This window comes from Staphylococcus sp. AtHG25 (assembly GCF_003217445.1).
Taxonomy (GTDB): Bacteria; Bacillota; Bacilli; order Staphylococcales; family Staphylococcaceae; genus Staphylococcus; species Staphylococcus haemolyticus.
In genome coordinates, this window is record NZ_QJSN01000011.1 from 1 (window position 1) to 57,671 (window position 57,671).

General features: G+C 33.2%; 51 protein-coding genes and 6 pseudogenes (1 of these 57 running past the window's edge). 25 read left to right on the plus strand and 32 right to left on the minus strand.

The window, feature by feature from the left end:
* Positions 1–279: pseudogene (locus tag BDW31_RS08680) on the plus strand (IS6-like element IS257 family transposase); the annotation flags it as partial.
* Positions 280–338: 59 nt separating this feature from the next.
* On the opposite strand, the pseudogene BDW31_RS08685 reads toward BDW31_RS08680, so the two are convergent.
* Together BDW31_RS08685 and BDW31_RS08690 are read right to left on the minus strand one after the other, a co-directional pair.
* Positions 339–479, minus strand: a pseudogene (locus BDW31_RS08685) (mechanosensitive ion channel family protein); the annotation flags it as partial.
* Between the two features lie 180 nt (positions 480–659).
* Positions 660–1,490 carry a ParB/RepB/Spo0J family partition protein gene (locus tag BDW31_RS08690; RefSeq protein WP_053024797.1) on the minus strand — a complete coding sequence of 277 codons (831 nt, stop codon included), beginning with the start codon at positions 1,488–1,490 and terminating at the stop codon, positions 660–662.
* Positions 1,491–2,299: 809 nt separating this feature from the next.
* Between BDW31_RS08690 and BDW31_RS08695 the strand changes: the two genes are divergently transcribed.
* From BDW31_RS08695 to BDW31_RS08715, 5 genes are all read left to right on the plus strand, one after another.
* On the plus strand, positions 2,300–3,403 hold the full coding sequence (locus BDW31_RS08695; protein ID WP_053024799.1) for a PLP-dependent transferase: 1,104 nt from the start codon (positions 2,300–2,302) through the stop codon (positions 3,401–3,403).
* Positions 3,400–4,575 carry a cystathionine beta-lyase MetC gene (gene metC, locus BDW31_RS08700; protein ID WP_053016882.1) on the plus strand — a complete coding sequence of 392 codons (1,176 nt, stop codon included), beginning with the start codon at positions 3,400–3,402 and terminating at the stop codon, positions 4,573–4,575. Before BDW31_RS08695 ends, metC begins: the two co-directional genes overlap by 4 nt.
* Positions 4,529–6,367, plus strand: coding sequence for a bifunctional homocysteine S-methyltransferase/methylenetetrahydrofolate reductase (locus BDW31_RS08705; RefSeq protein WP_053024802.1), 1,839 nt, complete (start codon positions 4,529–4,531; stop codon positions 6,365–6,367). Before metC ends, BDW31_RS08705 begins: the two co-directional genes overlap by 47 nt.
* Entirely contained in the window at positions 6,364–8,613 is a 2,250-nt protein-coding gene (gene metE, locus BDW31_RS08710) for a 5-methyltetrahydropteroyltriglutamate--homocysteine S-methyltransferase (protein ID WP_053024804.1), read from the plus strand. Before BDW31_RS08705 ends, metE begins: the two co-directional genes overlap by 4 nt.
* A 155-nt stretch (positions 8,614–8,768) precedes the next feature.
* Entirely contained in the window at positions 8,769–9,512 is a 744-nt protein-coding gene (locus tag BDW31_RS08715) for a cyclase family protein (protein WP_053024805.1), read from the plus strand.
* A 115-nt stretch (positions 9,513–9,627) separates the two neighbouring features.
* Here the strand turns inward: BDW31_RS08715 and BDW31_RS08720 are convergent, their stop codons facing one another.
* The gene (locus BDW31_RS08720) at positions 9,628–10,401 is read right to left on the minus strand and encodes an inositol monophosphatase family protein (RefSeq protein WP_037551809.1); all 774 of its coding nucleotides are present in this window, start codon (positions 10,399–10,401) and stop codon (positions 9,628–9,630) included.
* Between the two features lie 258 nt (positions 10,402–10,659).
* On the opposite strand from BDW31_RS08720, the gene BDW31_RS08725 reads away from it, so the two are divergent.
* Positions 10,660–11,124, plus strand: coding sequence for a bacillithiol transferase BstA (locus BDW31_RS08725; protein WP_053024807.1), 465 nt, complete (start codon positions 10,660–10,662; stop codon positions 11,122–11,124).
* A 39-nt stretch (positions 11,125–11,163) separates the two neighbouring features.
* Entirely contained in the window at positions 11,164–11,550 is a 387-nt protein-coding gene (locus tag BDW31_RS08730; RefSeq protein ID WP_053024813.1) for a VOC family protein, read from the plus strand.
* Between the two features lie 64 nt (positions 11,551–11,614).
* On the opposite strand, the pseudogene BDW31_RS08735 reads toward BDW31_RS08730, so the two are convergent.
* A pseudogene (locus BDW31_RS08735) lies at positions 11,615–12,262 on the minus strand (GNAT family N-acetyltransferase).
* Positions 12,263–12,445: 183 nt separating this feature from the next.
* Here BDW31_RS08735 and BDW31_RS08740 point away from each other — a divergent pair.
* Positions 12,446–13,993: a BCCT family transporter gene (locus tag BDW31_RS08740; protein WP_110709535.1), complete on the plus strand. Its 1,548-nt coding sequence runs from the start codon at positions 12,446–12,448 to the stop codon at positions 13,991–13,993.
* Between the two features lie 226 nt (positions 13,994–14,219).
* Here the strand turns inward: BDW31_RS08740 and lepB (BDW31_RS12880) are convergent.
* From lepB (BDW31_RS12880) to BDW31_RS08770, 6 genes and pseudogenes are all read right to left on the minus strand, one after another.
* Positions 14,220–14,695: pseudogene (gene lepB, locus BDW31_RS12880) on the minus strand (signal peptidase I); the annotation flags it as partial.
* Positions 14,696–14,897: 202 nt separating this feature from the next.
* Complete coding sequence (locus BDW31_RS08750; protein WP_110709537.1) at positions 14,898–15,722, minus strand: hypothetical protein; 825 nt, start codon at positions 15,720–15,722, stop codon at positions 14,898–14,900.
* Between the two features lie 353 nt (positions 15,723–16,075).
* On the minus strand, positions 16,076–16,699 hold the full coding sequence (locus tag BDW31_RS08755; protein WP_110709539.1) for a metallophosphoesterase: 624 nt from the start codon (positions 16,697–16,699) through the stop codon (positions 16,076–16,078).
* A 23-nt stretch (positions 16,700–16,722) separates the two neighbouring features.
* The gene (locus tag BDW31_RS08760; protein ID WP_110709541.1) at positions 16,723–18,375 is read right to left on the minus strand and encodes an ABC transporter permease; all 1,653 of its coding nucleotides are present in this window, start codon (positions 18,373–18,375) and stop codon (positions 16,723–16,725) included.
* A 1-nt stretch (position 18,376) separates the two neighbouring features.
* The gene (locus tag BDW31_RS08765) at positions 18,377–19,402 is read right to left on the minus strand and encodes an ABC transporter substrate-binding protein (protein ID WP_053024858.1); all 1,026 of its coding nucleotides are present in this window, start codon (positions 19,400–19,402) and stop codon (positions 18,377–18,379) included.
* Positions 19,395–20,438 (minus strand): ABC transporter ATP-binding protein, encoded by a 1,044-nt coding sequence (locus BDW31_RS08770; RefSeq protein ID WP_053024857.1) that lies wholly within the window; start codon positions 20,436–20,438, stop codon positions 19,395–19,397. The genes BDW31_RS08765 and BDW31_RS08770 overlap by 8 nt, the downstream gene beginning before the upstream one ends.
* Positions 20,439–20,570: 132 nt before the next feature.
* Here BDW31_RS08770 and BDW31_RS08775 point away from each other — a divergent pair, with 132 nt between their 5' ends.
* Positions 20,571–21,440 carry a LysR family transcriptional regulator gene (locus tag BDW31_RS08775; protein ID WP_110709543.1) on the plus strand — a complete coding sequence of 290 codons (870 nt, stop codon included), beginning with the start codon at positions 20,571–20,573 and terminating at the stop codon, positions 21,438–21,440.
* A 51-nt stretch (positions 21,441–21,491) separates the two neighbouring features.
* Here the strand turns inward: BDW31_RS08775 and BDW31_RS08780 are convergent, their stop codons facing one another.
* Together BDW31_RS08780 and BDW31_RS08785 are read right to left on the minus strand one after the other, a co-directional pair.
* Positions 21,492–22,280, minus strand: coding sequence for a hypothetical protein (locus BDW31_RS08780; RefSeq protein WP_053024854.1), 789 nt, complete (start codon positions 22,278–22,280; stop codon positions 21,492–21,494).
* Positions 22,281–22,505: 225 nt separating this feature from the next.
* On the minus strand, positions 22,506–23,057 hold the full coding sequence (locus BDW31_RS08785) for a transglycosylase family protein (protein ID WP_110709545.1): 552 nt from the start codon (positions 23,055–23,057) through the stop codon (positions 22,506–22,508).
* Between the two features lie 1,009 nt (positions 23,058–24,066).
* On the opposite strand from BDW31_RS08785, the gene BDW31_RS08800 reads away from it, so the two are divergent.
* The gene (locus tag BDW31_RS08800; protein ID WP_110709547.1) at positions 24,067–24,297 is read left to right on the plus strand and encodes a hypothetical protein; all 231 of its coding nucleotides are present in this window, start codon (positions 24,067–24,069) and stop codon (positions 24,295–24,297) included.
* A gap of 219 nt (positions 24,298–24,516) precedes the next feature.
* Here the strand turns inward: BDW31_RS08800 and BDW31_RS08805 are convergent, their stop codons facing one another.
* On the minus strand, positions 24,517–25,512 hold the full coding sequence (locus BDW31_RS08805; RefSeq protein ID WP_053024861.1) for a YeiH family protein: 996 nt from the start codon (positions 25,510–25,512) through the stop codon (positions 24,517–24,519).
* A 124-nt stretch (positions 25,513–25,636) separates the two neighbouring features.
* Here BDW31_RS08805 and BDW31_RS08810 point away from each other — a divergent pair, with 124 nt between their 5' ends.
* Positions 25,637–26,458: a LysR family transcriptional regulator gene (locus BDW31_RS08810; RefSeq protein ID WP_053024862.1), complete on the plus strand. Its 822-nt coding sequence runs from the start codon at positions 25,637–25,639 to the stop codon at positions 26,456–26,458.
* 288 nt (positions 26,459–26,746) lie between these two features.
* Here the strand turns inward: BDW31_RS08810 and BDW31_RS08815 are convergent, their stop codons facing one another.
* The 9 genes and pseudogenes from BDW31_RS08815 to lepB (BDW31_RS08860) form a co-directional block, all read right to left on the minus strand.
* Complete coding sequence (locus BDW31_RS08815) at positions 26,747–26,848, minus strand: type I toxin-antitoxin system Fst family toxin (protein WP_110709549.1); 102 nt, start codon at positions 26,846–26,848, stop codon at positions 26,747–26,749.
* 279 nt (positions 26,849–27,127) lie between these two features.
* Positions 27,128–27,238, minus strand: coding sequence for an SE2200 family small protein (locus BDW31_RS12745; protein ID WP_276311767.1), 111 nt, complete (start codon positions 27,236–27,238; stop codon positions 27,128–27,130).
* Between the two features lie 25 nt (positions 27,239–27,263).
* Positions 27,264–28,763, minus strand: coding sequence for an L-lactate dehydrogenase (quinone) (lqo, locus tag BDW31_RS08825; protein ID WP_002451369.1), 1,500 nt, complete (start codon positions 28,761–28,763; stop codon positions 27,264–27,266).
* A gap of 562 nt (positions 28,764–29,325) precedes the next feature.
* Positions 29,326–29,999 (minus strand): annotated as a pseudogene (locus BDW31_RS08835) (IS6 family transposase).
* 196 nt (positions 30,000–30,195) lie between these two features.
* Complete coding sequence (locus tag BDW31_RS08840; RefSeq protein ID WP_110709571.1) at positions 30,196–30,738, minus strand: GNAT family N-acetyltransferase; 543 nt, start codon at positions 30,736–30,738, stop codon at positions 30,196–30,198.
* 71 nt (positions 30,739–30,809) lie between these two features.
* A pseudogene (locus BDW31_RS08845) lies at positions 30,810–31,010 on the minus strand (GNAT family N-acetyltransferase); the annotation flags it as partial.
* A 181-nt stretch (positions 31,011–31,191) separates the two neighbouring features.
* The gene (locus BDW31_RS08850; RefSeq protein ID WP_053024864.1) at positions 31,192–32,598 is read right to left on the minus strand and encodes a zinc ribbon domain-containing protein; all 1,407 of its coding nucleotides are present in this window, start codon (positions 32,596–32,598) and stop codon (positions 31,192–31,194) included.
* The gene (locus BDW31_RS08855) at positions 32,598–33,671 is read right to left on the minus strand and encodes a zinc-ribbon domain-containing protein (protein ID WP_053024865.1); all 1,074 of its coding nucleotides are present in this window, start codon (positions 33,669–33,671) and stop codon (positions 32,598–32,600) included. Before BDW31_RS08855 ends, BDW31_RS08850 begins: the two co-directional genes overlap by 1 nt.
* Positions 33,672–33,909: 238 nt before the next feature.
* Complete coding sequence (lepB, locus tag BDW31_RS08860) at positions 33,910–34,482, minus strand: signal peptidase I (RefSeq protein ID WP_033079919.1); 573 nt, start codon at positions 34,480–34,482, stop codon at positions 33,910–33,912.
* A gap of 352 nt (positions 34,483–34,834) precedes the next feature.
* Here lepB (BDW31_RS08860) and BDW31_RS08865 point away from each other — a divergent pair, with 352 nt between their 5' ends.
* The 7 genes from BDW31_RS08865 to BDW31_RS12760 all read left to right on the plus strand — a co-directional run bounded on the left by BDW31_RS08865 (position 34,835) and on the right by BDW31_RS12760 (position 40,300).
* Positions 34,835–35,242 (plus strand): YxeA family protein, encoded by a 408-nt coding sequence (locus tag BDW31_RS08865; RefSeq protein ID WP_110709551.1) that lies wholly within the window; start codon positions 34,835–34,837, stop codon positions 35,240–35,242.
* A 23-nt stretch (positions 35,243–35,265) separates the two neighbouring features.
* Positions 35,266–36,024 (plus strand): ABC transporter ATP-binding protein, encoded by a 759-nt coding sequence (locus BDW31_RS08870; protein WP_110709553.1) that lies wholly within the window; start codon positions 35,266–35,268, stop codon positions 36,022–36,024.
* Entirely contained in the window at positions 36,014–37,897 is a 1,884-nt protein-coding gene (locus tag BDW31_RS08875; protein ID WP_110709555.1) for an FtsX-like permease family protein, read from the plus strand. The genes BDW31_RS08870 and BDW31_RS08875 overlap by 11 nt, the downstream gene beginning before the upstream one ends.
* Before the next feature lie 27 nt (positions 37,898–37,924).
* On the plus strand, positions 37,925–38,119 hold the full coding sequence (locus BDW31_RS08880; protein WP_037551839.1) for a VraH family peptide resistance protein: 195 nt from the start codon (positions 37,925–37,927) through the stop codon (positions 38,117–38,119).
* A 321-nt stretch (positions 38,120–38,440) separates the two neighbouring features.
* Complete coding sequence (locus tag BDW31_RS12750) at positions 38,441–38,677, plus strand: YSIRK-type signal peptide-containing protein (RefSeq protein ID WP_257643363.1); 237 nt, start codon at positions 38,441–38,443, stop codon at positions 38,675–38,677.
* A 225-nt stretch (positions 38,678–38,902) separates the two neighbouring features.
* Positions 38,903–39,727, plus strand: coding sequence for a hypothetical protein (locus BDW31_RS12755; protein ID WP_053024869.1), 825 nt, complete (start codon positions 38,903–38,905; stop codon positions 39,725–39,727).
* A 135-nt stretch (positions 39,728–39,862) separates the two neighbouring features.
* A complete protein-coding gene (locus BDW31_RS12760) occupies positions 39,863–40,300 on the plus strand; it encodes a hypothetical protein (protein ID WP_053024870.1) in 438 nt (145 codons plus the stop codon).
* A gap of 56 nt (positions 40,301–40,356) precedes the next feature.
* On the opposite strand, the gene BDW31_RS08890 is transcribed toward BDW31_RS12760, so the two are convergent.
* From BDW31_RS08890 to rpmH, 10 genes are all read right to left on the minus strand, one after another.
* The gene (locus tag BDW31_RS08890) at positions 40,357–40,929 is read right to left on the minus strand and encodes a helix-turn-helix domain-containing protein (protein ID WP_053024871.1); all 573 of its coding nucleotides are present in this window, start codon (positions 40,927–40,929) and stop codon (positions 40,357–40,359) included.
* 257 nt (positions 40,930–41,186) lie between these two features.
* The gene (locus BDW31_RS08895) at positions 41,187–41,726 is read right to left on the minus strand and encodes a TetR/AcrR family transcriptional regulator (RefSeq protein WP_037551843.1); all 540 of its coding nucleotides are present in this window, start codon (positions 41,724–41,726) and stop codon (positions 41,187–41,189) included.
* Positions 41,689–42,087 (minus strand): DUF3147 family protein, encoded by a 399-nt coding sequence (locus tag BDW31_RS08900; protein ID WP_053024872.1) that lies wholly within the window; start codon positions 42,085–42,087, stop codon positions 41,689–41,691. Before BDW31_RS08900 ends, BDW31_RS08895 begins: the two co-directional genes overlap by 38 nt.
* Positions 42,088–42,105: 18 nt before the next feature.
* A complete protein-coding gene (locus BDW31_RS08905; RefSeq protein ID WP_053024873.1) occupies positions 42,106–42,468 on the minus strand; it encodes a DUF3147 family protein in 363 nt (120 codons plus the stop codon).
* 220 nt (positions 42,469–42,688) lie between these two features.
* Complete coding sequence (noc, locus tag BDW31_RS08910; protein ID WP_053024874.1) at positions 42,689–43,528, minus strand: nucleoid occlusion protein; 840 nt, start codon at positions 43,526–43,528, stop codon at positions 42,689–42,691.
* 45 nt (positions 43,529–43,573) lie between these two features.
* Positions 43,574–44,296, minus strand: a complete 723-nt coding sequence (gene rsmG / locus BDW31_RS08915; protein WP_053024875.1) for a 16S rRNA (guanine(527)-N(7))-methyltransferase RsmG — start codon at positions 44,294–44,296, stop codon at positions 43,574–43,576.
* Positions 44,296–46,173 carry a tRNA uridine-5-carboxymethylaminomethyl(34) synthesis enzyme MnmG gene (gene mnmG / locus BDW31_RS08920; protein WP_110709557.1) on the minus strand — a complete coding sequence of 626 codons (1,878 nt, stop codon included), beginning with the start codon at positions 46,171–46,173 and terminating at the stop codon, positions 44,296–44,298. The genes rsmG and mnmG overlap by 1 nt, the downstream gene beginning before the upstream one ends.
* Positions 46,174–46,292: 119 nt before the next feature.
* Complete coding sequence (gene mnmE / locus BDW31_RS08925; protein ID WP_053026890.1) at positions 46,293–47,672, minus strand: tRNA uridine-5-carboxymethylaminomethyl(34) synthesis GTPase MnmE; 1,380 nt, start codon at positions 47,670–47,672, stop codon at positions 46,293–46,295.
* Between the two features lie 153 nt (positions 47,673–47,825).
* Positions 47,826–48,176: a ribonuclease P protein component gene (gene rnpA, locus BDW31_RS08930; protein WP_160380507.1), complete on the minus strand. Its 351-nt coding sequence runs from the start codon at positions 48,174–48,176 to the stop codon at positions 47,826–47,828.
* 112 nt (positions 48,177–48,288) lie between these two features.
* Positions 48,289–48,426 carry a 50S ribosomal protein L34 gene (gene rpmH, locus BDW31_RS08935; protein ID WP_000240855.1) on the minus strand — a complete coding sequence of 46 codons (138 nt, stop codon included), beginning with the start codon at positions 48,424–48,426 and terminating at the stop codon, positions 48,289–48,291.
* Positions 48,427–49,104: 678 nt separating this feature from the next.
* On the opposite strand from rpmH, the gene dnaA reads away from it, so the two are divergent.
* The 6 genes from dnaA to gyrA form a co-directional block, all read left to right on the plus strand.
* On the plus strand, positions 49,105–50,460 hold the full coding sequence (gene dnaA, locus BDW31_RS08940) for a chromosomal replication initiator protein DnaA (RefSeq protein WP_053024878.1): 1,356 nt from the start codon (positions 49,105–49,107) through the stop codon (positions 50,458–50,460).
* Positions 50,461–50,761: 301 nt separating this feature from the next.
* Complete coding sequence (gene dnaN, locus BDW31_RS08945) at positions 50,762–51,895, plus strand: DNA polymerase III subunit beta (protein WP_053024879.1); 1,134 nt, start codon at positions 50,762–50,764, stop codon at positions 51,893–51,895.
* A gap of 377 nt (positions 51,896–52,272) precedes the next feature.
* On the plus strand, positions 52,273–52,515 hold the full coding sequence (gene yaaA / locus BDW31_RS08950; RefSeq protein WP_172458781.1) for a S4 domain-containing protein YaaA: 243 nt from the start codon (positions 52,273–52,275) through the stop codon (positions 52,513–52,515).
* Complete coding sequence (gene recF, locus BDW31_RS08955; protein ID WP_049394871.1) at positions 52,512–53,627, plus strand: DNA replication/repair protein RecF; 1,116 nt, start codon at positions 52,512–52,514, stop codon at positions 53,625–53,627. Before yaaA ends, recF begins: the two co-directional genes overlap by 4 nt.
* 9 nt (positions 53,628–53,636) lie before the next feature.
* Positions 53,637–55,571, plus strand: coding sequence for a DNA topoisomerase (ATP-hydrolyzing) subunit B (gene gyrB / locus BDW31_RS08960; RefSeq protein ID WP_049394870.1), 1,935 nt, complete (start codon positions 53,637–53,639; stop codon positions 55,569–55,571).
* Positions 55,572–55,668: 97 nt separating this feature from the next.
* Positions 55,669–57,671 carry the 5' portion of a DNA gyrase subunit A gene (gene gyrA, locus BDW31_RS08965; RefSeq protein ID WP_110709559.1) on the plus strand. 697 nt of this gene lie beyond the right edge of the window, so the window shows 2,003 of its 2,700 coding nt (coding positions 1–2,003); its start codon is at positions 55,669–55,671; its stop codon lies off the right edge, out of view.

Consider the following 57,671-nt stretch of genomic DNA (forward strand, 5'->3'; position numbering starts at 1 on the left):
GATCAGGCACCTTCAACGAAGGTAGCAATGGCTAAAGTAATTAAAGCTTTTAAACTTAAACCTGACTGCCATTGTACATCGAAATATCTGAATAACCTCATTGAGCAAGATCACCGTCATATTAAAGTAAGAAAGATAAGGTATCAAAGTATCAATACAGCAAAGAATACTTTAAAAGGTATTGAATGTATTTACGCTCTATATAAAAAGAACCGCAGGTCTCTTCAGATCTACGGATTTTCGCCATGCCACGAAATTAGCATCATGCTAGCAAGTTAAGCGAACACTGACATGATAAATTAGTGGTTAGCTATATTTTTTACTTTGCAACAGAACCCTTTGTTTAATATTGCTATGACGATAAGTGCAACAATAATATATATGATAATTAATGCTATTTTAATAGCTAAATTTTCATATGTTTCTATTTTAGTTAAAGGTTCAAATAATGAAGACAATACATTTTTGACCTGATTCATGTAATAGTAACCTCCCTATTCAACTTTTTTATAATTAAATTATTATACTCATTTATTGCTCAATATGTATCCGTCTTAAGCTTTATTTTATTACTTATTTCCTTGGCAAAGCCTAAGATGTAACACATCTTAACTCGCTCTTTCATAGAATATCACTCTATCAATACGATTGATTACGTATTATACTTCGTCATTGAGTTTTTGAATGAGTCGTTTAAATTCTTCTTCTGTTTTGAATTCAAATGTTATTTTACCTATATTCTTGCTAGTTGAAATGTCTACTTTAGACCCAAACTTTTCTTTCAGTCGACGTTCTTGCTTTTGAATAAATTTAGGTTTTATTTGCGTTGTTGCTTTGCTTTTTTTAGACTGCCCACCGTCTTGTAATTCATTTACAACCTGTTCAAGATATCTAACACTCCAATTTTCACGTATGGCTTGTTGGCTTATCTTTTTCATCATAGTGACATCTTTAATGCCTAACAACGTGCGTCCATGTGCACTAGATAACGTACCTTCTTTGACTTGGTTTGAAATGTCTTTCGGTAAATTTAGCAATCTTAGCATATTTGCGATATATGGTCGTGATTTGCCTAGTCGTTCCGCTACTTTTTGTTGTGTTAATCCTAAATCATTCATGAGGCGCTGGTAACTTTCAGCTTCTTCAATGGCATTGAGATCTTCTCTTTGTAAATTCTCGATAATTGCTAATTCCATCATGTCAGAATCGGACAATTCTTTAATAATGGCAGGTATCTCGGTTAACCCTGCTAATTGAGATGCTCTAAATCGTCTTTCGCCAACTACTATATAGTAGCCCTGTACAGTTTGACGCAATACAATGGGCTGTAATACACCATGAGTTTGTATTGACGTTGCTAAATCACTCAATCTATCATCGTCAAATGTTTTACGAGGTTGATATGGATTAGCTTTAATTTTAGAAAGATCAATTTTTTGAATTTGTTCATTTTGACTTATCGCCAATCGCTCATCTTGCTTATGACTCACTATTTTCACCTCTCTAAGCCATTATTGATATCGTATTTGAAGCATTATCTAAGAACTAGTCTTTTACAATCACAACAAACTTACTTTTACACTATAAATTCAATGGCGCGCATTTTTTAGTACTTATTTATTTTAAAAAATATAGAATAGGTTTAACAAGTAGATTAGAAAAATGTAATGAAAAAATTAAATTTTTTTATATACAATTATCGCTATGCTATCAATACTTAAAGCGTTTTCTGAATTAACTTTATAATTTTAATTTTCAGAAAAGTTGTTGACAAATGTAATTTAGGTCTGTAAGCTATGAATTAACTTAAAAAAACACAAATTACACACTGTAATAAGGAAAGTAGAACTTACACTGCTAATACAGAGAGTCTCCAAAGCTGAGAAGAGACATTGAAAGAAAGTTTGAAAATGGCCTTTGAGTGTTGATGCCAATACGAGGTGTCAACGGGTTCGCCCGTTATAGCGATACAGTATTAACATTTATTGTTTAATGGCGTACTGGAATTCTAGACGTCGCTAATCATCGTTAATACTCATTTACTTATAATCAAGTTAAATGAGTTTTTTAATGTATCCCTTTCATTCGACTAAAGCGTTACATAACGATTAAATTAGCGTCCACTATCTCAGTACACTTTTATTCATAAAATGGCGTACTGTTTGAGGTTACTTTAGCAATAAAGTAATAAATAAAGGTGGTACCGCGAAACAGGCTTTCGTCCTTTACATCCGATGCATATCGGGTTTAAAGGACGGAAGCTTTTTTATTGGACAAAAAAATGAATGGAGGATTTGACATGAAAGATACTCAATTAGCACAAATATCATTAACTAAAGATATTACTGGCGCAATAGCCAATCCTATCTATTTGTCTACTGCATATCAGCATCCTCACCTTGGTCAGTCAACAGGCTATGATTATACAAGAACAAAGAATCCAACACGTTCTGCATTTGAAGAATCCTTTGCGAAATTAGAAGGAGGCATTGCTTCATTTGCCACTTCAAGTGGCATGGCTGCAGTACAACTCATATGTAACTTGTTTCAACCAGGTGATGAAATATTAGTCGCTTTCGACTTATATGGTGGTACATTTAGATTATTTGACTTTTATGAAAAACAATATGGTATCAAATTTAAATATGTTGATTTCCTAAATTATGAAGAAGTTGTTAACGCTATTACGACCAATACAAAAGCACTTTTCATAGAACCTATTTCGAATCCACAAATGATCGAAATTGACGTTGAACCTTATTACATCTTAAGTCAACAGCATGATCTATTAACAATTATCGACAACACATTTTTAACACCTTATTTATCCACGCCTTTAGAAGACGGTGCAGACATTGTACTCCATTCAGCAACTAAATATATTGGCGGTCACAATGATGTATTGGCTGGGGTTGTATCTGTTAAAGATGAATCATTAGCTGAGCAACTTGGGCAATTGCATAACATGATTGGAGCAACATTGTCTCCTATCGATAGTTATTTATTACAACGTGGCTTAAAAACATTACATTTACGTATTGAACGGTCAGAGGCAAACGCTAAGAAGTTAGCCGAGCGATGTAAAGTTTCTAATGCTATAGATGAAGTGCTATACAGTGGTAAAACGGGCATGCTGAGTTTACGTCTAAATAAAGACTTTAGCGTTGCTAATTTTTTGGAAAATTTAGAAATCTGTATCTTTGCAGAAAGTCTAGGTGGAACAGAAACATTCATTACTTTCCCATACACACAAACGCATGTCGATATGCCGGATGAAGAAAAAGATAAACGTGGCATAGATGAACACCTTATACGCTTATCCATTGGTATTGAAGATTATAACGACATTGAGTCAGATATTTTACGAGCATTGGAGAATTCTAAAGTAGGAGTGATTTCATGAGCTTATCAAAAGAAACCGAAGTTATTTTTGATGAACACAGAGGTGTAGATTACGACTCGGCTAACCCACCACTTTATGACTCTTCAACATTTCATCAAAAAGTGCTTGGTGGCAATGCAAAATTTGATTATGCCAGAAGTGGCAATCCAAACCGCCAACTTCTTGAAGAGAAATTAGCAAAACTTGAAGGAGGACAATATGCATTTGCGTACGCCTCAGGTATCGCAGCAATTTCAGCGGTATTACTAACATTAAAAGCAAATGATCACGTCATTCTTCCTGATGATGTATACGGTGGCACATTCAGACTTACAGAACAAATTTTAAATCGCTTTGATATTCAATTTACGACTGTTAATGCTACACAACCTGAAGAAATTGAGCGTGCAATTCAGCCGAATACCAAACTCATCTACGTAGAAACACCATCCAATCCTTGTTTCAAAATTACAGATATACGTGCAGTAGCAGCGATTGCTAAACGTCATCACTTACTTTTAGCAGTAGATAACACATTTATGACACCGTTGGGTCAATCACCACTTGCACTTGGCGCTGATATTGTGGTTCATTCAGCTACTAAATTTTTAGGTGGCCACAGCGATATTATCGCAGGCGCTGCCATTACAAATCGTAAAGACGTCGCTGATGCATTATATCTTTTACAGAATGGTACGGGCACTGCATTGTCAGCACATGATAGTTGGACATTAGCCAAACACTTAAAAACATTACCTGTGCGGTTTAAACAATCAACATCAAATGCGGAGAAACTTGTAGCATTTTTAAAAGAAAGAGAAGAAATTGCCGAAGTATATTATCCAGGAAACAGTTCATTACACTTATCACAGGCAAATAGCGGTGGTGCCGTGATTGGATTTCGATTAAAAGATGAAACGAAAGCACAAGACTTTGTAGATGCTTTAACTTTACCCCTAGTTTCAGTAAGTCTTGGGGGTGTAGAAACGATATTATCTCATCCAGCCACAATGTCACATGCTGCTGTTCCTGAAGATGTTCGAAATGAACGTGGCATTACCTTTGGCTTATTCCGATTAAGCGTAGGTCTAGAACAACCTCAAGAATTAATTGCTGACCTCAACTACGCATTAAAGGAGGCTTTCAATGAGTCGATTATTGAATCAATTACAGAACAACGTTTTAGTAGCTGACGGTGCAATGGGAACAATTCTCTATTCAGAGGGTTTAGATACATGTCCAGAAGCTTATAACTTAACACATCCAGAAAAAGTAGAGTCTATACATCGTTCTTATATAGAGGCCGGTGCCGATATTATCCAGACCAACACGTATGGTGCTAACTTTGAAAAGCTAAGACGCTTTGGCTTGGAACATAAAGTAAAGGACATTCATAAGGCAGCGGTAGCCATCGCAAAACGTGCCGCACGACCTGATACTTTCATACTTGGCACAGTAGGTGGTTTCAGAAGTTTACAGCAAGAGGATTTGCCTTTGTCCACCATTCAGTATCACGCAGAAAATCAAATCGATACACTCGTTGAAGAAGGTGTTGATGGGTTATTGTTCGAAACTTACTACGACTTAGAAGAACTGACAAATATTGTTACAACAACACGTCGAAAGTACGATATCCCTATCATCGCGCAATTGACCGCTTCAAATACGAATTACTTAGTCGATGGCACTGAAATCAATAAAGCTTTACAGCAACTAGTTGCCTGTGGCGCCAATGTTGTTGGATTAAATTGCCATCACGGTCCACACCATATGCAACGCTCATTTTCACATATTGAGTTACCAGAAACGGCTTACTTATCATGCTATCCAAACGCAAGTTTACTGGATATTGAGAATAGCGAATTTAAGTATAGCGATAACGCACAATATTTCGGAGATGTCGCACAAGAACTTATTAATGAGGGTGTGAGATTAATTGGAGGATGTTGTGGCACAACACCACAACACATTGCGTATATCAAATCATCTGTAAAAGATTTAAAGCCTGTTAAAAATAAAAACGTCATTCCGATTAATCGTCAGACAAATCGAGCAGTCACACATACGTATAAACATAATTTAACAACAAAAGTTAAAAACGGACCAACAGTTATTGTCGAACTTGATACACCTAAACATTTAGATACAGATCTCTTCTTTGAGAATATTGGCAAACTTGACGAAGCGAACATTGATGCTGTTACCCTCGCTGACAATTCACTTGCTACTGTTCGTGTTAGCAATATCGCTGCAGCGAGCATCATACGCCAACGTTATAACATTGAACCCCTCGTGCATATTACATGTCGAGATCGTAATTTGATTGGCTTGCAATCACACTTACTTGGCTTATCGCTTATTGGCGTTAATGAAATTTTAGCGATTACAGGTGACCCTTCAAAAGTAGGCCACCTACCCGGTGCCACGAATGTCTACGACGTAAATTCAAAAGGATTAACCGAATTAGCATTAAGATTCAATCAAGGTATTAATACTGATGGTGATGCGTTGAAGAAACATACAAACTTCAACATCGCTGGTGCATTTGACCCTAATGTACGCAAACTTGACGGTGCAGTAAAACGCCTTGAGAAAAAAGTAGCTGCCGGTATGAATTACTTCATTACACAACCTGTGTATAGCAAAGAAAAAATTAAAGAAGTATATGAGGCGACGAAACACCTTAATGTCCCTCTATTTATAGGTATCATGCCTATCGCAAGCTATAACAATGCACTTTTCCTACATAACGAAGTGCCTGGTATTAAAATGTCTGAAGACGTATTAAGCCAATTTAAAGCAGTAAAAGATGATAAAGAAAAAACAAAAGCATTAAGTTTGAGACTTTCTAAAGAATTGATTGATACAGTGCATGAGTATTTCAATGGTTTATACATTATCACACCATTCCAACGTGTCGATTATTCATTAGAACTCGCAGCATATTCCAAAGCAATTACCCAAAACAAGGAGGCAATATCATGACAACAATTACAACTTCAAATTTAGGATTCCCAAGATTAGGTAGAAAAAGAGAATGGAAAAAAGCCATCGAGAGCTATTGGGCTAAAAAAATCGATAAAGCAGAATTAGATCAAAAGTTAAGTGACCTACATAGAGAAAATTTACTATTACAAAAAAATTATAATTTAGACAGTGTACCTGTTGGTGACTTCTCATTGTATGATCATATTCTCGATACATCATTATTATTCAACATCATCCCTGAACGTTTCCAAGGTCGCGAAGTTAACGATGATTTATTATTCGATATTGCACGCGGTAATAAAGAACATGTCGCGAGTGCACTCATTAAATGGTTCAACACGAATTACCACTATATTGTTCCTGAATGGGATAATGTTGAACCTAAAGTGAACCACAACATTTTATTAGATCGCTTTAACTATGCGAAATCTCTTAACGTTAACGCTCACCCTGTGATTGTAGGTCCTATTACGTTTGTAAAATTATCTAAAGGTGGACATCAATCTTTCGAAGAGAAAGTTCAAACACTATTACCTTTATATAAAGAAGTGCTTCAATCATTAATTGACGCTGGTGCAACTTATATCCAAGTTGATGAACCAGTATTAGTTACTGATGAAAGCGAAGCTTATGAAGCTATTACTAGAGAAGCTTATGACTACTTTGATAAAGCAGGTTTAGCTGACAAATTAGTCATTCAAACTTACTTCGAACGTGCCAATGTTAAATTCTTAAGTTCATTACCAGTTGGTGGTTTAGGATTAGACTTTGTACACGACAACGGTTATAACTTAAAACAAATTGAATCAGGTGACTTCGATTCATCTAAAACATTATATGCAGGTATTATTGATGGCCGTAACGTGTGGGCTGCAGATATCGAAGCTAAGAAAAAATTAATCGAAACGTTACAAGGACAAGCAAAACATATCGTTATCCAACCTTCATCATCTTTATTACACGTTCCAGTATCATTAGATGATGAAACTTTAGAGCAATCTATCGAAGAAGGTTTAAGTTTCGCCACTGAAAAGTTAGACGAATTAGACGCGCTACGTCGACTATTCAATCAGAATGACAGCGCAAAATATGACGAATTGAAAGCACGTTATGAACGTTTCCAAAGTCAATCATTCAAAAATCTAGAATACGACTTCGATAGTGTACCGACAAGCCGTAAGTCACCTTTCCCTGAGCGTAAAAAAGCACAAGACGCACGCTTACACTTACCTGACTTACCAACAACTACAATCGGTTCATTCCCTCAAACACAAGAAGTACGTAAATATCGTGCCGATTGGAAAAACAAACGTATCTCAGATGAAGCCTATAATAACTTCTTAGAAAGTGAAATTGCACGTTGGATTAAAATCCAAGAAGATATCGGTTTAGATGTATTAGTGCACGGTGAATTCGAACGTAATGATATGGTTGAATTCTTTGGAGAAAAACTTCAAGGTTTCTTAGTAACAAAATTTGGATGGGTACAATCATATGGTTCACGCGCAGTTAAACCACCGGTAATTTACGGAGATGTAAAATGGACTGAACCACTAACAGTCAAAGAAACTGTATATGCGCAAAGTTTAACTGACAAACCAGTGAAAGGTATGCTTACTGGCCCTGTAACTATCTTAAATTGGTCATTCGAACGCGTAGATGTACCACGTAAAGTCGTTCAAGACCAAATCGCTTTAGCCATTGACGAAGAAGTATTAGCGCTAGAAGAAGCGGGTATAAAAGTAATCCAGGTAGATGAACCAGCTTTACGTGAAGGTTTACCATTACGTTCTGAATACCATGAACAATATCTTGCAGATGCAGTAAATTCATTCAAATTAGCAACATCTTCAGTACAAGATGAAACGCAAATTCATACGCATATGTGTTATTCTCAATTTGGTCAAATCATCCATGCTATCCATGAATTAGATGCTGATGTTATCTCAATTGAAACATCACGTAGCCATGGTGATTTAATCAAAGATTTTGAAGATATTAACTACGATTTAGGTATTGGCTTAGGTGTTTATGATATTCATAGTCCACGTATCCCTACAGAAGATGAAATCGCTACAGCGATTGATCGTTCTTTACAACAAATTGATCGTTCACTATTCTGGGTTAACCCAGACTGCGGCTTAAAAACACGTAAAGAAGATGAAGTAAAAGACGCTCTTACTGTACTTGTAAATACAGTTCGTAAAAAACGTGAATCAAATAATCAAAATAAACCCGCGTAGGGAGGGAGCAGGACAGAAATCACTTGTGATTTCATAGTACTGCCCCAGCACAGCTGACTAGAACTGAAGCGAGCTTTTCCTAAAACGATGAGTCAGTTCAGTCAGCCACTGCCAAAATCAACATAGAATAACAATTACAATTGGAGGTGTTGAACATGCCAAACTATCCATTATGGAATCAACTAAATCAACTGAAAGAAGCTGAATGGGTTGATTTAACACATACCTTTGACCCTGAAATACCTCGATTTAGTGAATTTGAAAAAGGTGAAGTTTCCACTCTTTTCACAGTCAAAGAGCACGGCTTTTACGTGCAACGTTGGAATATCGTCACTCAATATGGTACACACATAGATGCACCTATTCACTTTGTAGAGAATAAACGTTACTTAGAAGAGCTAGACTTGAAAGAGTTAGTATTGCCCCTTATCGTCTTAGACTTTTCAAAAGAAGCTGCAGAAAATGCTGATTTTATCGTCACACGTGACCATTTAGAGCAATGGGAAGCTAAAAACGGACGTATTGAAGAAGGCACGTTTGTAGCATTACGTACTGACTGGTCGAAACGTTGGCCAGATATTGAACAATTTGAAAATAAAGATTCTGATGGTAATCAACATTTACCGGGTTGGGGCTTAGATGCCTTGAAGTTCTTAGTCGAAGAACGTGGCGTAAAATCAATTGGCCACGAAACATTCGACACAGATGCGTCGGTAGATACCGTTAAAAATGGTGACATCGTTGGAGAACGTTACATTCTTGGACAAGATACGTTCCAGCTTGAATTGTTAACGAATTTAGACCAATTGCCAACGCGTGGTGCGGTCATTTATGCCATTAGTCCGAAACCGAAAGACGCACCTGGGTTCCCAGTACGTGCATTTGCGATTAAACCTTAAATAATGACACTTGAAGGCTTGATAACGAGCGATCAAAGCCAAACCTTTCCTAATATTATATAAAATCCTGTCACATCACCCATTACATTCTAGTATCGGGATGTGGCAGGATATTTTATTGATACGTTTTTATAATATTAATGATGTCTTCGTGAATATCCGGATGCGCGATAATCGCACCTTTAACATGATTTAAATCGATAGAGTTGCCTTGAATATCTGTTACAACTAACCCCAACTCTTTCGCATATAATATTTGTGCACTCATATCCCATAGGTTTGCTCCCATATCAATACTTGCACCGAAATCACCAGTGATTGTACGCAATGCACCAATGCCACCAGCGCCAATAAATCGAAAACCATGCGCATGTGAAATCAACGCTTTGAGTAATTCAGAACTCGCACGTTTCGGATCAATAGAAATCAAAGCATCGTTGAGATGATGATACTTGTCTACATGAAGTGGCACGCCATTAATCGTCACACCTTGACCTTGAACAGCTTTATATAATTTCTGTTGATAAAATTCATATGTATAGGCTAGTAAAGGCTCGCCATCGTAGAATAAACTTACAATTAAACAATAATCCTTACCTTGCTTAACAAGATTGGTTGTTCCATCAATAGGATCTATCGCCCAAGCATAACCACGATACATATCTACTTCACTGTTACTTTTTTCCTCACCCATAATCTGGTGTTCTGGATAATTTGCTTTAATAAGTTGAGTGAAATCCGCTTGAACTTCTTTGTCAATATTCGTCACTAAATCTAAGTCATGCTTTTTAGTTTCAACAGCGACATCTTGTAACATCACATCTACTTTTTTAGCAATATGCACTATCCATGTTTCAATACGATGGTCAATATCTTGAATGACATACACGCCCTTCTCACCTCTTACTTTCAGTTTAATAATTGCTTTTTTAATTTTAAAAAATTATCCTTTTTCAACTATACCTAAGATTCGTTAACCTATTAAGTTCTTGTATGAAGTTTATATGTTTTTTCTAATAAAATATCTATTAAATACTCTGCCATTTAGTCATTTTCTTTAATAACACTATCTTACCACTAGATTAACAAGAATGTTTAACGGGTAAACATTCAGTAGTTAATTTTTAAAGAATGTGGGGGAGATTAAATGAGTGATAAAACAGTTTATGATGTTATTGATACAGGTGTGAATTATCTATTATCAGTTTATGATAATTGGAATGTTGAGAAAGTATTAGATAAAGAGAATGATGTTTTTCCAAATACTTTACATTGGCAATTTGGACATGTTTTAACTATCTTCGATTCTGCCTTATCAATGGGTGCTCAAAATGCCGTTGATATTGAAACGTATACTAAATTATTTGGTTATGGTTCTAGTCCTGCAAACTGGGAGGAACAAGACATACCATCAATTGAATCGATTAAAGAGGACTTAAAAACAATTCCAGATCGTGCTCGTCAACTTACTGATGAACAACTATCACAAGAACTTGAACAACCGATTGCTGGCTGCAAAACACTTAACGAATTATTAGCGTTAAATGCCATTCACGTCCCATTACATGCAGGCAAAATTGAAGAAATGGCTCGTGTGCTTAAACAGGCCTAGTAATCCAAGCCTCATAATAAATACTTTGAGGGGATAAATATGAATATTATTGCGAATAGTATCTTTGTAGATAATCAAGAAGAAGCTTTACAATTTTATACAGACATTTTAGGTTTTGAAAAGAAAATAGATGAACCTGTAGGCGAAGGATTTAGATGGCTTACTTTAGTATCTCCGAATCAACCAGATGGTGCTCAATTGATCTTAGAACCAAATGGCAACCCTATTGCAAGTGATTATCAACAACGTCTATTCGAAGCCAACATACCTATTACGATGTTCGGCGTAGAAAATGTACAACAAACCTATGATGCATTAACGCAAAAAGGTGTTCACTTTACCGTTGAACCGACTACAATGGGTAGTGCTAAAATGGCCATTTTCAACGATACTTGCGGTAATTTAATTCAAATAGTAGAACAATAAAGAATGAAACGCTTAACATAGTTTATTACTACAAACTGTTAAGCGTTTTTTTATAACCTTCTACTTACCACTCTTCTTTAACATCCCCATATTCTTCTCTTAATAGACTATACACATAACTATCTGAGAACGCTCCACGTAGACGTTCACTATCTCTCAACACGCCCTCTTGCGTAAAACCAAGTCGCTCAGGTATGGCCCTGCTTTTCGGATTGCGCGTCGACATTTGAATTTCCACACGATTTACATCAAATTCTTTGTACACATAGCGAATCAACGCCTTTGTGCATGCTGTCATAATCCCTTTTTTCTGAAAGTGCTCTGCCAAATAGTAACCGATAGACGTTCGTTTGTTAACAAGATCTAAATAATGCAAGCCGATGACTCCTACAAGTTCCTTGTCATACCATATGCCGCAATGAAATCCATCTCCGCATCAGTGCGGTTTCTAAATACCATACTTCAATCCATATCCGCATCAGTGCGTTTTTTTAAATACAACTCCTCATTTCTTATTCGCGTGTAAACTGTTGCAATAGTGAATAGATAAAATTTTTACTATCTTTAACCTTCTTTATTTATTCAACAAAAGGTAGAAATTCTGATAGATACTTACAATTACTATTTATTAATTTAAATAGTTATTCTGCTTCACTTCTCGTTCTTCAAATATTTTTAATTTCAAGAGTTCATTAATTTGATATCCAAGTATAATTAGAATCTCCTATATTTTTTAAAACATGAAAGAAATTATAATCAAAGCAACATATTACACAATTCAAAGGTATAAACTTATTACATGTTTGTAAAATTTCAAACTTATTCATTATTCTTTTAACTATATATGTTAAACTTTTATACATCTATTTTATTAAATTCGAAAGGAGTTAAATACATGGAAAACAAATCTAAACAGTTTTCAAATGTGTTTATTTTTGCTTCAGTTACTGTAGGGTTACTGGTAATTATTGGAGCCATCTTCCCTAATCAATTTGGTTCAATTTCAGGAGCAATCGGAAGTTTTATTACGGAAACATTCGGTTGGTACTATATGTTACTTATTAGTATTATTCTGATATTTTGTATCACTCTTATTTTTCATCCAATTGGAAAGCTTAAATTAGGAAAACCTGATGATAAACCAGAATTTAATACTATTTCATGGCTAACAATGCTATTTAGTGCAGGTATGGGTATTGGACTTGTATTCTATGGATCTTCTGAGCCCATTTCACATTATCTATCTCCACCAACAGCGAGTAAAGAAACAGAAGCTGCTCTAGCTGAAGCTATGCGTTCAAGTTTCTTACATTATGGACTACATCCTTGGGCAGTTTACGGTATTGTTGCTTTGGCCCTTGCATATACACAGTTTAGAAAAAATGACTTAGGACTCATTTCTCGTACATTACGTCCTATTTTCGGAAATAAAGTAGAAGGTCCATTAGGTACTGTTATAGATGTTCTAGCTGTTTTTGCTACTATTATCGGAGTGGCAGTGTCACTTGGTGTTGGCGCCATGCAAATTAACGGTGGTTTAAATTATTTATTTGGAGTGCCAAACAATAAACTTATTCAAGGCATTATTATTCTTATTGTTACAGTTTTATTCTTAATTAGTGCTTGGAGTGGCTTAAGCAAAGGTATTCAGTATTTAAGTAATTTAAATATGCTTTTAGCTGCAATGTTACTTATTATTATTCTAATTGTAGGTCCTACAATTTTAATTATGAATATGTTTACATCCTCAATTGGTGAATATTTGAATACACTTATTTTTAATAGCTTTGATGTTGCTCCACTTAATTCACAAAAACATGAATGGTTACAGTCATGGACGATTTATTATTGGGGCTGGTGGATGAGTTGGTCACCATTTGTAGGTATTTTCATTGCACGTATTTCAAAAGGTCGTTCAATTCGTGAATTCGTTATAGCAGTATTAGGTGTTCCTACAATTATTAGTATGCTATGGTTTACAGCCTTTGGTATTACTGGTATTGAAATTGGGAAGCAATCTAAACACATCTTTAGTATGCCACCTGAAACACAATTATTTGGTATTTTCAATGAAATGTCTATGGGTACAATTTTGTCATTTATCGCTATTATCTTAGTAGGCTCGTTCTTTATTACATCCGCAGACTCAGCTACATTTGTATTAGGTATGCAAACATCATTTGGACGTTTAAATCCATCCGGTTTTGTTAAGATTGTTTGGGGAGTCATGTTATCAGCGATTGCCTACGTACTTTTACTATCTGGTGGATCGACAGGTCTAGATGCTCTGCAATCAGCTGCTATTATTTCAGCATTACCATTTAGTTTTGTTGTTATTTTAATGATGATTTCATTTTTCAAAGATGCAAATCAAGAAAGAAAATTCTTAGGTTTAACCTTACAACCTGATCATCAATGTAAAAAGAACTATATTAAAAAATAACACAAACCAACAATCTAAAATTAAATAGGACAAAACCTGAGACATTATTAAATGTCTCAGGTTTTATATATTGATGGTAGTCGATGATTAAATTGAGAATGCATTTGTCGCAAGCTTTTTTCAACTTTAGTCCTCTTTTTTGGGGACGACAAATTCAAAATGAATTCTATCTTACTTTTTTGATTTGTATGGTATATATACATAAACAATACGATAAAATAAGTGATCACAACGAATTAGATACGTTCGTTGTGATCACATATTTTTCAAATGTTCCTGGATTAAAAATTAGTTTCCATTCGTTAAATGGCCAATATCTCCAAACTACTTTATCTACAATTTTTTATCAACAAGACCAACCACATCAAATTGGCTATCTATACTATTTTGTCTGTTATCTCCTAACACAAAGTACTTCTCTTTAGGAATTTTATATTTCCCATTTGAGCCTTTGATTTAACTCGATTTAAGTGAAGTTGTTAAGTATTGGTCTTGTTTATGTTTTTTTATTATAATCTAAATATAAATAAGGTTCAGATGCTTTTTTACTATTAATGTATAATTGATCGCCTTTATATTCTCCATTATCTCTCACACGTTTTCTAAATCACGCTTTGAATCTTCATGAAATATAACAACATCACCATTATAAATATGATTCATAGATTTAGAAATTTTATTTACAATTACTTTATTGCGATTTTAGAACGTTGAAGACATTGACGACTCTCCACTCTTCCATTCTTATCCACATTACTGTGCTTTCTCACATATCATACAATAATTTTAATTAATTCTATTTTATAAGTTAGATCTTTAACGTAAAATTTTTAAAATAGATTATATAAAAAATCCGAACTTCCAAAGTATACTGTTCGAATTTCGACTAGATTTTAAAGTACCTTTACATAATTATATCGACTATCGTTTCTTTATTAATGTTATTAAAAGTCTTTATATCATTGTATTTAAAATCATTATATAAGAACGATTTTTGTGTGATTATAGATCTTATATTTTCAAAATTAATTTCAATTAATTTTGATAGCATGTCATTATAAATACTATCTTCCCATCTTAATGGCCCGTGTATATTTAGTTTACAATTATCCTTAATTTGTAAGTATTTTGTCTGTAAATAAATAAACATCGATTTACATAGTATTTCATCCAATTCTGACTGTGTCTCAACAACTAATGTTATTAAAGTCGAAATAATATTATTAATTTCAGGTAATATAGTTTTGATGAATTCAGTCAAAGTATTAAAGTTATGGATTTCAAAATATTCAGTTACTCGTCTGATTAATTGAATTCTTGCCAATGGTAGAGGAACATTTGCTAATTGAAGCTTTAATTCTATAAAAAGCGCTTCTCTTTCTTGTTTATTAGCTCTTTTTTGGTATGAAAGACTCGAATTAAAATCTAATGTTCTTCTGATAAATTTACAAAGCTCAGTAAATAGAATAAAACCATTATCTTCTTGAATTTGAAAAATACTCTCTACTTTATCAACGATATTCGGATACTCTAATGCTTCTTCCATGTAATAGTTATATATATCAAGTGTCTCATTGTAACTCATTTTATTTTTCTCACTGACAATTTGTTTATTCTTTGAACTATTTTTAATTGATTCCTTATTCATACTATTAATTTTATAAGTTAATTTTTTCTGATATCTATTTAATTTTTTAATCTCCTCAGTTGATTTAATAGTATAACTCAAATCAGTTCTCCCTAATTTTAAAGCTATTAAAGACTTCAACTGATATTCATTAATAATAGGATCATTTTGAAAAACTTTTTCATTATTAATCGATTTTATCTTAGTATATAGGTTTAAATTATTGGTTCTGTTGCAAAGTTAAAATTATATGCACATCTATACAAAACTATAAAAGCAAATATTGTTTTAACAGTAAAGAGTTTTGTTAGTATTAATTATTTTTCATTTTTTAGTATAAATATTACATGATTTTTAACTTTGCAACAGAACCCATAATAAAAATCATAATACCTTTTAATATCAAAAACGATAGTCTCTTATTCAGAAACTATCGTTTATAATTATGCCTTATTCTAAATTTCTTTTCTTAACTTTACTTCTTTAACATATACATACTCTGGATTTGCTATATTAATGGAATAGTGTCTTTGATATTTTAAATCTAACAAAGACAAATAATCATTATGTCCTGCACCTGTATCAATAGCTATTTTATTACCTTCAACATGTATGTCTCCCTTTTGTTCTCCTAAATGATTGGTTGGGATGTGCCCATGAATCAGTGTCATTTTTTTAGAATGAAAGGCTGGAAAATGGCTTTTTCTATATCCTGTAACAATTTCCTTGCTTTGTGAATCAATTGCTTTGCTACTTTCAATACCTACATGCACAAAAATATAATCATCAATTACTTTTATAAAAGGCAACTTTCTCAAAAAAGGTTTCCATACTGCAATGCGAGGACTTTCATCTTGTAACCATCGCATCTCATGATTCCCAAGTAGTACAATGGCCCCTTGCTCATGTAAGGATTTCACTATTTTCAAAGTTCCAACTGAATCCGGTCCATTATTGACATAATCTCCTACTAATACAAGTTGATCTTTTTTAAAATTGAAATCTGCTTTATCTAAAAGTTTTAATAATAATTTTCCATGACCATGTATATCAGAAGCAACTAGTAAGCGCTTTGTCATTTGTAATAACTACCTCCTGACAGTTAATACTTCATTTTCTTTTGTTGCCAACGTTCCATTAAGATTAGTATGACGGACGTAATACCGATAGATAATATAGCCATCGCCATTCCCTGGGATGCATTCCCTTGTTCGAATTGTCGATATATAAATGTGGAAGAAGTATCTGTATTAGGCGGACGTAACATCAATGAACCTACTAACTCCCGCATTGAAATACAAAAAATTAGTATCCACCCCGACACAATACCAGGTCGCAGTAATGGCAAAGTAATCGTACTAAATAATTTCCAACCTTTACTACCAGATATCACTGCAGCTTCTATTAAATTCGAACTAATATTTTGCTTCACATTTTTAATATTTTGAACTGCATAAGGAATATATAATACCGTATAAGTAACCACAAGAATCATTATCGTGTTATAAAATGGTAGCGGGTTAAGTTTATTATTCCAAAACAAAATCAATCCAATAACAACGATAATACCTGGTACTGTATTTGGTAACAGACTTGCAAAATCAATTATCTTACTAAGTTTTCCACGTTTTTCTGAGACAATGACAAACCACAAACCAAGTATACTTGCTAGTGTTGCAGATGATACGGCAAGCATCACACTGTTCATCAATGCAATACCTCCATTACCTGTTAACACATTTATAAAATGTTCAAGCGTTAAATTTGAAAAACTCAGTCCTTGTGACACTTTTTTCATAAATGCATTCAAAAAGATACTTGCATAAGGTAATACTATAGTTATAAACAATTCAAAAGCAATAAATAGGTAAAGTACAATGTCCCATTTACTTCGCTTATGCACTTTTATTTTGTGACCTTTTCCTGAATTTGAATTAATGCTTGTACGAGATTGAAACCATTGTTGGAATGCCCAAACACTCATACTGACGGCTAATAGTAATGTCGAAAGCATTGCAGCGCGTTGAAAATCAATTGGCCATATTGAGGCACTATGATGTATTTCTGACGTCAACACATAAAATCCAATTTTATTACCCATAGTTATTGGTGTACCAAACTCACCAATGGTTTTAACAAATACTAACAAAGCACCCATACTGTAACCAGAAACAAATAATGGCGCTATAATTTTACGAAATCTATAGCCAAACGTCCCTCCATAAACAACTGCTGCCTCTTCCTGTGATTGATGCACATTAAGAAGCGCGTTCTTTAAAACGACATATAAAAATGGTGCTAAATGACAACTCATAATTAATACCATTCCGAAAAATGAAAAGAAATATTGCGTCACTTGTGCAAATAAAGGGCTAATTTGTTCTAAAAGCCCATTTCTTTGCATCGTAAGCATCCATCCCATCGCTCCAATATAAGGTGGTGTCATGAAAGGAATCATAATCACGATATCTAACCATTGGTGCTTCGACAATTTCGTTTTCGTCATAATATAGCTGAGTGGCAAAGCTAAAATTGTTGATAATATAACTACAGATACACCTAAAATTATAGAATTCCATAATATTTTAAGATGTTGTGATGCAATCAGTTGCTTGATATTTTCTATCAAGCTTGTCTCTTCTGTCGGTACAAATCCTTTAAAAAGGATAAGCAATAACGGCATAATAATCAAAAATATTAGCACAAGCAAGGCAATCCATTGATTCAATCGCTTTAAATTAATACCTTGTTTCATATTACTTCATCATATCCGTGAATTTTTTTAATACTTTTTCACTATCATCAGATAATGTATTCCAGTCATATTTAAATTCTTTAATTTCTGAACGTTTTGCTTTATCTTTATTTTTTTCTTGAGACTTATCTGCAGGAATTAAATAATGATCATCCACTTCTTTTTGACCTTTTTTACTCGTTACATAATCCATATAAGCTTTGGCCGCTTCTTTATGTTCAGATGATTTCAAGATAAATGCTGGACGTGGAGAAATAGCTGTTCCTGACTCAGGATATGAAATATCTACTGGCTCACCCTTAGCTTTAGCTTTATAAACCATATAGTCTACGCCGCCATATACTACATCATTCTCACCTTTAATTACAGATTGTAATGCTGGTTTGTTCGCACCTGCCATATGCATACCATTATCTTTAAGTGCTTTATATTCATCCCAGGCTTTATCACCTTCGTTATTAACTTTAATTGACAATAAATCTAGCGCCGTGCCTGATTCAGATGGATCTGGAATCGCTAATTTATCTTTGTATTTTTTATCAGTTAAATCTTTCGTATCTTTCGGTGCTTTTTTCACTGCTTTTGTATTATAAGACATACCTAACGCACTACCGCTAAAACCATAATAATAACCGTCTTTATCAATCCAATCCTTATAAAGTTTTTTATGATTTTTCACTTTATAAGGTTCGATTAAATCTTTCTTTTTATAATCCAATGCAGCAGGAAGTGAAGCAAGTTGTACGACATCGGCCTTAGGATTATCTTTTTCCGCTTCTAAACGACCTAATATTTCACCAGTAGTACCTTGATAGACTTGAACTTTTTTACCTGACTCTTTTTCGAATTTTTTCACCATATCATTCACTAAATCATCAGGTCCCGCAGCATAAAGTACAAGCTTATCACTCTTCTTGCCTCCCTCTGATTTACTTTCTTCATTTGATTCTTCTGATTTATTTTGACATGCTGTAAGTATTACAACCATTGATAAGACGATAGCAATCCATTTACCAAATTTAATCATGAGTGTCTCCTCCATTTTTTATAAAATAATTTGCTGGTGTATCAAATTGTAACTTTATCGTTTCAGCTACATGATATAACTGTTGACTATAAAACATGACAGTCATATCATTTACATCTGCTGTATATTGGTAGCGTTCTCCAGTAAAGCTCACAGTTAATACCTTGGCTTCAAAACCTTCTTCCCTAACATGAACATTTTCAGGACGTATCAATAATCCATATTTCCCATCATTCAAACCATTGATACTGTGCAGTACTAGACCTTGATTACAATAAAATTTATTTTTACTGATATGTCCCTCAACGTATGTGCCTTTTCCAATAAACTGTGCTACATCTTTATTTTTAGGATGATGATAGAGATTTTCTGGAGTGCCAAATTGAATAATTTCACCATTTTTCATAACTGCAATTTCATCAGACATTGTCATCGCTTCATGTTGATCATGCGTAACAAAGATTGCTGTCATATGATATGTCTTGATAAGGTGTTGTATGAGCAATTGCATATCCTCTCTCAAACCAGCGTCTAATGCCGATAACGGTTCATCCATTAAAATAAGTTTAGATTCTGAAATAATTGCTCTTGCAAGCGAAACGCGTTGTTGTTGCCCTCCTGATAATTCATGAATTGACTTATGTATATGATCCTCAAGTTGAACTTCTTTTAATGCTAATTTTACTCTTTGGTTCAAATCTTTCGTATCTTTTCTTACTTTCAGTGGATAAGCTACATTTTGAAATACTGTCATATGTGGCCAAAGTGCAAAATCTTGGAAAACCATCCCTAGGTCACGATCTGCAGGCGATACAAAATTTTTACCGTTGCCTGAGTCATACGTTTTTCCATCAAAACGGATACTACCTTGATCTGCTGTTTCTAAACCAGCAATTAATCGTAATAATGTCGTCTTACCACAACCAGATTGACCGAGTAATGATACGAACTTTCCTTGTTCTACCGTAAAATCAATATGTTTAATCACTAGTTTTTTATTAAATGATTTTTTCAATTCTGTAATTTCTAAAACCACAACCTCACCTCTCTCATATCTCACTATATAGAAGAAATATTAATAAACATTAAATATAATATTAACAAGGGATTAAAACAGTTAATGTAAAATAGTTATATATATAAATAAAATCTATACAAAGAGGCATATATGAATATCAAACAACTCATAATTTTTAAATATTTCATAGAGGAACAAAACGAAAATGTTGTAGCTGCAAAACTTAATATTACGCAACCAACTGTAACGTTCCATCTCAAAAATCTAAATAGTACATATGGTGTTGATTTGTATTATAAAAAAGGAAAACATTTTAAATTAACGCAACCTGGAGAATTATTATATAGAAATGCAAATAAAGTCCTTAACCTAATCCAAGAAACGAATGAACTAATGACAGACTTCGAACAATCAACAAGGGGTATTTTAAAAATTGGTGCAAGCCATGCACCAGTATACAGTTTATTACCAAATGCATTTCGCAAATATATGAATGACTATCCTAATGTAGAATTATCGCTCACTGTAGAAACCGCACCTGTCATTACTGAAAAAGTAAAAAATAGAGATGTGGAAATTGGCATTATATCTGAAAAAGGATTAAATGAGCCAGATATTAACGTAAAGCGTTTATTTGAAAATCCCATTATGTTAGCTATGGATAAAAGTCATCCTCTAGCAAAACAAAATGACATATCTATAACAGAAATATTGGAATATCCTTTTATAATACATAGTAGTGGATCGACACGTGAAAGCATTAATGAGTGGCAAAGAGATAATTTTATAGATTTACAAATACAGATGCAGTCCAACAATTTAAGCAGTATACTTGAAACCATTCGTGATTCTAAATTTCTTAGCTTGATCAGCCAAAGCGCTATACAATACCAAGATAATATTATTGCAAAATCTTTGCCGAATCCCCCTGCTTCACGCTATATTTCTTTAATTTATCGCTCAGATAGATATATGACACCCCTTATCCAACATTTTGTCTCTCTCGTATACAAAGTGTAATTTCACAAAAATAGAGGCTACACTATTTTGTGTACCTCCATTTTTGCACTTTTAATATTTATCAAAAATCATATTCGTTTTTAATTTATCTTCCTTTTCATGAATACCAAGTTCATCTAATTTGTTAACAACTGCTTGTTGTACTGTTTTAGCGTCTGCTTCAGTATTAACTTTTGCAGAAACTTCCACTACATTTTGCTCACCAATATCCCAATTTTCAATTTTTATTTTATGACCATCAATATTACCTTTGTGTCTTTCAAAATGTACCGGGCCTATAATTGTTGCTTTATCGATTGGCTTTAATAAGCGATCAAATGGTGTCGACGCTTGATCTTTCAATAAATCCAAACTCTCTTTAGCATTTGGTAATGCTAACTTATTTATGCCCAAATTTTTGTCAGCCTCTTTTGTGACACTCAATGTTTGCTTGTTTTCACCATACTCTACTTCATATGCATCACCCGTGAAACCATCTTTTTTTGCTTTTTCAATAGCTGAGTCTACATTACCTGAGTCTATTGGATAACGCTTTTTATACTGCAGTTCATGCTTTTTATTTTCTTCTGATTTACGAATACGATATGTAACTTGGTTGGAAAAATTACTTCGCTTGCTATCATCAATATATTGTACATTAAAGTCTTTATCTTTATCTTCTGAACCTAATGATTCCAATATACTATGATCGATGTGCCGATTATCCTTGATTACTTTCTCACTATCTACATATACTTTCACTTCATATTGATTAGCTGCTGCATCTACCTTATGAGTAAACGGTATTAACAGTGTAGAAGCTAGTAACAATGATCCTGTCTTAATAATTATTGAATTCATAATATAAATGCACCTCCATTTATCACTTTAGTTGATGGATGTTACTTCTATATATATATAACGCTAATATAACATTAATATTCTTTTTAAAACTCTATGTAAATTAATATATAATCTATATCTTTTTAAATATTTTTAACTCATCTTTTCCAAACAAAAAAACTCCAAAGTATTTTAAATACTTTGGAGCTAAATATATTGAAATATACAATTTCAAATTTTAATTTATGCAGTTACCCATTGTGAAGCGCCTGCAGTGTTGTAAAGATTTACAGCTGCTGCGTCTTGTACCGCTTCAGGCGCTTCTGTTGGAGAAACACCTTTGTATTCTGCTGGTGCTACTGAATCCCAATTGCTTTGTAAGAATTGGTGTTTACCTGCTGCACCTGATGATGGGTTTACAGCTTTAAGGTCGCCATCTGATTCACGTTGTGCAATTGCTTGTAAATGAGCGTTAACATTTACTGATGAACCTTCACTTGCACTTGATTCATTTGAGCTTGAAGAATCTTGTGTAGTTGTTTCTTGTTGTGGTTGTTCAACTTGTTGCGCTGAAGCGTTTGCTCCTTGACTATAGCTCCAAGTCCAGTATTCACCATTAGATTCAAAGTTATAGTTTAAACCTTCATAGTTGAAGTTAATGTTGTAAGCACCGTCTTGTACTGGCGCTGCATTTAATGATTCTGGATTTGTTTGTACTTGTTGTGCTAATTGTGCTTTGTCTACTCTTGAACTTGTTATTTTAAATAGGCTTATTGAAGTAAAACAATTTATCAATCACTTATTATTACAAATCAGACGCTGAAATGATACTTATATTGGATCGTTACATAAAACAGAGTTGAATCGCTTCAAATTTTATCATCTTAAAAGTGACGATAAGATGAAGCGTATCATAAATGATGCGGTTTTTTCAGCCGCTTTATGAAGAAAATTAGAGTTAGCACAATATATGTATAAAAATATAAGTTTTTTATATTATATAACTTATTATATTAATGATAGATAAACTTGATAATTTATATATAAGAATTGCGGGAGATTTATTTGATTAGTAGGTTGGAATATGTGCAGATCTTTTAGTGACCAGTCTTTATCTATAATTGATAAATCTTTAAGTACAATATATTCGAATTTATTGATTTGTTAAGGTAATAAAATTAAGAATATACTTTAATTTAAAATAGATTTAAGAGATCAGAGGAAAGATTTTATAATTATTGTCAAAAGAGAAATCAATGGATTACAAATATCGTAGGAAAACTGTGTGTATTGTCTAGAAAAAGAAAAGAAAAAATTCCTATGAATATAAGTGAAAATAATGGACCGAAACAGTTTGATGAAGAAATTATATTTATCATTAACGAAAACGTCCTCATATTGAAGTATATGTCTTAACAAGTGATTAGCCCTAATTTAGCAAATGTTAATTTAAAAAGTATCAACATTAATAAAGTTGAACTTGAAAGACTCGTAAATACGTTATAAAAATAAAATTCATATATTCTTTAGAGATTTTGTTTTTATATTCTTATAGTGATAAATAATTGATAAGATAGTGTGGAATAATCCAAAAAAGTTGAATATTTTAAGTTTTTTTAATTATCAATGATTTTATATATAAAGAGCGGTATAATAAAGTTGTTAATATATTATGAATAATATTTAAGTAAAGTTATTATTTTTTAATTTATCGATATTTAAGTTAGATTAAATTTATTGGGAATAATTTATTCTATAATGATGAAGATAATTAACCTATCAAAATAAAGGGGTTGGAACTGTTATGAGTGATAATTTGTCACTATTCATTGACTACATCAATGATAATATAATCTTTGGTAGTGAAATCAAACAGGAGAAATTAGAAGATTTATTTAATCAATTTGCTATAAAAAATGATGAAAAGAGTATTATCTATAATGAACTGAAATCTTTAGATATTGTAATCGTTGAGTCTAAGGATTCATATAAAAATAAATTGAAGAGATTATTTTCGGTTCTGTTGCAAAGTTAAAAATCATGTAATATTTATACTAAAAAATGAAAAATAATTAATACTAACAAAACTCTTTACTGTTAAAACAATATTTGCTTTTATAGTTTTGTATAGATGTGCATATAATTTTAACTTTGCAACAGAACCTGATCTTTTTTAGCCGTAGTATATGGAATGCCTTCAATATGTTGTGTTTGTTTGTGAGAATCTATATCAATTTTTTAGTATACTTATAGTCTAACCATAAAAGCACTTAGCAACAATAAATGTCACAGTTGATAAACAAATAGATACAATAATGACAACTATTAATGGTTTGAAAGCACGATCTTTTAAGTCTTTAAATGAAACATTTAACCCTAATGCAACCATTGCCATCAATAAGCATATAGTAGTGATATTATCTATAATTTGCATAACCATGTGTGACAAGGATACATAAGTATGGAATAGTGCCATCATGACAAAGCCAAGTAAAAAGTAAGGTACATCAATACGTTTTTTTTCAGTCTCACTATCCGATTTTTTTCTCATAATTAAAATTAAAATAATACTCAGAGGTATTAATAAAAAAACACGTCCCAGTTTTCCTAACAGACCCATACTCAAAGCCTCTTGGCCTGAGAAGCCCGAAGCAAGAATTACATGTGCAATTTCATGTAAACTTGTACCTGACCAGACCCCAAATACTTCAGGAGATATTGTAAAAACAGAATATATTACAGTATATGCAAGTGAAAATATAGTGCCAATAAGTGCGACAATACCAATACTAATCGCAGAATCTTTTTCTCTAGATTTTAATATTGGAGATACTGCTGCAATAGCTGCCGCACCACACACCCCAGTGCCAATACCTAATAATAGGATGAGGTTTTTATCTCCTTTAATATATTTATTTAGTAATAACATTAATCCGATACTAAAAAGGATGACTCCAATATCGATTAATAACAAATCGCTACCTTTTCCAATTACATCATAAATATTTAGCTTTAATCCATATAATATAATAGCTAATTTCAGTAACCGTTTAGATGAAAATGCGATTCCTGAACGATATGCTTCAGGGTAACCCTTAAAATGTCTATATAGAATCGCAATCAGTATAGCAATTGTTAAAGCACCTATCTTATCTAAAAATGGTAACTTTGAGCCTAACAAACTTATAACTGCGATGATAAATGTGAATAATAAACCATAAATAAAGGCTTTGTTTTTTAAGGATTTCACTTTTTAACTCCTCCTTTATCAAAAGCTTATCATCGCATAGTTATAACGTGAAATAAATATTGAGTATATTACTCATAACATTTTTGTTATAATAGAGGTATTCAAATGTCAGGAGACCTAGTTAATGGATTCATTAAAAGTTCTAACTGAAGTAGTTAAAACGCAAAGTTTTACTAAAGCTGCAGAAAATTTATATACTTCACAGCCATCAATAAGTCGCGATATTAAACGATTAGAACTGGAATACGATGTAAAAATTTTCGAATTTAGACATTCTAAAATGTCTTTAACAAGCGATGGGGAGAAACTATTTCAATATGCTTTACAACGTGAGCGTTTAGAACAAACCTTAAGACACGATTTGAAAATGCAACCTGATACAATTTCGGGAGATGTGAGGGTAGGGAGTAGTTACACTTATGGCGAATATCGATTGTCACAACATCTTACTGATTTAGCCAAAAAATATCCTGAATTATACATTCATGTGTATTTAAATAATTCTGATACAGTATTACAACATATTAAGAATAACACTATCGATTTAGGTATAATCGAAAAAGAGGTTCAAAGTAATATTATACACAGTAGACGTATTGCTCAAGATGAAATAGTATTAATTCGTAAAAAATCATCATCTTCAAATAAATCAATATGCTTTATCAGAGAACGCGGATCAGGTACAAGAGTCTATCAAGAAAATGCGTTATCACAAATGACTTCATCCTCTTATTTAGTAGAAATTAATAACACAAATCTAATTAAAAATATGGTTCATGCTGATAAAGGCTTTTCTATTGTTTCTAAATCGACATTAACCCCTTATGATTTAGAAAAGCTAGAAGTAACAAACTTAGGCATCACACGCCATTTCTATTTAGTCATACATAAAAATAAGTATATTGATACGAAGCTTAATGAAGTTATCAACAATTTGATTTCATGAATTTTGATCTTTGTATTATTTATTCTAAATTTAATGCATGTTCTAATGACAATATATTTAAAAAAGGATAAACTCTCAATATATAACATTCATAATTTATCCTTTAAATTATTGGCAATTAGCGTCAAAAATATTAGAATGACGCATTGTAACTAATATCGTACATATCACTTTGCATTCCTCTACTAACCAGTGTTATAATCTACTTAACAAAGTTATTAAGCATAATGCACCAATCCCCTCACTATCGGAAGTAGTGAAGGGATTTTTAGGTGTGACTATAGTCGCCTATTTTTTCTTATCGTTGCGATTGCGTAGCCAATGCGCAAATAATGCGACGATACAACCATTCGCTGCTGTGGTCATGATGTGAACAAAGTTATCAAGCATAATTACACCTCCTCTCTACGTCTAGATTGACGCCTGAGAGATAGGCGACCTTTATATTGTATCATCCGTAATGGGTGAGTTACATATAACTTCTGATAAGTCATCTTATGTAGTGTTTTAAAACTGCTTGATTTCTTATATTACTATACTTACAGAATCCAAAAACTCTATCAATGAAAAAAGAGATCTCATATATGAGACCTCTTTTTAATATCAATAAAAATTGAATTTGGGTTTATAAAACTAATATACGTCAAAATTTTTATAAATATTTTGACTCTAATATTCTATGTTTGGTACTTGGTTTACATGTTTTTGGTAACGTTTGAGTGCACAAAAACCAATAGTACTAATAATTGTTACTATTAATAATTTTTTCACGTTTAACATTCCTTTTTTAGCATTGTATTGTAGTCTATTTATTGTTTTGATAGTAATTTAATTCTAAATCTTTTGATGTCTGTTGACGGATTTTTTTCATTAACGCAGTATCATTAATGAGTGATTTACCATAAGATGGAATCATTTTTTGTATTTTAGGTGTCCATTCAGATTCATATTCAGGGAAGTTTTTCTCAAGTACTTCTAAAGCTACAGATACTGAAGTTGATGCTCCTGGAGACTCTCCTAATAAAGCTATTACCGAATGATCTTCAGAATTAACAACTTCTGTACCAAACTGAATAAATCCTTTACCGTATTCGGGAGTATCTTTAATCACTTGTACACGTTTGCCTGCAGTGTATAACTGCCAATCTTCATCACGTGCTTCTGGATAAAATGTACGTAAATGATTCATACAACCTTCTTTAGTCATTAATATTTGATCAAATGAATATTTGATTAAAGGTAGGTTTTTAGCAGCAGCAGATAACAATGTTGTAATATTATATGGTTTGACTGATTTAAATAAATCAAGATTAGAACCATTTTTTAAGAACTTAGGACCCACACTAGCGAATGGACCAAATAATAATGTACGTTCACCATCAATATATCGAGTATCCAAGTGAGGTACTGTCATAGGTGGTGTGCCAGGTGGTTCTTTACCGTAAACTTTGGCATCGTGTTGGGCTATAATGTCTGGGTTAGTACAAATTAAAAATTGTCCTGTAATAGGGAATCCGCCCAAATGTTTACTTTCTGGAATTCCGGTTTTTTGTAATAGTGGAATAGCACCACCACCAGCACCAATAAATACATAATCAGCAAGTTCAGTTTGAACATCACCGCTGTTACGTTGACGCACTTTAACTTCCCATTTACCATCTTTTCGATGGTTAAAGTCTATTACTTCATGATTATATTGGACATTGGCATTAGGATGTTGTTCAATATTTTTAGCCATTTTACGAGTAAGCTCTCCAAAGTTAACATCTGTACCTTCGTTAATCTTACTAGCAGCCATAATATCACTTGAGCTATGACCCTCCATCATTAATGGAACCCATTTTCTCATCTCTTCAATATCTTCTGTATATTCAATATTGTCGAACATTGGAAAATCCTTCATAGCATGATAACGATCCTTTAAGAATTGAACGTTATTTTTACCTCTAACAAAACTAATGTGAGGTAATGGTTGAATAAATTCTTTAGGGTTGGAAATACTATTATTTTTAACTAAATGACCCCAAAATTGTTTTGAAATCTCAAACTGTTCATTAATTTCTTTTGCCTTTTCTATATCAATTGATCCATCAGGTTGTTTCACTGTATAGTTCAATTCACATAAAGCAGCATGACCAGTTCCAGCATTATGACGCTCATTTGAGCTTTCGATACCAGGACGATCCAAACGTTCATATAGTTTTATATTCCAGCTTGGTTCTAACTCTTTAAGCATAGAACTAAAAGTTGTGCTTAAAACACCAGCACCAATAACAACAACTGTTTTTGACTCTTTTGTATTCATAATTGACTCCCTTCTTTTAAGTACAAATATTAGGGTAATACAAAACATACAGAAATTAAAATACTTATTTTTAATAAGAACTATTCTTTTATGGAATAGATACATATTCTGTAAGGTTCTGTTGCAAAGTTGAGCATAGAAAAGTATAGAAATTGTTTTATTTTTTCCTTTTTTTCTTTGAACTTAAAAGCAAATAATATGATCAATATTGAATTCGATATTGATCAAAAAATATTTCTTCAAATTCAAAAAATAAGACAAATGAATGAATTGCTTAGCTTACTTTTGAGTGATTTTATTTTTTGATATTAATACTAAGAGTAGGAGTCTTAAGAGTCTTTGGTTAAAAAATTAAGACTCTTAAGAGTCTCGACGTCGACTGAATCCTATGAAATCAATAAAAAAAGAGTCTTCAGACAATTAAAAGTGGTCTTGTAATAATTGTAAAGAGTCTACAATAAAATATCATATTACACCCTTCAGTCCAATGCATAAGAATATTGGTTCTGTTGCAAAGTTGAAAAATAAATGTCTAATCTCAATTTTAAAATAATACTTTGTGTTAACTTGTTAGCATGATGCTAATTTCATGGCATGGCAAAAATCCGTAGATCTGAAGAGACCTCCGGTTCTTTTTATATAGACCGTAAATACATTCAATACCTTTTAAAGTATTCTTTGCCGTATTGATACTTTTATCTCTTGTCTTTCTTACTTTAATATGACGGTGATCTTGCTCAATGAGGTTATTCAGATATTTCGATGTACAATGACAGTCGGGATTCAGTTTAAACACTTTAATTACTTTAGCCATTGCTACCTTCGTCGAAGGTGCCTGATCTGTAATCACCTTTTGAGGCTTACCAAATTGTTTAATGAGACGTTTGATAAACGCATATGCTGCATGATTATCTCGTTGCTTACGCAACCAAATATCTAATGTATGTCCCTCTGCATCAATGGCACGATATAAATAGCTCCATTTTCCTTTTATTTTGATGTATGTCTCATCAATACGCCACTTATAATAGGCTTTTTTATGCTTTTTTTTCCAAATCTGATACAAAATTGGGCATATTCTTGAACCCAACGGTAAACCGTTGAATGATGAACGTTTACACCACGTTCCCTTAATATTTCAGATATATCACGATAACTCAATGCATATCTTAGTTAGTAGCCAACGGCTACAGTGATAACATCTTTACTGAATTGTTTATATCTGAAATAGTTCATACAGAAGACTCCTTTTTATTAAAATTATACTATAAATTCAACTTTGCAACAGAACCACTTAAACCCACACTCTGGACAAAATTTCACAATATAACACTCCCCTTATTTATTTGCCAACTTGAGTTTAGCACAACTTTATGATTTCACACTATAAAGAAATCATTTATTTTGACAAACGAAAAATTTAGATGATTAATTATTTGTAATATTCTTCTCTGAGCAGACTATACACATAACTATCTGAGAATACCCCTAATAAACACTCATCGCTTCTCAATACGCCTTCTTGTGTAAATCCCAGTCTTATAGGTATAGCTCGACTTTTCTTATTTTTGGTAGACATTCGTATTTCAATACGATTAATATCATATTCTTCATATACATAACGAATTAAAGCTTTAGTGCATTTAGTCATAATACCTTTCTTTTGAAAGTCTTCAGCTAAATAATAACCAATCGAAGTTGTTTTATTAACTAAGTCTAAATAGTGCAATCCTATGACCCCAATCAGTTCTTTATTACTCCATATTCCACAATGAAATCCATTACCATCGATAAATTGTTGCAACGCTGAATGGATAAAGTGTTTACTATCTTCCACCTTCTTTGTATGTTCGACAAAAGGTAGAAATTCTGCTAAGTAGTTACGATTGCTATCTACTAATTTAAATAACTGTTCTGCTTCTCGTTCTTCTAATATCTTTAATTTAACACCTTTATCTACTTGGTAACCAAAAATCATAACTATCCCGCCTATGTATTTAATTATTAATAAATCTCAAAGAAAAACCGCTACTAAAGTGGATATGGAAATCCATCACCACGAGTGAACTGTTCTAGTGCCGACTGAATAAACTTCTTACTGTGTGTAACTTCCGTTGTATATTCTACAAATGGCAAGAACTCACCTAAATAATCCCGATTCGCATCAACTAATTTGAAAAGTTGCTCCGCTTCACGTTCTTCTAATATCTTCAACGTCACATGTTCATTCACTTGATAACCAAACATCATATCTATCGCCTCCAGTTTAAATTTTCAAATTATTCGGTAAATTAAATATATAGTAACATAAATTGATTTAATTAATATAAAAGCTCATAAATTATTATGCTTCAAAAATCCTTAAAAATTAAGGCTGAGCAATTAAATTCAATCGCTCAACCTCATTATGATAATAACTATTCATTTATTAATAACCAGAACCGACTTCTTCACCATCTTCATCGTATTCAGTTACATAACCATCGTCAGTGTCAACGGTATATGATCCGGCTAAATCTCCGTCTTTGTCAGTAAATGAGAAGCCCCATTTACCATCATCTGTTTTTTCTGGTTCTTTGTATGTGTAAGTATCCGTATCTAACGTATGACCTTCGTATGATTCTACTTTATCAATGACGTTATCACGTGTCACTTCGCCTGAACTTGAATCTGAATCATCGCTATCACTATCAGACTCAGCATCCATTTTGTCATCGATATACTTATCAATCTCATCATCATCAAACGTAACTGTGACATCTGTTACGTCATCATCGTCTTCCCCAAAACTAGTCACATTAACAGAATCTGATTTGAACGTTTTACCTTCATAAGTACCTTGTGCATAAACGGTTACTTCTTCATCAGGGTCATATGGTCCAAATGTTTCAGAAGATGATTCACTTCCGATTTCTTTATCATTCGCGTATATTTTCACATTGTTTAACATATAGCCGCCATCAACGCTGACTGTGAAACGTTTTTGTTTAAATGATTCATAAGCAGTAGCATCATCACTCATGTTAATCATTAACGCACCTTTGAATTTCTTACCATCGATGTCTTTTGTTGCTTTTAAATTGTAATCACCGATTGGGAACGTACCTAACGTTTTTTCGTCATCTTCCGTAACCGTTGTCGTACGCTTTTTACCATTATATTCGTAAGTAATATCTCCACTACTACTTGGATAAATGCTCACTGATTTTTGTGGAACATTGAATGAATAATTATCAAAAAATAGGAATTTCTTGCCAACCTTTGAAATATTTAACACACTATTTCCATTAGCATCTACAGATAAATTATTATAACGATTATCTTTAATTTCTTTCGCGCTTTGTTCTACGTTACTACCGACATTATTTAAGTCATCTTCTGTTTTGATGTAGTTTAAATATGCGCGTGCTTCTTGTTTGCTTAATTTTTGGTCATTTTGAGTTGTAACTTCTTTGGCTAATGACTTTTCGTCATCTTTCTTGATTGCTTGTGCAATATTAGATGCTTGCTTTTCTGGAGAAAATTGATTTTTTAATACTGAAAATGCAACGATCAAAGCAATTAGCAATATAGCTATAACTGCAATAATAATCCAAGTCTTTTTATTATCGCCTTTACGTGGTTGTTGATCATGTCTGTCGGTATAACCGTTTTGATTATGGTTATTATACCCTTGATATTGATGTTGCTCATGCTTATCTTGTCGACTTTGGTTGTGATGATCTTGCTGTGTGTTAGAGTGATTTGTTTTAGATTGCTGAACGGGTTTCCCACAATTTGTACATACCTTCACACCTTCGCGAAGAGGTTGACCGCAATTACTACAATATTTCATTAGTAAATCGAACTCCCATCAAATAGATTATTGAACTCACTGATTAAGTTTCCAAAGATTTGGTTAAATAAAGATTCACCGAAAATAGTCACAAATAAGAAGAACACAATAATGTAAATAATCACACCGTAAAAACTTGAAAAGCGAGTATGATGATTTGCACTATATTTGGCAATCATGTAAACACCTGAAACAACGATTAATAAAATGGATAGTATAAATAATGCGCCACCAAAGCTAAAAGAATTAGCGAACATTAAAATAAGTGCAATCAATAGTACTGCGACTGAAACACTATTAATAAGTACAAAATCTGACAATACTTTTTTAAATGTAATTGGCTGTCTAACTACTAAGCGTGTAATACCATATGTTGCTCCCACTATCACTGCTAGGAATAAAATGATACCTAAAACAACAGAAAAGATAATTTGGCTTTTCGGTGTTTCAAACATTCCAACTGATGAAGGAATTACAATAGCAAGTAACAGTGCTACGACTAATAAACCGACAATGATTAAAGAAAATAACAATTTAAAACTAAATGCTTGTTGGCTTTTTAGTACTTGATCAGGTGAAGCGAAAGCACTTTTAAAGAAACCTTTACTTTCTTCTGTCACTTCTTTTGCATGGTCACTAAATTGGCTTGTTTGTTGTGGTTGTTGATGGTTTGAATATGACTGATCGTATTGTGGTTGATTGTGATATGTATGTGATGCATTGTTGTGAGGTTGTTGGTGCTGATTTGATTGAGGTTGATGCATTTGATGTTGTTGTGTCGATGTAGTATGTTCAGGTACATGCTGATGATCTCGCACTTTACCTTCTTCATTAGGATGTTTATCCTGTTTCGATTCGTTTGTTCTTGATAAATGATCACTTTGATTTGATGTCGTTTCGTTACCTTCACCTAATGATCCAGTTGAATCGTGTCGTCTACCATTAGCTTCAGCATTAGAGATATCTTTTTCAGCAGAATTAATAGTCTGAGACTGTCTATCTATTTTATGGCCACACTCTCCACAAAATAAATCGTTAGGTTCGATAGCATTTCCACAATTTGGACATTGCATAGGAATCCCTCCAATTTTATTATTTTTTAAATCTTCAAAAAGTATATCATTTATTTTGTGTTGCTTTCTATATTATTTTAAACTTTTTATCAAAATAATTATATATTTTAAAAAGCATTATTTAGATGTGCGTATTTAATATAATAATCTAAATATTGACTTGACTAAACTGAAATAAAAAAACGATGAAGTCTAAGACTCCACCGCCAATAAAAATTTAATTATTTAATTGTTTTTTCTAAAATGTGCCTGGGTTAAAACCAGCTTCCCATTTATTAAATGGCCAATATCTTAAAACAACTTTACCTACAAGTTGGTCTTTATCTACTAAACCAACTTCAGCAAAACGGCTATCTACACTATTTTGTCTATTATCACCTAAAACTAAATACTTATCTTTAGGGATTTTATTTTTGCCGTTTGCACCGTTCACTTGGCTTGTTTTAAATGTACCTGTCAAATACTTACCTTGTTTATGCTTCTTATTATAATCTAAATACGGCTCTGATACCTTTTTGTCATTAACATATAATTGATCACCTTTATACTCAACTTTATCACCTGGCGTACCAATCACACGCTTAATAAAATCACGTTGTGCATCTTCATGGAAGACAACGACATCACCATTATCAATGTGGTTCAATGTTTTCGAAATCTTACTAACTATCACTTTATTTCTATCTTGGAAAGTTGGATACATCGATGAACCTGATACTGTGTATGATGTTCCAATAAACTTTAATACAATACCTACAATTAAGAGTGCGCCACCAATGGCTACAATCCATTCAATTATCTCTTTTTTCAATTAAATCCCGCCTATCATCTTTTATAAACACAACTTACTTTATCACAAATATATTGCAAAGTCGTTTCACTCATCTTTAAAAAGCGTAACGTTAATCAATTTACTTCGTTTTGAAAATTAAGCTCATCAAGAAAATCATCCTCAATGTGCTTATTGATAGCTTCATCGTAACAAACCTCTCACAAGATTACTATTCAAGTTATCACATTTAAGAATGCCTTCTTACTTACATTTTCAAAAAATAATCTAATCTTTCATATTCGTAAGAAATGGCATCGACTTTGTAAGGTTAGATAAAGGCAGTACTGACGCAACCCTTCTACAATTATAAGTGTAATAGAAACAAGGAGTGATGATATTGAAAACCTTAAGAAATATATTCATTGTAATTGCCGTCATTGCAATTATTGTTATCGGAGGATTGTTTGGATTAAATGCTTATTCCAATCAACACCCTAACAATCGCTCAATCAATGACTGGAACAAGCTCAATCCTTTAGCCCAAACATATGAATATTACGTTAAGACTCAGAAACCATCTAAAGTGGAAGTCGTTGATAAAGAAAAAGACTTCTATATCTATCATTACAATCAAACTAGTTCCACGAAAGATGGCAAATCTAAAAAAATTGAATACACAGCATCAAAAAAATTAAAACAAAATCATTACTTAGTTGTACGCGAAAAATCTCACACAATTCTGTCATACGAAGAAGTTAAAAAATCAGAAATTCCAACTAAAGCAAAAGAAAAATTATAAATCAAACAAGGAGTGTGATCGACATGCCAATTTTAAACGTCAATCATTTATCAAAAGTATATGGAAATAAGCAAAAGTATAAAGCCCTAAACGACATCAACTTTTCAGTGGATAAAGGGGAATTCGTCGCCATAATGGGACCTTCAGGTTCAGGTAAGACTACCCTCCTCAATGTCATTAGTTCCATCGATAGTATTTCTGGAGGAACTGTAGAAGTAAGTGGCAATGAAGTTAATCAACTCAATGATAAGCAGTTAGCACAATTTCGTAAGAAAGAACTTGGATTTATCTTCCAAGATTATAGCGTCTTACCTACCTTAACCGTTAAAGAAAATATTATGTTGCCACTATCCGTTCAAAAAGTAAGTAAAGATGAGATGGAACAAAATTATAAAGAAGTCACTAAAGCACTCGGTATTTATAAGTTAAGCGATAAATATCCAAGTGAAATATCAGGTGGTCAGCAACAACGTACCGCTGCCGCACGTGCATTCGTTCATAAACCGTCTATTATCTTTGCCGATGAACCGACAGGAGCACTTGATTCGAAAAGTGCGCAAGACTTACTCAACCGTTTAGAAGATATGAACGAGCGATTCAATAGCACGATAATCATGGTAACTCATGACCCATCTGCAGCGAGTTTCGCACAGCGTGTCATTATGTTAAAAGATGGCAATATTCATTCAGAAATCCATCAAGAAGATAAATCTAAACGTGAATTTTATGATGAAATCATTCAAGTACAGTCAGCCTTAGGTGGTGTCGCAAATGACGTTTAATCAAATTACACTCAAAAACTTAAAAAGTAATTTTAAAAATTATGCACTGTATCTTTTTTCACTCATTTTTAGTATTATTTTATACTTTAGCTTTGTCACTTTGCAGTACACACATAGTATTAATAATGGTGATTCTCCAAAAGTAATCCAAGAAGGTGCTAAAGTAGGCGCAGTTTTCCTATTTATTACAATTATTATTTTCTTAATGTATGCGAACCAATTATTTATTAAACGTAGAACACGAGAATTTGCGCTATTTCAACTTATCGGACTAACACGACAAAACATTTTAAGAATGCTAGCTATTGAACAGTTCATATTCTTTGTTATTACTGGCATCATAGGTATTGTAATTGGTATTGTAGGCTCTGAAATTCTACTCAATATTTTAGTGAAGATGATGCATTTGAAAGTAGGTGTCTCAATCGGATTTGAATTTCCTGCATTGATTCAAACAATTGTGATGCTTGTACTAGCATTTATCTTGATTATGTTCCAGAACTTTCTTTTCCTAAAAAGAAAAACCATTCTGTCAATGATGAAAGATAGTACTAAATCAGAAGCTACTAAAGCTAAAATTACCGTTCCTGAACTTATTGCCGGTATTCTAGGCATTATCATGATCATCTTTGGGTGTTATATTTCCACTGAGATGTTTGGTAAGTTCGAAGCTTTAACAATGGTCTTGATCACACCTTTCTTAATTCTGTTTCTAACCGTTGTGGGGGCTTATCTATTCTTTAGAAGTTCAGTATCTATTATATTTAAATCACTGAAAAAATCTAAACATGGACGCATTTCAATTACAGATGTCGTATTTACTTCATCAATTATGCATCGCATGAAGAAAAATGCGATGTCACTAACAATTATTGCTATTATTTCAGCAGTGACAGTAACTATTCTATGTTTTGGTGCAATTAGCAAAGCAAATACAGATTATATGATTCAAGTATCCTCACCTCAAGATGTTAACTTTGCTAAAGCGCAATCAGCTCAAAAGTATGAAAAACTATTAAAACAAAATCATATTCAATATGACACGAAAACTTTTGAAGGTAGTAATACGAAATTATTTAAAAATGATGCCTTAAAAAGTAAAACAAACGAAGGTATGCAAAATGTTGGTATCGTTGTTATGCCAGATAAAAATATTAATGGTAACCATGCTACTATTACTAACCTACAAGGACCACTTTCTGGCATTGTAAGTGTTCATACGAATGAAGATATGACACTTCAAGGTCAACAAAAAATGACATTAAACGTGAATAAAAAGGATGACAATGAGGTAATTCCGTCGACCGTTTCTATAGGAGGTCCTGTCTTAAAAGTAAGTCCAGATAATTTCAATAAATTGAAAATGAAGGACCAACTAATGCATCATTACGGTTTTAATATCACAGATCATAAAGACCTCTCTAAAGCGGAAAAACTAGCTCAGAAAGTAAGTGCAAATGTTGAATTAAAAAATGACACGAAGAAAATGCTAGATGAAAGTAACGGTATTCTAATGTTTGTCACATCATTCTTAGGATTAGCGTTTCTCATCGCAGCGGGATGTATTATCTATATTAAACAAATGGATGAAACCGAAGATGAAATTAACAATTATCGCATATTAAGACGTATCGGCTTCACACACACGGATATGACGAAAGGTCTAGCATTAAAGATTCTATTCAACTTCGGTTTACCTTTAATCATCGCATTATTACACGCACTATTTGCTGCAATGGTATTTATGAAAATAATGGGAGAATACTCTCCAACACCGATTATCATTGTGATGATTGTTTATTCACTTGTTTACCTTATCTTTGCAGCAATCTCATTTATCCATGCAAATCGAATTGTAAGACACTCTATTTAATAATTGAAAAGAAAGGATGTTGTTTAAATGAATATTAAAGAATTAATTCGCAAATCTTACGAGGATTTATTAAGTTTGAAAGTCGATTGGTTTAACGGTCTTATGTTAGTACTTATCGTCTTCATCTTAAGTGGCATTGCGACACCATTTATTGGAGTACCAGTAGGCTTACTTGGTGGTGGTTATATTCTAAAACGTTATGAAGAAAAGACTAATAACTAATATTGAAAATCAAAGCATTTAGAACAAATATATTAAAGGGCTACATTGCAAATAGACAGTAGTTAACTGAGCTGAGAAAGTGCCCTAAATCAAGCGATTCTCAGCTCTATTCATACATACGGGGTTCGGGGCCCCAACATAGAGAATTTCACAAAGAAATTCTACAAGCTAAGCAGGTTAGGATAGAATTAAAAGGAATTCTATCCTACCCCTTTTTCATTTTATTTTAATAATTATGGTTATTATATATTAATATTGTTTTTTATTTTATATATTTTATAATTAAATTGACAGAAATATTTTCCTCATTTAAGAAAGGACATCAAGTTATGCAACAAAAAAACAAAGTATCGCTTCTCTATTCGAAAGTTTTCAATAGGAATGGTCTCCGTATTATTAGATGCCTTTTTATTCATGGACTTTCAAGATGTAGCTCATGCAAGTGAATTACATAATAGTACGTCAACAACGGACACGGCTTCCAATCAACAATCTTTTGAAAAGAAAGTCAATAATTCAACACATGAAGACGTACAAAATCCAGCTTCACCATCTTAATCTATTCCCCTGAAAAATTTAGAAAATACAACAAAAACAGAAACGCAACCACAAACAACTAGTAAGACAACCCACTCAGGTAACGAAAATGCAAATGCACAAACTATTACCGCTTCATCTCAAGTAGAGAAGACAACAACACATACGCGTTCACGTCGTTCTGCAACGTCAGCAATTACTTCAGAAGGCGTTCTAGAGGACACAACGACAACTGCAACACCTAATATGGATAATGCCAATAGTGCATCTGTTAAAAGTAGAGATGTTATCACTCCACAACCTAAAGATTCAAATACTATCCCAACACCAAACGTCGTATTTGAAAAAAGTACTGATCCAAATCAATTTACATTTGAGATAACAGATCTTAAAGAATTTAATGCTGCATATCAAACTAAATATTACTATCGTTTATCTAAACCCTACGACGACTCTAATGACATAACGATTGAGTTAGTTAACGGTGAGACAAATTCTGTAGTGGAAACGAAACAAATCAATTCACCTGGTACAGTATCCATTGGTAAAAATTCTTTAGAAAGAGCAGTAGCTGCTCGTGACCCTCAAATAGCTAAATATGGCCATATTAATTTTACTTTTTTAAAAGAGAACAAAATTAATAAATTAGGCATTACTGATGACTATGATGAAACAAGCGTAGTTGTTCAAAGTATTAAGATATATGACGGTATTACTGTACAAGACGTTACAAACTTATTTGATATTATAGATGAGAATGGTGTCATCACAGCTACATCTAAAGAAAGTCTAGTTAAAGATCATGTGTTAGATAATGCACAAATTCCATTTGGGCTTTACTACAAATTAGATATTGCCGGGGTCATTAAAGACAGTGCCAAAGCAAACAAGGACATCACTAACGTAGCGAACCAATCTGTTCAGTTCTTTAACCCAGCCAAAGGTGGCAATGAAGTACCACCTCCTAAACCATCAGAAAAACGTGTAAACAAAGTAAAACCAGTACCAGTAAACTTTGAATTCAAAGTGACTAAGAAATTGGAGGGTGGTCAACTTAAAGGTGGAGATTAAACATTCATCTTAACGGATTTAAACAATCCTGATCATCCTGTACAATCAGCAACAAATGATGCGAATGGTAAAGTGAATTTCTTACCAATTAAATTCAATAAAGTAGGCACTTACGTTTACCGAATCAGTTAACAAGTGAGAACAGATTCAAATATTGCTTATGATACAATGTCTATCAAAGCAACAGTGGTAGTTACTGAAAATCCAAAAACAGGTAATTTACAAGCAGCTGTAACTTACAACAGTTCAGGCGGTAAATCCGATGGAGTAAATGATACTGAATTTAACAACACTGTTGAACCACCAGTACCATCAACGCCAAACAAACCACCACATAATCCGCCTAAAACACCAGGTCAACCTCCAGTTAACCCACCAGGCAACCCACCTGAAAAACCAGGTGTGCCACTGATACATCATGTGCCACCAACACCTAAACAACCAAATCAACCGAAACACCTACCAAATACTGATAGCTACGACGCTAATATGAATAAATCATTATTAGCAACAATGTTTGCAGGTTTAGGTAGCGTATTATTAATTGGTAGAAGAAGATTACCCAATAAATAATCACTTATAATTACTAAAGGCCTATGAAGCATTGCGTTTCATAGCCATTTAAATTGTTATGGTAAAAATTTAAATGATAGATAAATACTCAACCAGCATATGATTACAAATGCGCCTACTACAAAGATAAATGATAAGATACTCGTAATGAAATTGCGTGTTTTAGTAGTCTGAACTTCATTAGGATCTTGACCATTCATAAAAGCTACGATTCGATCGTAATTATCCATACCGTGTTTATATTTAATTTTATCTATCCTTGTAGAACTATAAAAACCTATAGAAAAAATGACATAGGTTATCGCAACCCCCCACCAACTTAAATAAAATAAAAGCGGTCCTATTAAAACACTTGCTAATAACATCCAAATTAGCATCATCCACGTCCAAAAATCCATGTCTTTTTTAATTTCTTCATGTTCCATACGTTTCACGTCTCCTTTGACAAGATCATCTAATGAAACATTAAATAAGTTACACATCATTAATAAATTATGGATATCTGGATAACTTCTTTCATTCTCCCAATTAGAAATCGTTTGTCTCGAAACATATAATTTCTCAGCTAGGTACTCTTGAGAATAATTTTCTTTTTCTCTATATTTCCGAATTTGTTGACCGATTTCCATCACCCATAACTCCTTAACCATTTAGATTAATCTTGCCTAGATTAGAAGCAAGATAGACATTAATAGTTGTATCTCACTTCAACTCCATAGAAACGTTTCTTCATATAAAAAACTACCAAATTTCTTTGTCATTCGCATCTTTTTCATTGTCAAAGTCCTTTTACATGCTGATTTATCAGTGTTTATAAGACTTCCCGATGTCTAAAAAAGGAACTACGCTATTTGTTTAAACGCAGTTCCTTTTGTTAATTAAGATATTATTGATTAAAAGATTTTAAGATAACGTCTAGCATTTTTTCAATATATGCTTCATCAAGTGTTTCCGGTTTAATTAAAATATTGAAATAAATTGGTGAGAAAATCATATCTATAAATAAATCTTGATCCTCTTCTTTTATGTGATGTGCTATGATTGATTTCAATAATTTTCGATTACTTTTAAAATAACCCTTCATAAACAATTCACGTGCTTCAACTTGTTGATTACTAATTAATATTTCAATAACCGCACGCCCTAAATTCGTTTTATAAATTTCCATTATTTTAATTAAGAATTGATACAACCCCGTGTGTAGATCTTTATTTTCATTTTCAAAAATCTGTGTTCTACTGACGAACATATCTACAATAATTGAAGATTTGTCTTTCCAACGTCGATATATTGTAGCTTTAGACACACCTGTGTTTTCAGAAATTTGATCGATGGTGATGTCTCTAAAATGTGTCGTAGCCAACATTCGATCTAATTCATTAAAAATTTTATGATTGATTGTCGGATCTTTCGGTCTTCCAGCCATGTTTTCCCCTTCTTAAATGCGTAATAAATTCAACTGCTTCAAAAATAATTACTGCACTTACAAACCATGCAATAAATCCAATAACAATACTAAGTAGCCATTGATTTGTAAAATATAGCATCGCCCATGTTACTAGTATACTAATAAGTACGCCCGTCATGCCAAAAACTGCCCCTCTACTTACGTGCTTAGCAATAACATCGCCATGTTGCATTCCTGTGATAAACAATGAAACCAAGAATACTGCAGGTAATGTAGCAAACACACCCCCGAGTTCTTTCCAAGGTAAAATAACAGAGATAATATAACTCAGCGTAACTGCAAGTCCCCCAACCAAGAATTTAATTAATGCTAATTTCATTACAAAAGCCTCCAATGATTAATTCATATGTCTAACAACAAATATACTTAGAGAAATTACAAGCCAACATATTAATGCAAATCCTGTTCCTCTTTTATAATCTCTTTTACTAATATAAAGAGACGTTAAAAAGACTGTTATGATGCACGATATAATTCCAATAATGGCACCAGAACTAAGATGAATTGACATTTGAACTAATTGATTGCCACGATGATCTATCGCAAGGGCTATAATTGCAGCTAAGTAGACTGCCGGCATAGTAGCGATAATGCCACCCATTTTACCACCGACCTTCTCAGCCATTATAGATGCAATCGCCACTGCAAGACCTCCAATAACAAAATGAAGAATAGCACTAGAAATGGATATTCCGAACACAATAAACCCTTCTTCTTTAATTATTAAACGATACGTTTCGTTTAATAATATTGTAAATCTATTTATTAGCTATGTAAACAGCACTTTGTAAGAAAAATGAATGCTATATGAACATAAAAAACACTAAAATGATTCAACTTTTAATCATCTTAGTGCTATTATTAAGTGGTATAACTTTAAAACCTATTTTTCAAGGAATAGCATTATACACACTTTTCATCTATTTTTTATAAATTTTTATTTTAATTTCGTAATAATCATCATGTTCTTTATCACGTTGTTCTACACGTATACCAGATTGTTCAATGGCTTGAATGCTTTTTCCAACTTCGTCACGTGCTTGTGTTAAATCTTTAGAGAATTGGAAAGATTGAGCTTTTACTTTTTCTGGTCCAATTTTCTGTTTAACACGTGCCTCTGTTTGTTTAACATTTAATTTTTGGCTAATCACTTGTTCAATTAGCTTTTCTTGATCTTCCTCTTTAAGAGATAAGACAGCACGAGCATGACGCTCAGTAATCTTGCCTTCTCTTAAACGACTAATCACTTTAGGTGCTAATTTCAATAATCGCAATTTATTTGCGATAAAACTTTGACTTTTACCTAAACTTTTAGCTAATTCACTTTGCGTTGTGCCACCAATCTCAAGAAGCTTTTTATAAGCTTCGGCTTCTTCAACAGCAGATAAATTTTCACGTTGAATATTCTCAATTAATGCAACAACTGCTGTTTCTTCATCATTCATATGACGTATAATGACATCTGCTTGAGATTTATGCAGTGACTGTAGTGCTCTAAAACGTCGTTCACCCGCAATAATTTCGTACATATTCTCTTCAATCGGTCTTACAACGATGGGTTGTAATAAACCATGCTCGTCAATAGATTCAGCAAGTTCAGTAATCTTACTTGAGTCAAACACCTGTCTTGGTTGATAACGGTTAGGTACAATACGCTCAATTTGAATGGATTCGACGCTAGAATTGCGATCTTCTTCAATGTATCCAACGATGTCATCTTTATTTTTCAATCCAAATAATTTTGAAAAAGGCTTTTTCATTATCCATTCACTCCTCTTAAAATTAATTTTAACATGTAGGTGCTATTAATTTTCTAGTAAAGGAGATTTATTAGGCGTACCAGGTTTTCTAGGATACTTTTTAGATGTTTGACGACGTTTATCTATAATAATCATTTGTCGTTCACCAGCATCTTCTGGTAAATCAAATGTATAAGAATCACTAAAGACGCCACCTAATATACTAATCCCAAATTGTGCTTCTTCTAATTCTTCTTCTCCTTTAGAAGACTTCAATGCGATGAACTGCCCACCCTTTTTAACTAAAGGAAGGCACAATTCACTTAACACTGTAAGTCTGGCTACTGCACGTGCTGTAACTACGTTATACGTTTCTCTGTTTACGCCTTTACCGAATGTTTCAGCGCGATCATGTACAAAGCTAACTTGTGTTAAGCCAAGTTCAGCAGCTAGATGATTTAAAAATTGAATACGTTTATTTAAAGAATCTACAATGGTTACTTTCAATTCAGGGTAAACAATCTTCAATGGAATACTTGGAAAACCTGCACCTGCACCAACATCACAGATGGTTAAAGGCTGATTGAAATCATAATAAAAGCTCGGTGTAATTGAATCATAGAAATGTTTCAAATAAACTTCATGTTCATCTGTAATACTTGTGAGATTCATTTTCTCATTCCATTCTACAAGTAAACGATAATATGTTTGAAATTGTTCTTTTTGTTTATCTGACAATTCAATTCCATGTTCACTTAATTCTTTAGCTAGCCATTCTACGCCATTCATTAATTTTTCACCCTTTGCAATTTACCTTGCTCCAAATAAACAAGTAAGATTGAGATGTCTGCTGGGTTAACACCAGAGATTCGTGATGCTTGTGCAATATTCAATGGTTTAACTTCAGCTAATTTTTCACGAGCTTCAGTCGCTAAACTATCCACTTTACTATAATCTAAGTCTTCCGGAATTTTTTTCTCTTCCATGCGTTTAACTTTTTCAACTTGTTGCAATGATTTATTGATATAGCCTTCGTATTTCGTTTGAATTTCAACTTGCTCTTCAACCGCTTCAGGTAATTGATGACTTTCTTCTAGAATTTCTAAGATTGTATTATATGTCATTTCAGGACGTCGTAATAGATCAATTGCTAGAATGCCATCTTTTAGACGTGAACCACCATTTGCCTCAATGACAGATTGTGTGTATTCATTTGGTTTAATACGAATATCAGTTAAACGTTGGATTTCATCTTGAATTTGTTGACGCTTTTCATTAAAACGCGCGTAACGTTCTTCTGAAATCATACCTAATTCATAACCTACATCAGTCAAACGCAAGTCAGCATTATCATGACGTAGTAATAATCTATATTCTGCACGAGATGTTAATAAGCGGTAAGGCTCATTCGTACCTTTTGTAACTAAGTCATCAATTAAAACACCAATATATGCATCTGAACGACTTAAGATTTTTTCTCCGGTACCAAGCACTTTACCTGCAGCATTGATTCCAGCCATAATACCTTGACCAGCCGCTTCCTCATATCCTGAAGTACCATTGATTTGTCCAGCCGTATATAAATTTTTAATCATTTTAGTTTCCAATGTTGGCCATAATTGCGTTGGCACAATCGCATCATATTCAATGGCATAACCCGCACGCATCATGTCTGCCTTTTCAAGACCAGGAATCGTTTCTAACATTTGACGTTGTATGTGTTCTGGTAAGCTTGTTGAAAGTCCTTGAACGTAAACTTCATTTGTATTACGACCTTCAGGCTCTAGGAAAAGTTGATGTCTAGGTTTATCATTAAAACGCACAAATTTATCTTCAATTGATGGACAATAACGAGGACCTGTTCCTTTAATCATACCTGAATACATAGCTGATAAATGTAGATTATCATCGATGACTTTATGTGTACGATCATTGGTATATGTTAACCAACAAGGTAATTGGTCTAGGATATATTCTGTAGTTTCAAAACTAAATGCACGACCTACATCATCACCAGGTTGAATTTCCGTCTTAGAATAGTCTATTGTTTTCGCGTTTACACGTGGAGGTGTACCCGTTTTAAAGCGCACAACTTCAAAACCTAATTCTCTTAAATTATCAGCTAGCGTGATAGATGGAAGTTGATGATTTGGACCACTTGAATATTTCATGTTACCTAAGATTATTTCACCACGTAAGAATGTACCTGTCGTAATAACAACCGCTTGAGCGCGATATTCAGTACCGATATTTGTGCGGACACCTTTTACTTCATTGTCTTCAATAATTAATTCATCCACCATACCTTGCATGATGTCTAAATTATCTTCATCTTCAATGACACGTTTCATTTCTTGTTGATATAACACTTTGTCTGCTTGAGCACGTAACGCACGTACTGCTGGTCCTTTACCAGTATTTAACATACGCATTTGGATATGTGTTTTATCAATCGCTTTAGCCATTTGCCCACCTAATGCGTCAATTTCTCGAACGACAATACCTTTCGCTGGACCACCTACTGATGGGTTACATGGCATGAATGCAATATTATCTAGATTAATTGTTAGCATTAGTGTTTTTGCGCCACGTCTTGCAGATGCCAAACCTGCTTCAATACCTGCATGTCCAGCACCAATGACGATTACATCATATTCTTGAACCACCTAATTGACCTCCTTTAAATTTCCTTTGTCTTTATTTTTATAAATAAGACTTCCTACCGTCTCAGTTTCTTTAATATTTATCATTTCTTAAACGTTACATAGCTATAAGGTATAAACTATTATTTTCCTAAGCAGAATTGACTAAATAGTTGATCAATCAATTCGTCACTAGCAGATTCACCAATAATTTCACCTAATAATTCCCAAGTACGCGTTAAGTCAATTTGAACCATATCCATAGGAATACCTGATTCAGCTGCATCAATCGCATCTTGAATGGCATTTCTAGCTTGCTTTAATAAAGAGATATGTCTTGAATTAGATACATACGTCATATCTTGGTTTTGAACATCGCCACCAAAGAATAAATCTCGTATTTGTAATTCTAGTTGATCAATACCTTCTTGTTTAAGCATAGATGTTTGGATAAGTGGTGTATCACCAATCATTTCTTTTACTTCATTTATATCTAAGTTTTGTTCTAAATCAGTTTTGTTAACAATTACAATGGCATCTTCATTTTTAATAACTTCATATAATGTACGATCTTCTTGTGTTAATGGCTCATTGTTATTTAATACAAATAAGATTAGATCTGCTTCACTTAAGGCTTTGCGTGAACGTTCGACACCAATTTTTTCAACGATATCTTCAGTGTCACGAATACCTGCAGTATCTACCAATCTTAATGGTACACCTCTAACATTGACGTATTCTTCTAAAACGTCACGAGTTGTACCTGCAACTTCAGTTACGATGGCTTTATTATCTTGAATAAGGTTATTTAACATTGACGATTTCCCTACATTTGGTTTACCAACGATAACGGTTGAAAGACCTTCTCTCATAATTTTACCTTGTGTTCCAGTCTCTAATAATAGATTAATTTCGTTTTTAATCTTTTTAGATTGCTCTAATAGGAACTCAGTTGTAGCATCTTCAACATCGTCATATTCTGGATAATCAATGTTCACTTCTACTTGCGCGAGAATTTCTAAAATGGATTGACGTTGTCGCTTAATTAAATCACTTAGTCGCCCTTCGATTTGATTCATGGCAACTTTAGAAGCACGATCTGTTTTAGAACGAATAAAATCCATAACAGCCTCAGCTTGTGATAAATCGATACGACCGTTCAAGAATGCACGCTTTGTATATTCCCCTGGCTCTGCCATTCTTGCACCATGCGTCATTGTAAGTTCTAATATTCGATTAATTGTTAAAATACCACCGTGACAATTAATTTCAATAATGTCCTCGCGTGTAAATGTTCTTGGTGCTCTTAGCACAGATATCATAACTTCTTCAACAACTTCATTTGTTTCAGGATCTATGATATGACCATAATTAATCGTATGTGAATCTACGTCTTGTAACTTTTTCTTTCCTTTATATAGCTTATCTCCAATTTCAACGGCTTGTGGTCCAGATAAACGGACAATACCGATTGCTCCTTCACCCATAGGTGTTGAAATACTAGTTATCGTATCAAAATCCATGATTATCCTCGCCTCCTTATTCAAGTAAAATTTCATTATAACATTGTAATTTGTTTCTATAAAAATTGCTAATAAGTTGATTTATCGCTCATAAGGTAAGACTTCGGTTTGTATAACCTCAGACTGACGGACGTCTAAAACTCCCCTACCCTTCTATTTAATCTTTTTATTAAAGACCTTTGCAATTTTTAATACATGTTCTAAGCTACCCTGGATTTCAAGTGTAGTCATATCCTTAGCTGGTTGCCTAGCAATAACGATAATATCACGTGCAATAATATCTTCTTTATGAATTTTGAAATTCTCCCTTATCGCACGTTTAATTCTGTTTCGAGTCACTGCATTGCCTAATTTTTTAGATACACTAATACCTAATCGAAAATGATCTTTATTACTATTATAGGTATAAACAACAAACTGTCTATTTGCTACCGATTTTCCTCTTTTATAAATCGTTTGAAAATCAGTATTCTTTTTTATACGGTAAGCCTTCTCCACGTTCACATCACTCACTTATTTTATTCTTTGCCAACTTAGCTAAAGTTAGTTTTGATATAGCGTATCTCAATTTATACCTATTCAAACGAAAAAAAAGACCACTGAGAAGTCAGTGATCTTATGCTGATAAAACTTTACGGCCTTTACGACGACGACGTGCTAAAACTTTACGGCCATTTTTAGTGCTCATGCGTTTTCTGAAACCATGAACTTTACTATGTTTACGTTTATTTGGTTGATAAGTACGTTTTACCATGCAAAACACCTCCATCTACATATTTATCCAGCTCACTCGCTCTTGTAGTGATCCTGATTATTTTAATAGATAAATTATAATTTCTGATATCAGAATTCTTGTTTTAATTCAATTTTATCTAGTCATAATTCAAGCAACTACTACAATATAACAAATTACTATTTATAAAGCAAGCAGCATTTGCATTAAGATGTTATTTTTTTAACCACTTGTCAACATCCATTTTTAATATTTATACATTTCGCCAAACGTGCGTCTCACACATTTTATTCATTTTAAATTCATCTTTATAAATTATTTCCCAAAGCTGTTGTAGTACATAAACTTAGTTTTTTAAAATTATCCACTTATACACATACGAGATTTAAGTTTCTGTGGATAATATATTCATTATTAACAGATTTATACCAAGTTTAACAACATATTCACACCTATTTGACATCTCTCTAAGTTAAAAAGTATAATTATGTGGATAAGTCGTCTAACTCATTATTTTTAAAGGATTTATTTATTGATTTTATATACGTATTTAGTGTGAACAAATCATAGCATATATAAAGTTATCCACTGAATGTTATTAACTTGTGGATAATTATTAACATGCTGTGATTATTTTTATCCACTTGTCTAAATGTCTGTGTATAAGTCCTAAATTTAAAAGAAGATGGAGTTTATTTTATGTCAGAACAAGAAATTTGGAAAAAAGTATTAGAAGTTGCTGAATCAGAAATATCTAAATCGACATTTAATACTTTTTTGAAAGATACAGAACTCAAAGAAATTCGTGATAATGTTGCAATCATCTTTGTAATTCATGAATTTTACGCAGAATGGTTAAATTCAAACTACAAAGAAGTAATCCAAACAATTATGAAAGATGTTATTGGTTATGAAGTTGAACCCAAATTTTTCACTGCTGAACAATTAGCTGAACTTGATGAGACAAGTCGTAAATCTAACACGCCAAGCGAACCTCAACGTCAAATCATTGAAGATGGTCATGAAGGCATAGATCAATTCAATACTCACAATACATTTGATACTTTCGTCATTGGACCTGGCAATAGATTTCCACATGCAGCAAGTCTTGCAGTTGCTGAAGCACCAGCACAAGCATACAACCCTCTATTTATATATGGTGGCGTTGGTCTTGGTAAGACACATCTTATGCATGCGATCGGTCATCATGTTCTTAGCAATCAACCAAATGCTAAAGTACTATATACTTCAAGTGAAAAATTCACAAATGACTTCATCAAATCAATTCGTAACAATGAACCTGAAGCCTTTAGAGAGAAGTATAGAAACATCGACGTGTTACTGATTGATGACATTCAATTTATTCAGAATAAAGAACAAACGCAAGAAGAGTTCTTCCATACATTTAATGAATTACATCAAAATAAGAAGCAAATTGTCATTTCAAGTGACCGTCCACCTAAAGAAATTGCAAAATTAGAAGACCGTTTACGTTCTCGTTTCGAATGGGGATTAATCGTTGATATTACTCCTCCTGACTATGAAACGCGTATGGCGATTCTTCAGAAAAAAATCGAAGAAGAGAATTTAGAAATTCCTGCTGAAGCTTTAAATTATATTGCTAATCAAATTCAATCAAACATCCGTGAATTAGAAGGCGCACTCACACGTTTGCTTGCCTATTCTAAACTTCAAGGCAGACCTATTACGACTGAATTAGCAGCAGAAGCGCTCAAAGATATTATTCAAGTTCCTAAATCTAAAAAAATTACGATCCGAGATATTCAAAAAGTCGTTGGACATTACTACAACGTTCGCATCGAAGATTTCAGCGCAAAAAAACGTACAAAATCAATTGCTTATCCACGTCAAATTGCGATGTATTTATCAAGAGAACTTACTGATTTTTCATTACCTAAGATTGGTGAAGAATTCGGTGGTCGAGATCATACGACAGTGATTCATGCGCACGAAAAAATCGCTAAAGATATTAAAGCCGATACAATTTTTAAACAAGAAGTTGAAGATTTGGAAAAAGAAATTCGCAATCAATAAAATTAAAGTTGAAAACTGTTATACAACAGATTATGAAATGATAAAGTGGGAAATAAAAAATAGTGACAAGTTATTATGGTATAAGAAACATTGATTAATGATAAACGTCATAAACATTTTATTCGTAATTGTGGATAATGTTTAAAAGTAATACACAACATCAACAGTTTATCCACATGTGTATAACTTTGGCACATAAGGATTTTCTTAACATATCCACTAATCCACAAGCCCTACTACTATTACTATGAATTTAAAACCTATATAATTATATATAAACGACTGGAAGGAGTTTAAATTAATGATGGAATTCACAATTAGAAGAGATTATTTTATTAATCAATTAAATGACACATTAAAAGCCATCTCACCAAGAACAACATTACCAATTTTAACGGGTATCAAAATCGATGCTAAAGATAACGAAGTCATTCTAACTGGTTCAGATTCTGAGATATCTATTGAAATTACAATCCCTAAACAAGTAGATGGTGAGGATATTGTCACTATTTCTGAAACAGGTTCAGTTGTACTTCCTGGTCGTTTCTTCGTAGATATTATTAAAAAACTACCAGGTAAAGATGTTAAATTATCAACAAATGAACAATTTCAAACACTAATTACTTCAGGACATTCTGAATTTAACTTAAGTGGTTTAGATCCTGATCAATATCCATTATTACCTCAAGTATCACGTGATGATGCAATCCAATTATCAGTAAAAGTATTAAAAAATATCATTGCACAAACAAATTTCGCAGTGTCCACCTCAGAAACACGCCCAGTACTTACTGGTGTTAACTGGCTTATACAAGATGATGAATTAATATGCACTGCGACCGATTCACACCGCTTGGCTGTAAGAAAGTTGAAATTAGAAGATGACTCTGAAAATAAAAATGTCATCATTCCAGGTAAAGCTTTATCAGAATTAAATAAAATTATGAGTGATAGCGATGAAGAGATTGATATTTTCTTTGCTTCAAATCAAGTTTTATTTAAAGTTGGAAATGTAAACTTTATTTCTCGCTTATTAGAAGGACATTATCCTGATACAACACGTTTATTCCCTGAGAATTACGAAATTAAATTAGGCTTAGACAACGGTGAATTCTATCACGCAATCGATCGTGCTTCTTTATTGGCACGAGAAGGTGGTAACAACGTTATTAAATTAAGTACAGGTAATGATGTTGTAGAATTATCATCTACATCACCTGAGATTGGTACTGTAAAAGAAGAAGTTACAGCAACGGATGTAGAGGGTGGCAACTTGAAGATTTCTTTCAACTCTCGTTATATGATGGATGCGCTAAAAGCGATTGATAATGATGAAGTTGAAGTTGAATTCTTTGGTACGATGAAACCATTCATCCTCAAACCAAAAGAAGATGATTCTGTCACACAATTAATTTTACCAATTAGAACGTATTAGTTTTAAAAGCTATTAATTTGGAGTTACGACGAATTCAAAAGGAATTCTGTCCTAACTCCTTTTTTTATTTAATTTAAGCTCATTCAGCCTTTAATATAGACACAAAAGTTATTCACTAGTGGGATAAACTCTAAATAATATATCATCAAGCTAAAATGGCCCTTAAAATTAAAAATCAGGCTATTCTCTATACAACCTCATTTGTAATCTTCAATTTTCTTTAAAAAAGCCGCTTCAAATTGAAAAATATAATTAATTTTCCTACTAAAATTAAATATGTAAAAAGATATTCTGAAGTAAACGGTTTCACATTCCATTTTAAATGAAATTTAAACCTAAAAAAGGTATAATATATTAATGACACATAAAGAAACGGAGTGATTATTTTGGTTCAAGAAGTAGTAGTTGAGGGCGATATTACGTTAGGCCAATTTCTTAAAACGGAAGGCATTATTGAATCAGGTGGACAAGCTAAATGGTTCTTACAAGATGTTGAAGTTCTAATTAATGGCGAGCGCGAAACACGTCGTGGTAAAAAACTAGCTAACCAAGATCGAATTGATTTCCCAGATATCCCTGAAATTGATTCTGTAATCATTATTCATCAAGGTGAACAATGAAACTTAAAACACTCCAATTAGAAAATTATCGTAACTATGAAGAAGTTACGCTCGAATGTCATCCTGATGTGAATATTCTGATCGGAGAAAATGCACAAGGGAAGACGAATTTGCTTGAATCAATTTACACATTGGCTTTAGCCAAAAGTCATCGTACATCGAATGATAAGGAGCTTATACGGTTTAACTCAGAGTATGCTAAAATAGAGGGTGTACTAAATTATAGACATGGAACGATGCCACTAACGATGTTTATAACTAAAAAAGGTAAACAAGTAAAAGTGAACCACTTAGAACAAAGTCGACTAACTCAGTATGTTGGACATCTTAACGTGGTTCTTTTTGCGCCAGAAGATTTAAATATTGTTAAAGGATCCCCTCAGATACGAAGACGCTTTATTGATATGGAATTAGGTCAGATATCTGCAGTATATTTAAATGATTTGGCTCAATACCAACGTATTCTCAAACAGAAGAATAATTACTTAAAGCAACTGCAATTGGGCCAGAAGCAAGACACTACAATGTTAGAAGTCTTAAACCAACAATTTGCACAATATGCTTTAAATGTAACGTTGAGACGAGAGCATTTCATCAAAGAATTAGAATCATTGGCTAAACCGATTCATGCAGGTATCACGAATGAGAGAGAAACGTTGTCATTAACTTATTTACCAAGTATTAAACTCAGTGATATGAGCAAAGGTGAACAGACGTTATTGGACGAAGTGATTACGCTATTGAATGACAATATTAAGCGAGAAATGGATAGAGGCGTCTGTTTATTTGGACCACATAGAGATGATTTAGGCTTTAATGTAAATGATATGGATGCACAAACATATGGATCTCAAGGGCAACAACGTACGACTGCATTATCCATTAAATTAGCAGAAATAGAGTTAATGAATATTGAAGTTGGAGAATATCCAGTCTTATTATTGGATGATGTGTTAAGCGAATTAGATGATTCTCGACAAACACATCTATTAAGCACGATTCAACATAAAGTACAAACCTTTGTAACAACAACATCTGTAGACGGCATAGATCATGAAATTATGAATAATGCTAAGCTTTATCGAATCAATCAAGGTGAAATTATAAAGTAATAGAAAGTGATGGTGAATACATTGTCAGATGTAAACAACACAGATAACTATGGTGCTGGACAGATACAGGTATTAGAAGGGTTAGAAGCCGTTCGTAAAAGACCTGGTATGTATATAGGGTCAACTTCAGAAAGAGGTTTGCACCACTTAGTATGGGAAATCGTGGATAACAGTATCGACGAGGCACTTGCTGGTTATGCAAATCAAATCGAAGTTATTATTGAAAAAGACAATTGGATTAAAGTAACTGACAATGGTCGAGGCATTCCTGTTGATATTCAAGAAAAAATGGGGCGTCCAGCAGTTGAAGTTATCTTAACTGTACTGCATGCTGGTGGTAAATTTGGCGGTGGCGGTTATAAAGTATCTGGTGGTCTACATGGTGTAGGTTCTTCAGTTGTTAACGCATTGTCTGAAGATTTAGAGGTATACGTTCATCGTAACGATACTATCTATCATCAAGCATATAAAAAAGGTGTACCTCAATTTGATCTTAAAGAAGTAGGTAGCACTGGTAAAACAGGTACAGTCATTCGCTTTAAAGCAGATAGTGAGATATTCACTGAAACAACTGTTTATAACTATGAAACGCTACAAAAGCGTATTAGAGAGCTTGCATTCTTGAACAAAGGTATTTCAATCACTTTAAGAGATGAGCGTGAAGATGTAGAGCAACGCGAAGATACATATCACTATGAAGGCGGTATTAAATCTTACGTTGAACTATTAAACGAAAATAAAGAGCCTATTCATGAAGAACCTATTTATATTCATCAAACTAAAGATGATGTAGAAATAGAAATTGCTATGCAATATAACAGCGGTTATGCAACAAACTTATTATCTTATGCGAATAATATTCATACTTATGAAGGTGGTACGCATGAAGATGGTTTCAAACGTGCCTTAACGCGTATATTAAATAGCTATGGAACACAAAGTAAGATTATTAAAGACGATAAAGAAAGATTGTCTGGTGAAGATACACGTGAAGGTTTAACAGCCGTCGTATCAATTAAACACGGTGATCCTCAATTCGAAGGACAAACTAAAACGAAATTAGGTAACTCTGAAGTACGTCAAATTGTTGATAGATTGTTTGCCGAGCATTTTGAACGTTTCTTATATGAACATCCAAATGTTGCACGCATCGTTGTGGAAAAAGGAATTATGGCATCACGTGCACGTGTCGCAGCAAAGAAAGCACGTGAAGTGACACGTCGTAAATCAGCTTTAGAAATTTCAAGCTTACCAGGTAAACTTGCAGACTGTTCAAGTAAGAAACCTGAAGAAAGTGAAATCTTCCTAGTAGAGGGTGACTCTGCCGGGGGGTCTACAAAAGAAGGTCGTGACTCTAAAACACAAGCTATCTTGCCATTAAGAGGTAAAATCTTAAACGTTGAAAAAGCACGTTTAGACCGTATTCTTAACAATAATGAAATACGTCAAATGATTACAGCCTTTGGTACTGGTATTGGTGGCGAGTTCGATATCTCTAAAGCACGTTATCATAAAATTGTAATCATGACAGATGCTGATGTGGATGGCGCGCATATTAGAACTTTATTACTAACGTTTTTCTATCGTTTCATGAGACCACTAATCGAAGCGGGATATGTGTATATTGCACAACCGCCATTGTATAAATTAGCACAAGGCAAACAAAAATATTATGTATTTAATGATCGTGAACTTGATAAATTGAAATCAGAATTAAGCCCTACACCTAAATGGCAAATATCACGTTATAAAGGTTTAGGAGAAATGAATGCGGATCAATTATGGGAAACGACTATGAATCCTGAAAACCGTATGATGTTACAAGTTAAATTAGAAGATGCGATTGAAGCGGACCAAACATTTGAAATGTTAATGGGTGATGTAGTTGAAAATCGTAGACAATTTATCGAAGACAATGCAGTATATGCGAACCTAGATTTCTAAGTTAACGTCTAGTATTGAAAATCTTGAAGACTGTATAGCATAATGGCTTGCAGTCTTGCTATTTTAAGTGAATTGATTATAGAAGGAGGATATCTTGATGGCTTACTTACCTCAATCAAGAATAAATGAACGAAATATAACCAGCGAGATGCGCGAATCATTCTTAGACTATGCAATGAGCGTTATCGTTTCACGTGCGTTACCTGATGTACGTGATGGTTTAAAACCTGTACACCGTCGTATCTTATATGGCTTAAATGAACAAGGTATGACCCCTGATAAACCATATAAAAAATCAGCACGTATCGTTGGGGATGTAATGGGTAAATATCACCCTCACGGAGACTCATCAATCTATGATGCCATGGTCAGAATGGCACAAACATTCAGTTATCGTTATCCACTTGTCGATGGTCAAGGTAACTTTGGTTCAATGGACGGCGATGGTGCCGCTGCCATGCGTTATACTGAAGCGAAGATGACTAAGATTACGTTAGAATTACTGCGTGATATTAACAAAGATACAATCGATTTTCTAGATAACTATGATGGTACTGAAAGAGAGCCGGAAGTCTTACCTTCTCGTTTCCCTAACTTATTAGTTAATGGTGCATCAGGTATCGCTGTAGGTATGGCAACAAATATTCCTCCTCACAATTTAACCGAAGTCATCAACGGTGTTTTACATTTAAGTAAGAATCCAGATGTAACGATTGCAGAACTTATGGAAGATATTCAAGGCCCTGATTTTCCAACAGCTGGTTTAATTCTAGGGAAAAGTGGCATCCGACGTGCTTATGAAACAGGTCGAGGATCAATTCAAATGCGTGCACGTGCGGAAATTGAAGAACGTGGTGGCGGTCGCCAACGTATCGTAGTGACTCAAATCCCGTATCAAGTTAATAAAGCGCGTATGATTGAGAAGATTGCAGAACTTGTTCGTGAAAAGAAAATTGAAGGTATTACTGATTTACGTGATGAAACAAGTTTACGTACTGGAGTTAGAGTAGTAATCGATGTTCGTAAAGATGCAAATGCCAATGTTATTTTAAACAATTTATATAAACAGACGCCATTACAAACTTCATTTGGTGTTAATATGATTGCACTTGTTAATGGACGTCCAAAATTAATCAATTTAAAACAAGCTTTAGTTGAATATTTAGAACATCAAAAGACAGTTGTACGTCGTCGTACTGAATACAACTTGAAAAAAGCGAAAGACCGAGCACATATCTTAGAAGGTTTACGTATAGCGTTAGATCATATCGATGAGATTATTACGACAATTCGTGAATCAGAAACAGATAAAGTCGCTATGGAAACATTGCAAGAGCGTTTTAAATTGTCTGAACGTCAAGCGCAAGCTATTTTAGATATGCGTTTGAGACGTTTAACTGGTTTAGAACGAGATAAAATTGAAAATGAATACAACGAATTACTCGGTTATATTTCTGAACTTGAAGAAATCTTAGCCGATGACGAAGTTTTACTTCAATTAGTTCGTGATGAGTTAACTGATATTAAAGAACGTTTTGGTGACGAACGTCGTACAGAAATTCAATTAGGTGGCTTAGATGATTTAGAAGATGAAGATTTAATTCCTGAAGAACAAATCGTCATCACATTGAGCCATAATAACTATATTAAACGTTTACCAGTTTCAACGTATCGTTCACAACACCGTGGCGGACGCGGCGTTCAAGGTATGAATACATTGGAAGAAGATTTCGTAAGCCAACTTGTAACGTTAAGTACACATGACCACGTTCTATTCTTCACGAATAAAGGCCGTGTTTATAAACTTAAAGGATACGAAGTTCCAGAATTATCTCGCCAATCTAAAGGTATTCCAGTCATTAATGCGATTGAATTAGATAATGATGAAACAATCAGTACGATGATTGCTGTTAGAAACCTTGAAGATGAAGATAGTTACTTAGTATTTGCAACTAAAAATGGTATTGTGAAACGTTCTGCTTTAAGCAATTTCTCACATATCAATAAGAACGGTAAGATTGCGATTGGATTCAAAGAAGACGATGAATTAATTGCAGTACGTCTTACAGATGGTAATCAAGATATCTTGATTGGAACATC

Coding starts and splice junctions, on each gene's coding strand:
- BDW31_RS08850 (WP_053024864.1), bottom strand. CDS start 32,598: ATGAAATATTGTAGTAATTGCGGTCAACCTCTTCGCGAAGGTGTGAAG.
- BDW31_RS08695 (WP_053024799.1), top strand. CDS start 2,300: ATGAAAGATACTCAATTAGCACAAATATCATTAACTAAAGATATTACT.
- BDW31_RS08780 (WP_053024854.1), bottom strand. CDS start 22,280: ATGAATTCAATAATTATTAAGACAGGATCATTGTTACTAGCTTCTACA.
- BDW31_RS08870 (WP_110709553.1), top strand. CDS start 35,266: ATGCCAATTTTAAACGTCAATCATTTATCAAAAGTATATGGAAATAAG.
- mnmE (WP_053026890.1), bottom strand. CDS start 47,672: ATGGATTTTGATACGATAACTAGTATTTCAACACCTATGGGTGAAGGA.
- BDW31_RS08865 (WP_110709551.1), top strand. CDS start 34,835: ATGATATTGAAAACCTTAAGAAATATATTCATTGTAATTGCCGTCATT.
- BDW31_RS08875 (WP_110709555.1), top strand. CDS start 36,014: ATGACGTTTAATCAAATTACACTCAAAAACTTAAAAAGTAATTTTAAA.
- dnaA (WP_053024878.1), top strand. CDS start 49,105: ATGTCAGAACAAGAAATTTGGAAAAAAGTATTAGAAGTTGCTGAATCA.
- BDW31_RS08740 (WP_110709535.1), top strand. CDS start 12,446: ATGGAAAACAAATCTAAACAGTTTTCAAATGTGTTTATTTTTGCTTCA.
- BDW31_RS08900 (WP_053024872.1), bottom strand. CDS start 42,087: ATGAAATTAGCATTAATTAAATTCTTGGTTGGGGGACTTGCAGTTACG.
- BDW31_RS08895 (WP_037551843.1), bottom strand. CDS start 41,726: ATGGCTGGAAGACCGAAAGATCCGACAATCAATCATAAAATTTTTAAT.
- BDW31_RS08705 (WP_053024802.1), top strand. CDS start 4,529: ATGAGTCGATTATTGAATCAATTACAGAACAACGTTTTAGTAGCTGAC.
- BDW31_RS08755 (WP_110709539.1), bottom strand. CDS start 16,699: ATGACAAAGCGCTTACTAGTTGCTTCTGATATACATGGTCATGGAAAA.
- noc (WP_053024874.1), bottom strand. CDS start 43,528: ATGAAAAAGCCTTTTTCAAAATTATTTGGATTGAAAAATAAAGATGAC.
- BDW31_RS12755 (WP_053024869.1), top strand. CDS start 38,903: ATGGATAATGCCAATAGTGCATCTGTTAAAAGTAGAGATGTTATCACT.
- BDW31_RS08765 (WP_053024858.1), bottom strand. CDS start 19,402: ATGATTAAATTTGGTAAATGGATTGCTATCGTCTTATCAATGGTTGTA.
- BDW31_RS08815 (WP_110709549.1), bottom strand. CDS start 26,848: ATGCTTGATAACTTTGTTCACATCATGACCACAGCAGCGAATGGTTGT.
- dnaN (WP_053024879.1), top strand. CDS start 50,762: ATGATGGAATTCACAATTAGAAGAGATTATTTTATTAATCAATTAAAT.
- BDW31_RS08730 (WP_053024813.1), top strand. CDS start 11,164: ATGAATATTATTGCGAATAGTATCTTTGTAGATAATCAAGAAGAAGCT.
- BDW31_RS08775 (WP_110709543.1), top strand. CDS start 20,571: ATGAATATCAAACAACTCATAATTTTTAAATATTTCATAGAGGAACAA.
- BDW31_RS08760 (WP_110709541.1), bottom strand. CDS start 18,375: ATGAAACAAGGTATTAATTTAAAGCGATTGAATCAATGGATTGCCTTG.
- metE (WP_053024804.1), top strand. CDS start 6,364: ATGACAACAATTACAACTTCAAATTTAGGATTCCCAAGATTAGGTAGA.
- BDW31_RS08715 (WP_053024805.1), top strand. CDS start 8,769: ATGCCAAACTATCCATTATGGAATCAACTAAATCAACTGAAAGAAGCT.
- BDW31_RS08880 (WP_037551839.1), top strand. CDS start 37,925: ATGAATATTAAAGAATTAATTCGCAAATCTTACGAGGATTTATTAAGT.
- metC (WP_053016882.1), top strand. CDS start 3,400: ATGAGCTTATCAAAAGAAACCGAAGTTATTTTTGATGAACACAGAGGT.
- rpmH (WP_000240855.1), bottom strand. CDS start 48,426: ATGGTAAAACGTACTTATCAACCAAATAAACGTAAACATAGTAAAGTT.
- BDW31_RS12745 (WP_276311767.1), bottom strand. CDS start 27,238: ATGTTAAACGTGAAAAAATTATTAATAGTAACAATTATTAGTACTATT.
- BDW31_RS08855 (WP_053024865.1), bottom strand. CDS start 33,671: ATGCAATGTCCAAATTGTGGAAATGCTATCGAACCTAACGATTTATTT.
- lqo (WP_002451369.1), bottom strand. CDS start 28,763: ATGAATACAAAAGAGTCAAAAACAGTTGTTGTTATTGGTGCTGGTGTT.
- gyrB (WP_049394870.1), top strand. CDS start 53,637: ATGGTGAATACATTGTCAGATGTAAACAACACAGATAACTATGGTGCT.
- BDW31_RS08725 (WP_053024807.1), top strand. CDS start 10,660: ATGAGTGATAAAACAGTTTATGATGTTATTGATACAGGTGTGAATTAT.
- rsmG (WP_053024875.1), bottom strand. CDS start 44,296: ATGAATGGCGTAGAATGGCTAGCTAAAGAATTAAGTGAACATGGAATT.
- BDW31_RS08890 (WP_053024871.1), bottom strand. CDS start 40,929: ATGGAAATCGGTCAACAAATTCGGAAATATAGAGAAAAAGAAAATTAT.
- recF (WP_049394871.1), top strand. CDS start 52,512: ATGAAACTTAAAACACTCCAATTAGAAAATTATCGTAACTATGAAGAA.
- BDW31_RS08810 (WP_053024862.1), top strand. CDS start 25,637: ATGGATTCATTAAAAGTTCTAACTGAAGTAGTTAAAACGCAAAGTTTT.
- BDW31_RS08800 (WP_110709547.1), top strand. CDS start 24,067: ATGAGTGATAATTTGTCACTATTCATTGACTACATCAATGATAATATA.